Source organism: Sphingobium sp. MP9-4, assembly GCF_005281675.1.
In the GTDB taxonomy this organism is placed as follows: Bacteria; Pseudomonadota; Alphaproteobacteria; order Sphingomonadales; family Sphingomonadaceae; genus Sphingobium; species Sphingobium yanoikuyae.
Genome location: NZ_LUFI01000093.1, coordinates 113,731 through 157,275, shown reverse-complemented (window position 1 = coordinate 157,275; position 43,545 = coordinate 113,731). Strand labels below are relative to the sequence as shown.

46 protein-coding genes and 1 tRNA gene (1 of these 47 only partly in view) are annotated in these 43,545 nt (G+C 65.4%); 24 read left to right on the top strand and 23 right to left on the bottom strand.

The window, feature by feature from the left end:
- From A0U87_RS24920 to A0U87_RS24885, 8 genes are all read right to left on the bottom strand, one after another.
- Positions 1 to 1,058, bottom strand: a 1,058-nt coding sequence (locus A0U87_RS24920) for a M56 family metallopeptidase (protein WP_137406100.1), incomplete at its 3' end; no start/stop codon positions are given.
- The gene (locus A0U87_RS24915) at positions 1,055 to 1,423 is read right to left on the bottom strand and encodes a BlaI/MecI/CopY family transcriptional regulator (RefSeq protein WP_004210924.1); all 369 of its coding nucleotides are present in this window, start codon (positions 1,421 to 1,423) and stop codon (positions 1,055 to 1,057) included. The genes A0U87_RS24920 and A0U87_RS24915, both read right to left, overlap by 4 nt.
- Positions 1,424 to 1,857: 434 nt before the next feature.
- A complete protein-coding gene (grxD, locus tag A0U87_RS24910; RefSeq protein WP_004210908.1) occupies positions 1,858 to 2,190 on the bottom strand; it encodes a Grx4 family monothiol glutaredoxin in 333 nt (110 codons plus the stop codon).
- Positions 2,191 to 2,255: 65 nt separating this feature from the next.
- Positions 2,256 to 2,489, bottom strand: coding sequence for a BolA family transcriptional regulator (locus A0U87_RS24905; RefSeq protein WP_004210906.1), 234 nt, complete (start codon positions 2,487 to 2,489; stop codon positions 2,256 to 2,258).
- Positions 2,490 to 2,502: 13 nt separating this feature from the next.
- On the bottom strand, positions 2,503 to 2,826 hold the full coding sequence (locus A0U87_RS24900; protein WP_004210904.1) for a DUF1476 domain-containing protein: 324 nt from the start codon (positions 2,824 to 2,826) through the stop codon (positions 2,503 to 2,505).
- A gap of 57 nt (positions 2,827 to 2,883) precedes the next feature.
- Positions 2,884 to 3,477, bottom strand: coding sequence for a 3-isopropylmalate dehydratase small subunit (leuD, locus tag A0U87_RS24895; protein WP_010337589.1), 594 nt, complete (start codon positions 3,475 to 3,477; stop codon positions 2,884 to 2,886).
- A gap of 109 nt (positions 3,478 to 3,586) precedes the next feature.
- Positions 3,587 to 5,038, bottom strand: coding sequence for a 3-isopropylmalate dehydratase large subunit (gene leuC / locus A0U87_RS24890; RefSeq protein ID WP_048938739.1), 1,452 nt, complete (start codon positions 5,036 to 5,038; stop codon positions 3,587 to 3,589).
- Positions 5,039 to 5,137: 99 nt separating this feature from the next.
- Positions 5,138 to 5,824, bottom strand: a complete 687-nt coding sequence (locus A0U87_RS24885) for a glutathione S-transferase family protein (protein ID WP_048938740.1) — start codon at positions 5,822 to 5,824, stop codon at positions 5,138 to 5,140.
- A gap of 586 nt (positions 5,825 to 6,410) precedes the next feature.
- Here A0U87_RS24885 and A0U87_RS24880 point away from each other — a divergent pair.
- From A0U87_RS24880 to A0U87_RS24870, 3 genes are all read left to right on the top strand, one after another.
- Positions 6,411 to 6,821, top strand: coding sequence for an SMI1/KNR4 family protein (locus tag A0U87_RS24880; protein ID WP_048938741.1), 411 nt, complete (start codon positions 6,411 to 6,413; stop codon positions 6,819 to 6,821).
- 94 nt (positions 6,822 to 6,915) lie between these two features.
- Positions 6,916 to 7,224: a hypothetical protein gene (locus tag A0U87_RS24875; protein WP_048938742.1), complete on the top strand. Its 309-nt coding sequence runs from the start codon at positions 6,916 to 6,918 to the stop codon at positions 7,222 to 7,224.
- 310 nt (positions 7,225 to 7,534) lie between these two features.
- Positions 7,535 to 9,343 (top strand): DUF885 family protein, encoded by a 1,809-nt coding sequence (locus tag A0U87_RS24870; RefSeq protein ID WP_048938743.1) that lies wholly within the window; start codon positions 7,535 to 7,537, stop codon positions 9,341 to 9,343.
- A gap of 254 nt (positions 9,344 to 9,597) precedes the next feature.
- On the opposite strand, the gene A0U87_RS24865 is transcribed toward A0U87_RS24870, so the two are convergent.
- Entirely contained in the window at positions 9,598 to 11,190 is a 1,593-nt protein-coding gene (locus tag A0U87_RS24865) for an isocitrate lyase (protein ID WP_137406099.1), read from the bottom strand.
- A 147-nt stretch (positions 11,191 to 11,337) separates the two neighbouring features.
- Between A0U87_RS24865 and A0U87_RS24860 the strand changes: the two genes are divergently transcribed.
- The 5 genes from A0U87_RS24860 to A0U87_RS24840 all read left to right on the top strand — a co-directional run bounded on the left by A0U87_RS24860 (position 11,338) and on the right by A0U87_RS24840 (position 18,348).
- Positions 11,338 to 12,735 (top strand): helix-turn-helix transcriptional regulator, encoded by a 1,398-nt coding sequence (locus A0U87_RS24860; RefSeq protein WP_048938745.1) that lies wholly within the window; start codon positions 11,338 to 11,340, stop codon positions 12,733 to 12,735.
- A 46-nt stretch (positions 12,736 to 12,781) separates the two neighbouring features.
- Positions 12,782 to 14,059, top strand: a complete 1,278-nt coding sequence (locus tag A0U87_RS24855; protein ID WP_048938768.1) for an MFS transporter — start codon at positions 12,782 to 12,784, stop codon at positions 14,057 to 14,059.
- Positions 14,060 to 14,125: 66 nt separating this feature from the next.
- Positions 14,126 to 15,640 (top strand): peptidase S10, encoded by a 1,515-nt coding sequence (locus A0U87_RS24850; RefSeq protein ID WP_048938746.1) that lies wholly within the window; start codon positions 14,126 to 14,128, stop codon positions 15,638 to 15,640.
- A gap of 228 nt (positions 15,641 to 15,868) precedes the next feature.
- The gene (locus tag A0U87_RS24845; protein WP_048938747.1) at positions 15,869 to 16,876 is read left to right on the top strand and encodes a DUF2279 domain-containing protein; all 1,008 of its coding nucleotides are present in this window, start codon (positions 15,869 to 15,871) and stop codon (positions 16,874 to 16,876) included.
- Between the two features lie 95 nt (positions 16,877 to 16,971).
- Positions 16,972 to 18,348 carry an amidohydrolase gene (locus A0U87_RS24840; protein ID WP_137406098.1) on the top strand — a complete coding sequence of 459 codons (1,377 nt, stop codon included), beginning with the start codon at positions 16,972 to 16,974 and terminating at the stop codon, positions 18,346 to 18,348.
- Here A0U87_RS24840 and A0U87_RS24835 read toward each other — a convergent pair.
- The 3 genes from A0U87_RS24835 to bdcA form a co-directional block, all read right to left on the bottom strand.
- Complete coding sequence (locus tag A0U87_RS24835; protein ID WP_048938749.1) at positions 18,345 to 19,331, bottom strand: phosphatase PAP2 family protein; 987 nt, start codon at positions 19,329 to 19,331, stop codon at positions 18,345 to 18,347. The genes A0U87_RS24840 and A0U87_RS24835 overlap by 4 nt on opposite strands.
- Before the next feature lie 87 nt (positions 19,332 to 19,418).
- Complete coding sequence (gene chrA, locus A0U87_RS24830) at positions 19,419 to 20,609, bottom strand: chromate efflux transporter (protein ID WP_048938769.1); 1,191 nt, start codon at positions 20,607 to 20,609, stop codon at positions 19,419 to 19,421.
- A gap of 172 nt (positions 20,610 to 20,781) precedes the next feature.
- Positions 20,782 to 21,495, bottom strand: coding sequence for an SDR family oxidoreductase (gene bdcA / locus A0U87_RS24825; RefSeq protein WP_048938750.1), 714 nt, complete (start codon positions 21,493 to 21,495; stop codon positions 20,782 to 20,784).
- 72 nt (positions 21,496 to 21,567) lie between these two features.
- Between bdcA and A0U87_RS24820 the strand changes: the two genes are divergently transcribed.
- On the top strand, positions 21,568 to 22,161 hold the full coding sequence (locus A0U87_RS24820; RefSeq protein ID WP_048938751.1) for a TetR/AcrR family transcriptional regulator: 594 nt from the start codon (positions 21,568 to 21,570) through the stop codon (positions 22,159 to 22,161).
- A 1-nt stretch (position 22,162) separates the two neighbouring features.
- On the opposite strand, the gene A0U87_RS24815 is transcribed toward A0U87_RS24820, so the two are convergent.
- From A0U87_RS24815 to A0U87_RS24795, 5 genes are all read right to left on the bottom strand, one after another.
- Positions 22,163 to 23,152, bottom strand: coding sequence for a nucleotidyltransferase family protein (locus tag A0U87_RS24815; protein ID WP_048938752.1), 990 nt, complete (start codon positions 23,150 to 23,152; stop codon positions 22,163 to 22,165).
- Positions 23,149 to 24,012, bottom strand: a complete 864-nt coding sequence (locus tag A0U87_RS24810; protein WP_048938753.1) for an HprK-related kinase A — start codon at positions 24,010 to 24,012, stop codon at positions 23,149 to 23,151. The genes A0U87_RS24815 and A0U87_RS24810 overlap by 4 nt, the downstream gene beginning before the upstream one ends.
- Entirely contained in the window at positions 24,009 to 24,293 is a 285-nt protein-coding gene (locus A0U87_RS24805; protein ID WP_048938754.1) for an HPr-rel-A system PqqD family peptide chaperone, read from the bottom strand. The genes A0U87_RS24810 and A0U87_RS24805 overlap by 4 nt, the downstream gene beginning before the upstream one ends.
- Positions 24,294 to 24,358: 65 nt before the next feature.
- Positions 24,359 to 25,537: a glycosyltransferase gene (locus tag A0U87_RS24800; protein ID WP_048938755.1), complete on the bottom strand. Its 1,179-nt coding sequence runs from the start codon at positions 25,535 to 25,537 to the stop codon at positions 24,359 to 24,361.
- Positions 25,538 to 25,634: 97 nt separating this feature from the next.
- The gene (locus A0U87_RS24795) at positions 25,635 to 26,075 is read right to left on the bottom strand and encodes a hypothetical protein (protein ID WP_048938756.1); all 441 of its coding nucleotides are present in this window, start codon (positions 26,073 to 26,075) and stop codon (positions 25,635 to 25,637) included.
- Between the two features lie 99 nt (positions 26,076 to 26,174).
- On the opposite strand from A0U87_RS24795, the gene A0U87_RS24790 reads away from it, so the two are divergent.
- The 7 genes from A0U87_RS24790 to phoB all read left to right on the top strand — a co-directional run bounded on the left by A0U87_RS24790 (position 26,175) and on the right by phoB (position 33,576).
- Positions 26,175 to 27,428 (top strand): ATP-binding protein, encoded by a 1,254-nt coding sequence (locus A0U87_RS24790; RefSeq protein WP_048938757.1) that lies wholly within the window; start codon positions 26,175 to 26,177, stop codon positions 27,426 to 27,428.
- Positions 27,429 to 27,571: 143 nt separating this feature from the next.
- Positions 27,572 to 28,627 carry a substrate-binding domain-containing protein gene (locus tag A0U87_RS24785; protein WP_017499005.1) on the top strand — a complete coding sequence of 352 codons (1,056 nt, stop codon included), beginning with the start codon at positions 27,572 to 27,574 and terminating at the stop codon, positions 28,625 to 28,627.
- Between the two features lie 7 nt (positions 28,628 to 28,634).
- Positions 28,635 to 30,029, top strand: a complete 1,395-nt coding sequence (gene pstC, locus A0U87_RS24780) for a phosphate ABC transporter permease subunit PstC (RefSeq protein ID WP_004210867.1) — start codon at positions 28,635 to 28,637, stop codon at positions 30,027 to 30,029.
- The gene (pstA, locus tag A0U87_RS24775; RefSeq protein ID WP_137406097.1) at positions 30,029 to 31,273 is read left to right on the top strand and encodes a phosphate ABC transporter permease PstA; all 1,245 of its coding nucleotides are present in this window, start codon (positions 30,029 to 30,031) and stop codon (positions 31,271 to 31,273) included. Before pstC ends, pstA begins: the two co-directional genes overlap by 1 nt.
- A gap of 8 nt (positions 31,274 to 31,281) precedes the next feature.
- Positions 31,282 to 32,070, top strand: coding sequence for a phosphate ABC transporter ATP-binding protein PstB (pstB, locus tag A0U87_RS24770; protein WP_004210863.1), 789 nt, complete (start codon positions 31,282 to 31,284; stop codon positions 32,068 to 32,070).
- Positions 32,071 to 32,178: 108 nt separating this feature from the next.
- Positions 32,179 to 32,874 carry a phosphate signaling complex protein PhoU gene (gene phoU / locus A0U87_RS24765; RefSeq protein WP_004210862.1) on the top strand — a complete coding sequence of 232 codons (696 nt, stop codon included), beginning with the start codon at positions 32,179 to 32,181 and terminating at the stop codon, positions 32,872 to 32,874.
- A gap of 3 nt (positions 32,875 to 32,877) precedes the next feature.
- A complete protein-coding gene (phoB, locus tag A0U87_RS24760) occupies positions 32,878 to 33,576 on the top strand; it encodes a phosphate regulon transcriptional regulator PhoB (protein WP_004210860.1) in 699 nt (232 codons plus the stop codon).
- 84 nt (positions 33,577 to 33,660) lie between these two features.
- Here phoB and def read toward each other — a convergent pair whose 3' ends face one another.
- Positions 33,661 to 34,191 carry a peptide deformylase gene (gene def, locus A0U87_RS24755; RefSeq protein WP_004210855.1) on the bottom strand — a complete coding sequence of 177 codons (531 nt, stop codon included), beginning with the start codon at positions 34,189 to 34,191 and terminating at the stop codon, positions 33,661 to 33,663.
- A 99-nt stretch (positions 34,192 to 34,290) separates the two neighbouring features.
- Between def and A0U87_RS24750 the strand changes: the two genes are divergently transcribed.
- From A0U87_RS24750 to A0U87_RS24740, 3 genes are all read left to right on the top strand, one after another.
- Entirely contained in the window at positions 34,291 to 34,881 is a 591-nt protein-coding gene (locus tag A0U87_RS24750) for a TetR/AcrR family transcriptional regulator (protein ID WP_048938760.1), read from the top strand.
- 108 nt (positions 34,882 to 34,989) lie between these two features.
- Positions 34,990 to 36,183: an aromatic ring-hydroxylating dioxygenase subunit alpha gene (locus A0U87_RS24745; protein WP_234415639.1), complete on the top strand. Its 1,194-nt coding sequence runs from the start codon at positions 34,990 to 34,992 to the stop codon at positions 36,181 to 36,183.
- The gene (locus A0U87_RS24740; protein ID WP_048938761.1) at positions 36,180 to 36,518 is read left to right on the top strand and encodes a hypothetical protein; all 339 of its coding nucleotides are present in this window, start codon (positions 36,180 to 36,182) and stop codon (positions 36,516 to 36,518) included. The genes A0U87_RS24745 and A0U87_RS24740 overlap by 4 nt, the downstream gene beginning before the upstream one ends.
- 588 nt (positions 36,519 to 37,106) lie before the next feature.
- Here A0U87_RS24740 and recR read toward each other — a convergent pair.
- Positions 37,107 to 37,703 (bottom strand): recombination mediator RecR, encoded by a 597-nt coding sequence (recR, locus tag A0U87_RS24735; protein WP_048938762.1) that lies wholly within the window; start codon positions 37,701 to 37,703, stop codon positions 37,107 to 37,109.
- Between the two features lie 179 nt (positions 37,704 to 37,882).
- Between recR and fmt the strand changes: the two genes are divergently transcribed.
- Positions 37,883 to 38,791: a methionyl-tRNA formyltransferase gene (gene fmt / locus A0U87_RS24730; protein WP_048938763.1), complete on the top strand. Its 909-nt coding sequence runs from the start codon at positions 37,883 to 37,885 to the stop codon at positions 38,789 to 38,791.
- 4 nt (positions 38,792 to 38,795) lie between these two features.
- Positions 38,796 to 39,554 carry a tRNA pseudouridine(38-40) synthase TruA gene (truA, locus tag A0U87_RS24725; protein WP_048938764.1) on the top strand — a complete coding sequence of 253 codons (759 nt, stop codon included), beginning with the start codon at positions 38,796 to 38,798 and terminating at the stop codon, positions 39,552 to 39,554.
- Here the strand turns inward: truA and A0U87_RS24720 are convergent.
- A complete protein-coding gene (locus A0U87_RS24720; RefSeq protein ID WP_240700634.1) occupies positions 39,527 to 40,519 on the bottom strand; it encodes a GGDEF domain-containing protein in 993 nt (330 codons plus the stop codon). The genes truA and A0U87_RS24720 overlap by 28 nt on opposite strands.
- A 93-nt stretch (positions 40,520 to 40,612) precedes the next feature.
- Complete coding sequence (locus tag A0U87_RS24715) at positions 40,613 to 41,335, bottom strand: queuosine precursor transporter (RefSeq protein WP_037517900.1); 723 nt, start codon at positions 41,333 to 41,335, stop codon at positions 40,613 to 40,615.
- 87 nt (positions 41,336 to 41,422) lie between these two features.
- On the opposite strand from A0U87_RS24715, the gene A0U87_RS24710 reads away from it, so the two are divergent.
- A tRNA-Arg gene (locus tag A0U87_RS24710) sits at positions 41,423 to 41,499 on the top strand.
- Between the two features lie 151 nt (positions 41,500 to 41,650).
- Here the strand turns inward: A0U87_RS24710 and A0U87_RS24705 are convergent.
- Together A0U87_RS24705 and A0U87_RS24700 are read right to left on the bottom strand one after the other, a co-directional pair.
- Entirely contained in the window at positions 41,651 to 41,905 is a 255-nt protein-coding gene (locus A0U87_RS24705) for a hypothetical protein (RefSeq protein WP_009821126.1), read from the bottom strand.
- A gap of 15 nt (positions 41,906 to 41,920) precedes the next feature.
- The gene (locus A0U87_RS24700; RefSeq protein WP_009821125.1) at positions 41,921 to 42,913 is read right to left on the bottom strand and encodes a hypothetical protein; all 993 of its coding nucleotides are present in this window, start codon (positions 42,911 to 42,913) and stop codon (positions 41,921 to 41,923) included.
- Between the two features lie 13 nt (positions 42,914 to 42,926).
- Here A0U87_RS24700 and A0U87_RS24695 point away from each other — a divergent pair, with 13 nt between their 5' ends.
- Positions 42,927 to 43,196 carry a metalloregulator ArsR/SmtB family transcription factor gene (locus A0U87_RS24695; protein WP_198005923.1) on the top strand — a complete coding sequence of 90 codons (270 nt, stop codon included), beginning with the start codon at positions 42,927 to 42,929 and terminating at the stop codon, positions 43,194 to 43,196.
- A 51-nt stretch (positions 43,197 to 43,247) separates the two neighbouring features.
- On the top strand, positions 43,248 to 43,545 hold the beginning of the coding sequence (locus A0U87_RS24690; RefSeq protein WP_009821123.1) for a hypothetical protein. It continues 746 nt past the right edge of the window; the window shows 298 of its 1,044 coding nt (coding positions 1–298); its start codon is at positions 43,248 to 43,250; its stop codon lies off the right edge, out of view.

Genomic DNA, 43,545 nt, shown 5'->3' with positions numbered 1-43,545 from the left:
GCGGGCGCTGCCGCCGGCATGGGCGCGGCGGCGGGAACCGGCGCGGCCTGCGGCAGGGCCTCCCGCGCCGATACGGGCTGCGACACCAGGTTGGTCAGCTTGGCGAAATCGGCCTGATCGACCTTGTCGGTGATCGCCGCCATCTGCTGCGCGGCGCGGCTGCCCGATGCGGTGAGGGCAAGGCCCGTGGCGACGACCATGGCGACGGCGGCCATGCCCCAGCTGATGCGCTTCAACGATGTTTCATGGCTCGAAAGCATTTTCAGCCTCCCCTTGAGCGTGGTGATGCGGGTGAGATGGCAGGCGCCGGCAAATTGGCGACCACCGGCGGCCTTCAATATGGCGCGGCCATAGGCATGGGCCTGATCCTGGCCGTAGAGCGAGAGGACGCGCGCGTCGCAGGCGGTTTCCTGATCGGCGCGATAGGCGCGATAGGCGATCCAGGCGACCGGATTGCACCAGTGCAGCGCCAGCAGCAGCAGCGCGACCATGTTGGCGGCCAGATCGCCGCGCTCATGATGGGCGCGTTCATGGGCGATCGCCATATCCTGCTCCTGCGCGTCATAGCGCAGCCCGAAATCGGTCGGCAGGACAATATAGGGCCGGAAAATACCGAAGGCGAGCGGCCCCGATGCCTGCGGACTGGTGATCAGGCGGATGCGCCCTTCCTCGCCCAGCGGCGTCGATCCGGCCAATATATCGCGGCGAAACCGGGCATAGCCGATCGCCTGCACGACCAGGAACAGGACGACGCCCAGCGCCCACAGGCCGATCGCCATTTCCAGCCAGGGGATGCTTGTCGCGGCGGCCTGTGCCGCGGGCGAAGGCGCGACCTCCAGCAGCGCCGGCAGGCCCGCTTGGTCCACGACATTATGCAGCGGCGAAGGCGCGGCAACCTCGCGCGGAAGCGTTGGCAACAACATGCGGGCCAGAGGCAGCAGCCACAGCCAATAGGCCGCCCCCGCCCCCAGCCAGCGCGCCACCGGGCGTCGCAACATCATCACCATCGCCATCAGCAGGGTCGTGGCGATCAGCGTTTCGGCCATCCAGACGCTCATGATTTCAACCCCTTCAGGATTTCCTCAAGCTCCGCGATATCATCCGCGCTCAACTGGTCCTGGCTCGCCAGCTGGGCGACCAGGGGAGAGATGCGACCGCCGAACAGGCGATTGACCAGCCGGCCGGACTCGCTCGCCACATAATCCTCGCGCGCCACCAGCGGGCGATAGAGGAAACGGCGGCCATCCTGGTCGGCGGCGATCACCTCCTTGGCCATCAGCCGCGACAGCAAGGTCTTGACCGTCTGCAGGCTCCAGTCACGTTCGGCGGTGACGCGATCGGCGACGTCATTGGCGGTTGCCGGCGCCTGTTCCCACAGCGCTTCCATCACCACCAGTTCCGCTTCGCTGATCTTCTCGCTCACTGCCCGATCCCGATCCTGTTCCGACTCTCCAACTACACATGTAGTCGCATCGATTACGGATGTAGTCAATCAGGAAAGCGGCTCGGCCCAAATGGCTTTTCGACGAAAGTGTCGGGCGACCTTACAAACGACAGCGGACGACTGGCGGCGTTAACCCTTGAACCATGCACGAATGCGTGGCTTTCCACTTCTGGCACGCCGGATGCTTCTCTTCCCACATACCCACCGTTCAACTACCCGGGGGATGCCGGCACGGTCTCCGCAGGCATCCCCCACCCGGTGGCCGTTCCCAAAGCTTTCACAGACCTAATCGCCAGCCGGGCTTGCAGCACATTGAACCGTCCCTGGCCGGCTTCATATGCCCGCACTGCAGACAAGAAAAAGGGCGGCCCGACCAGCGGACCGCCCCATGATCTTTTGCCCTGAGCCGGCGATCAGTTCGCCGCAGCGACGCCGTTGTCGGTCATCAGCTGCTGAAGCTCACCGGCCTCATACATTTCCATCATGATGTCGCTACCGCCGACAAATTCGCCCTTCACATAAAGCTGGGGAATGGTCGGCCAGTCGGAGAAGGTCTTGATGCCCTGGCGGACCGCCTGGTCCTGCAGCACGTCGACCGTCTCGTAATTCACGCCCAGATGCTCCAGGATCGCGATCGCGCGGCTGGAAAAGCCGCACTGGGGGAAGAGCGGCGTGCCCTTCATGAAGAGCACCACGTCATTACCGTTGACGATGTCGGCGATCCGCTGCTGCACGGCGTCGGTCATTTCACTGGGTCCAATTCTCTTGTCTGGCGTCGCCGCGCGGCGGGACGCGAATGTCGCTATGGCGGTTAGTTGGGAACGGCGGTGGTCAGTTGCAAGGCGTGAAGCACCCCGCCCATGCGTCCGCCCAGCGCCGCATAGACGGCGCGCTGCTGCGCCACCCGGCTCATGCCCCGAAAGCTTTCGGACACGACCTTCGCCGCATAATGATCGCCGTCACCGGCCAGGTCGGTAATCTCGACCTGCGCATCCGGGATCGCGGTCTTGATCATCTCGGCAATATCGTCTGCTGCCATCGGCATGGCGATACCTGCCTTACTGCGCTTCGATGAACATGCGGCGGGCGATCACCGCCTGCTCGTCGAGCGCGGTGCGCACGCCGGCTTCGTCGATGTCGAGGCCGGCCTGGGTCATGTCGCCCAACAGCTTGCGGATGACATCCTCGTCGCCCGCTTCCTCGAAATCGGCCTGCACGACGGCCTTGGCATAGGCGTCGGTTTCCTCAGGGGTCAGGCCCATCTTCGCGGCCGCCCATTCGCCCAGCAGGCGGTTGCGGCGCGCCTGGATGCGGAACTGCATCTCCTGGTCGTGCGCGAACATATTTTCAAATGCGCGCTCGCGGTCGTCGAAAGTGGTCATGCGTGAAGCCCTGTTGAAATGCGTCTGTCGCGTTCAGAGATAGGCGGAACCGCGCCTTTAGGCAACGGCCGGCACCAGCCAGGGGCGCAAAGCCGCATCCTTCGCCTCGAACGCGTCGATCACATCCGCCTCGTCCAGGGTCAGGCCGATCTCATCCAGGCCGCCCAGCAGGCAATGCTTGCGGAACGGGTCGATCTCGAAGCTGAAGCGATCCTGATATTGGGTGGTGACGCTCTGCTGCTCCAGATCGACATGGATCGGATCGGTCTTGGCGACCTCCATCAGCCGGTCGATCGCCTCCTGCGGCAACACCACGGTCAATATGCCGTTCTTGAACGCATTGCCCGAGAAGATGTCGGAGAAGCTCGGCGCGATCACCACCTTGATGCCCAGGTCGCCAAGCGCCCAGGCGGCATGTTCACGGCTGGAGCCGCAGCCGAAATTGTCGCCCGCGATCAGGATCGGGCTGCCGGCATATTCGGGATCGTCGAAGACATTGTCCGGTTCCTTGCGCAGCACCTCGAACGCGCCCTTGCCAAGGCCGGCGCGCGAAATCGTCTTGAGCCAATGCGCCGGGATGACGATGTCGGTGTCGACATTCTTCATCCCGAACGGATAGGCTCGGCCGTCAACGGTAGTCAGCTTGTCCATCAGTGCGCCCGCTTCGCCTCCACCGCGGGACCGTCCTCAGCGCGGCCCAGCGTCGCGGCCATCGCCGCACTGGCCAGCGCACCCAGCGCCAGCACCCAGAATACCTTCTTCATGCGACCATCCCCTCTTTTTCACCCATCAATGCGCGCACATCGGTCAACCGGCCGGTCAGCGCGGCGGCCGCCGCCATTTCCGGCGAGACCAGATGCGTGCGCGACCCCGGACCCTGACGGCCCATGAAATTGCGGTTGCTGGTCGATGCGCAGCGTTCGCCGGCCGGCACCTTGTCCGGATTCATGCCCAGGCATGCCGAACAGCCCGGCTCGCGCCATTCGAAACCGGCGTCGAGGAAGATGCGGTCCAGCCCCTCGGCCTCGGCCATGCGCTTGACCAGGCCCGAACCCGGCACCACCATCGCATGCTTGATGCCGGCCGCGATATGCCGCCCCTTCAGCAGGCCGGCGGCGGCGCGCAGATCCTCGATCCGGCTGTTGGTGCAGCTGCCGATGAAGACATGCTCGATCGCGACATCTTCCATCTTCTGCCCGGCGATGAGGCCCATATAGTCGAGCGACTTCTGCGCGGCGGCGCGCTTCGACGCATCGGCGAAGCTTTCCGGATCCGGCACGACGCCGGTCACCGGCACGACATCCTCGGGGCTGGTGCCCCAGGTAACGTTGGGCACGATGTCGGCTGCGTCGATCACGACGGTCTTGTCGAAAGTCGCGCCTTCATCCGTGTGCAGCGTCTTCCACCAGGCCACGGCCGCATCCCAGTCGGCACCCTTGGGCGCCATCGGACGGCCCTCGATATAGGCGAAGGTCTTCTCGTCCGGCGCGAACAGGCCGGACCGGGCGCCCGCCTCGATCGACATGTTGGCAACGGTCAGGCGGCCCTCGATCGACATGTCGCGGAATACCGACCCGCGATATTCCATGACATAACCGGTGCCGCCCGCGGTGCCGATCGTGCCACAGATCGCCAGCGCCACATCCTTGGGGGTGACGCCATAGCCCAGCTCGCCCTCGACCACGACCTGCATGGTCTTCGACTGTTTCAGCAGCAGGGTCTGGGTGGCCAGCACATGCTCGACCTCGGACGTGCCGATGCCGAAGGCCAGCGCGCCCAGCGCGCCGTGCGAGCTGGTATGGCTGTCGCCGCACACCAGGGTGGTGCCCGGCAAGGTGAAGCCCTGTTCCGGGCCGACGACATGGACGATGCCCTGTTCCGGGTCCGCGTCACCGATCAGGCGCACGCCGAACTCCGGCGCATTGCGTTCCAGCGCGGCGAGCTGCTGCGCGCTTTCGGGGTCGGCGATCGGGATGCGATGACCGTCGGCGTCGCGGCGCGGCGTGGTCGGCAGATTATGGTCGGGCACCGCCAGGGTCAGGTCGGGCCGGCGCACCTTGCGCCCGGCGAGGCGTAGGCCTTCGAACGCCTGCGGGCTCGTCACTTCATGCACGAGGTGACGATCGATATAGATCAGGCAGGTTCCATCGGGACGCCGTTCAACGACATGCGCGTCCCAGATCTTCTCATAGAGGGTGCGTGGCTTAACCATGGTCCCCTCCCCCTAGACCCGTAAGGCGCCAGGGGAAAGGGGGAGAAACAGGCCTTGCGATGGAAAATGTGCGTTTTTCGCAAGGCTGAAGCAATAATGTTACGCCGCGCGATAATCCTCGACCACGCGGCCGACCGCCGCCAGCTCCGCCTCATGGCCCTCCTCGCGCCAGGTTTCGGCCAGCGCTGCCTGTTCCCATTCGCGCATCGCGGGATGGGCCAGCATGGTTTCGACCCAGCCGCGCGCGATCGGCCCGACATCCAGGCCATAGCTGCGCACCCGGAAGGCGACCGGCGCATAGAAGGCGTCGAGCGCGCTGAACTCCGCGCCGGCCAGATAGGGCCCGCCAAAGCGCGCCAGCCCCTGCTCCCAGAGTTCGCGCAGCCGGGCGATATCCTTGTTGAGCGCCGGCTCGATCAGGTTCAGCTCCACCCGCACCCCGACATTCATCGTGCAGGTCGACCGCAGCGCGGAAAAGCCGCTGTGCATTTCCGCCACCGCGCACTGGGCAAAGGCCCGCGCATCGGCGTCGGCGGGCCAGACGCCCGCATGCCGGTCGGCCAGATAGAGAAGGATGCCGAGCGAATCCCAGACCGTCCGGTCGCCATCGATCAGCGCGGGCACCTGCCCCGTCGGCGAAAAGCTGCGAAAGGCGCTGTAATTGACCGGCGCGGCAAAGGGCTCGATCCGATCGACGAAATCGATCCCCAGCCCCTTCATCAGCAGCCAGGGCCGCAGCGACCAGCTCGAATAATTCCGGTTGGCGGTGATGAGCGTATAGGCCATCGATCAATCTCCCCTTGGCGTGGTCGCGTCCCCTTAGCGCAACGGGGAACGGCCCGACAGGCGAAACGATCCACGGGTCTGACAAGCTGAGCTTATCAGGCGAGATGGCGAAGCTTGACGCGCCTCTGACGAGCAAGTGGAAAGCGGACCGGTTGCTTACCCTCTCCCGTTCACGGGAGAGGGAGGGGCCCGCACCATAGGCGTGGGAGGGTGAGGGCCTTCTGAAACAAGCGCCCCTCATCCAACTTCGCCTGGCCGGCTTTGCCGGCAAGGCTTCCTATCCTTCTCCCGCCAGCGGGAGAAGGAATGAGCGCTTCTGATCGGTTGCGGCTGGGCGGCTTTCGGCACCCTGATTTCGATCTGCTGGGCAACACGAACGGGTGGATCAGGGGACGGCCATTTTTATGCCGTCATCCCCGCGGAGGCGGGGATACATCTCACCAGCGTGGGGCCAGATGCAAGGTCAGGAGATGGATTCCCGCCTACGCGGGAATGACGAATAAGGGTGGATGGCGGACAGTCTGCTTCGGCTTGCACAACACCACTAAGCAGACAAGTATGCCTCCAACCAAAGGGAAGGCGAAAGATGCTTGAAGGGCGTGATTGGTTTGGGCTGGACGGCGCTGCTATATCGGAATTGGCCGCCTTAAAAGCGGTCGCCCCAGATGGCATCCCTTCCATCTATCTCGACCTGCTTGCATTTAGCAACGGCGGCGAAGGCCCCTTGCCTGTCAGCCCATACAACTTCTGCTTGGATGCGGCGGCGACCGTGGTGGAGAACATCAAAAACTCAAACTATAGCCAACCTCATCTGCAAGGCTTTCTTATCTTCGGCAGTAGCGGCGGTGGAGAATATCTCGCCTTCGACATCCGTGCACCAGCATCTTGGCATGTTGTTACTATCGACATGGTAGCAGGTGGCGACACAGCAGAGGTCGTCGCGCCTGATTTTGACGTTTTCTATGACTGGATCGGGTTAGAGGCAGCCGCGCCCTGAACGTCTAAAAGTGGTCGCTTCCAGACCGACAGCTATTCCTCCCTCCCGCCGCAGCTCTTTCCTACACAGGGCTTTTTCTGTTCTATCCTGTCGGATGAACCAGCCCCTTCCTCCTCCGCCCGCCGCGCCGGCCCGGCGCCCTCGCCGCCAATGGACGCCCGATCGTCAGCGCCGCTTCCTCGCCGCGCTGCTCGAAACCGGCAATATCAGCCATGCCGCGCAGATGGTCGGCACGTCCCGTTCCAGCGCCCACCGGCTGCGCGATCAGCTCGCGGGCACCGGCTTCGACCGCTACTGGGCCAATGCGCTGGCGCTCCATGCCGCCCGCCGGGCTGATCCGCTCGCGCCGAACCGCCGACATAAGGGCCGATCGGCCGATAAATGGCGCCCGGCTGTCGCCTGACTGTCGCGTCGCTGTCGCTTCGGTGTGACCCCAGTGTCGCTTCAGTGTCGCTCCACTGTCGCTTCATGGGCGCGCGACAGGCGCGTTGTCGCCAAAATCGCCCCGAAATCACGACGCATGACGGTGTGAACTTTCAACTGTCGCGTCATTTCCCCCTCGCCCCTAGAGCGATTTCCAAGCAATCGGCATCGATTGCTGATTAAGAAATCGCGGTAAAACAAATAATAGCCAAGCCCTTGCAGGCGCGGCACTAAGGCGGCCCCGGCGGGCGGGCGACCGTTCGTGCCAGGGCCAGAACAGGGAGCATTTCGTGAACCGACGCCAATTCCTCACCACCAGCGGCGCCACGGCGCTGGCCGCATCCGCCCCGCGCGCCTTTGCGCAGCCGGGATCGCAGGATGCCCGCCTGCGCGCCATGCTGGACGGCTTCTTCTATGAGCGGCTGGACGACAGCCCGGAACAGGCGACCCGCCTTGGCCTCGACACCGGCGCCCGCGCGGCGCTGCGCGGCAAGCTCAGCGATACCAGCGCCGCCGGCGCCGCGCGCGACCTGGCCCGCACCAAGACGCAGGCCAAGCAACTGGCGGGTCTGGACCGCGCGGCGCTCAGCCCGGCCAGCCAGCTCGACTATGATGTCGTCGCCTATCAGCTCGACCGCGCGGTGGGTGGCGAGCGTTTCGCCTATGGCGAGACGGCGGGCCGCTATGCGCCCTATATCCTGAGCCAGTTGACCGGCTCCTATCGCGAGACGCCCGATTTCCTCGACAGCCAGCACCGGGTGAAGGACGCGGCCGATGCCGACGCCTATCTAGCGCGGCTGGAGGCCTTCCCCGTCAGCATGGATGGCGAGTTGGAGCGGCAGAAGGCGGACGCGGCCAAGGGCGTGTTCGCGCCCGACTATATCCTCGACACGACGATGAAGATGCAGGCGGCGCTGCGCGACCAGCCCGCCGCCCAGACCGTGCTGGTGGCGAGCTTTGCCAAGAAGCTGGCCGCCGCCGGCCTGCCGCCCGAACGCGCGGCGCAGGCGGAAAAGATCGTCGCGGAAAAGGTCTTCCCCGCGGTCGATCGCCAGCGCGCGCTGGTGCAGCAGTTGCGCGCCAAGGCGGTGCATGACGCCGGCTGCTGGCGCCTGCCCGATGGCGAGGCCTTCTACGCCGCCGCCGCCGAGGCCGCGACCACGACCCGGCTGACCGGCGACGAGATCCACCAGATGGGCCTGGATCAGGTCGCCAGCATCTCGTCGCGGATCGACGCGATCCTGAAGGGCGAAGGGATGAGCCAGGGCAGCGTCGGCGACCGTCTGGTCGCGCTCAACAAGCGCCCCGATCAACTCTACCCCAATACCGATCCGGGCCGGGAGGCACTGTTGGCGCAGCTCAACAGCCAGATCAAGGCGATGCAGGCGCGGCTGGGCGAGGCGTTCAACACCGTGCCCAAGGCGCCGGTCGAGGTGCGCCGCGTGCCGGTGACGATCCAGGCGGGCGCGCCGGGCGGCTATTATCAGAATGCCTCGCTCGACGGGTCGCGGCCGGCCATCTATTTCATCAACCTGCGCGACACGTTCGACCGGCCGAAATTCGGCCTCGCCACGCTGACCCATCATGAGGCGGTGCCGGGCCACCATCTGCAGGTGACGGTGGCGCTGGAATCGGATTCGATTCCCATGATCCGCCGCCGCGGCTTCTACAGCGGCTATTCCGAAGGCTGGGCGCTCTATTCCGAGCAGCTGGCCGACGAGATGGGCATGTACAAGGGCGATCCGCTGGGCCAGGTCGGCTATCTCCAGTCGCTGCTGTTCCGCGCCACCCGTCTGGTGGTCGACAGCGGCATGCACGCCAAGCGCTGGAGCCGCGAGAAGGCGACCGATTATCTGATCGCCACCACCGGCATCGCACGCGGCCGCAGCCAGGGCGAGATCGACCGCTACACCGTCTGGCCGGGCCAGGCGTGCAGCTACAAGATCGGCCACACCGTGTGGAACGACCTGCGCGAGCAAGTGAAGACGGCGCAGGGCGACAAGTTCGACCTCAAGCAGTTCCATGAGGTGCTGACGCTGGGCGCGATGCCGCTCGACATATTGAAGCAGGCCGTGCGCCAGCGGGCGGGGATCGCTTAAACGCCTCCCCTTTGGGGCAGACAAAAAACGGCCCGGTGGTGCGCCACCGGGCCGTCGAGGGTCCTTCCACCCAAATCGCGAGAGGAGTGTCGAATTCCCCGCGAACTGGCTGTCTTCACGGCCCCGGCCGCGAAACTGCAATCTTCCATGCTTGTTACGCTTGCGGAACCCATCTTCCCGACAAGCATCGGGATATCGCCGGGAAGATGGGGCGCCTGCGGTGTTTAGGCCGCAAACTGGTTCCCCCGCGGCCTTTAGGCCGCGAATTGATTCATCGTGTTGTGGGCGCCGCCGGCCTTGAGCGCGGCTTCGCCGGCGAAATATTCCTTATGGTCGTCACCAATGTCGGAGCCGGCCATATTCTGGTGCTTCACGCAGGCTAGCCCCTCGCGGATTTCCCGCCGCTGCACGCCCTCGACATAGGCCAACATTCCGGCATCACCGAAATAGCCCCTGGCGAGATTGTCGGTGCTGAGCGCGGCGGTGTGATAGGTCGGCAGGGTGATGAGGTGGTGGAAGATGCCTGCCTGCGCCGCCGCATCCTTCTGGAAGGTGCGGATGCGTTCGTCCGCCTCGACGCCGAGGTCGGTGGCGTCATAGTCCGCGCTCATCAGCCTCGCCCGGTCATAGGCACTGACATCCTTGCCCGCCGCTTCCCAGGCGTCGAACACCTGCTGGCGGAAGTTCAGTGTCCAGTTGAAGCTGGGCGAGTTGTTATAGACCAGCTTGGCATTGGGGATCACCTCGCGGATGCGGCTGACCATGCCGCCGATCTGGCCGATATGCGGCTTTTCGGTTTCGATCCACAGCAGGTCGGCGCCATTCTGGAGCGCGGTGATGCAGTCGAGGACGCAGCGATCCTCGCCGGTGCCGGCGCGGAACTGATAGAGGTTCGACGGCAGGCGCTTGGGCTTCAGCAATTGCCCGTCGCGGCTGATGAGGACGTCGCCATGGCCGATCGCGCCGGCATCGACCGGATCGCAATCGAGGAAGCCATTATACAGGTCGCCAATGTCGCCCGCTCCGCGGGTGAAGGCGATCTGCTTGGTGAGGCCCGCGCCCAGCGAGTCGGTGCGCGCGACGATCACGCCGTCGTCGACGCCCAGTTCCAGGAAGGCGTAGCGGACCGCCCGGATCTTCGCGAGGAAGTCTTCGTGCGGGACGGTGACCTTGCCGTCCTGATGGCCGCACTGTTTTTCGTCCGAGACCTGGTTCTCGATCTGGATGCAGCAGGCGCCGGCCTCGATGAACTTCTTGGCGAGCAGATAGGTCGCCTCGGCATTGCCGAAGCCGGCGTCGATGTCGGCGACGATCGGAACGATATGGGTTTCGTAATTGTCGATCTGCTGCTGCAGCTTGGCGGCGCGAACCTCGTCGCCTTCCGCGCGGGCCTTGTCGAGATCGCGGAACAGGCCGCCCAGCTCGCGGGCGTCGGCCTGGCGCAGGAAGGTGTAGAGTTCCTCGATCAGCGCCGGGACGCTGGTCTTTTCATGCATCGACTGGTCGGGCAGCGGGCCGAACTCGCTGCGCAGCGCCGCGACCATCCAGCCCGAAAGATAGAGATAGCGGCCCTTGGTGGTGCCGAAATGCTTCTTGATGCTGATCATCTTCTGCTGGCCGATGAAGCCGTGCCAGCAGCCCAGCGACTGAGTGTAGTTGGCCGGATCGGCATCATAGGCGGCCATGTCGGCGCGCATGATCTTCGCGGTGTAGCGGGCGATGTCGAGGCCGCTCTGGAACCGGTTTTGCAGGCGCATCCGGGCGACGGATTCGGGCGCGATGCCGTCCCAATGGCCCTGGCCGCCGATCAGCGTGTCGGCCTTCGCGATTTCACTTTGATAGGTCATGTCGTCATTCCCTCGGGGTGAGCTGCAAGAAAGAATGACAGCGAAGTAGACACAGGAAACGGGGTGCGGCACCCCTGCCAAAGTCCAGTTGTCGATCTTTACAAAAATCTGCTGTAAAGTTGTAAAGAGCGTACAGGAGTCGGTGCCATGGCCAAGGATCGTCCCGTCTATATGGGGCCGCGATTGCGGCGATTGCGGCGCGAGCTGGGCCTGACGCAGGCGGACATGGCCAATGATCTGGAGATCAGCGCCTCCTATGTCGCGCTGCTGGAGCGTAACCAGCGGCCGCTGACCGCCGACATGCTGCTGCGCCTTGCCCGCACCTACAAGCTCGACATGGCCGAGGTGGCGGGCGACGGCGGCGCGGAGCAGACGGCACGACTACAGGCGGTGCTGAAAGACCCGATGTTCGCCGATATCGACCTGCCGCAACTGGCGACCGGCGATGTCGCGGTCAATTACCCCGGCATTACCGAGGCTTTGCTGCGGCTCTACACCAGCTATCGCGAGGAGCATCTGGCGCTGGCGGACCGGGGGGCGGAGGCGGAGCCGCAGGAGGATGGCGCCGATCCGGTGGCGGAGGCGCGGCGCTTCATCGCCGCGCGGCGCAATAGTTTTCCGCTGCTCGACGATGCGGCCGAGAAGCTGGCGGCGGAAGCGGAGGCCGAGGGGGGGCTGGCCGGCTGGCTCAAGGCGCGGCACAATTTGCGGGTACGGCGATTGCCGTCGGACGTAATGGCGGGATCGATGCGGCGGCTCGACCGGCATCGCGACGCAGTGCTGCTGGACGATGCGCTGGATGGCGCCAGCTCCGCCTTTCAACTGGCGCTCCAGATCGCCTATCTGGAGATGCGCAAGGGCTTCGATACGCTACTGAAGGACGGACAGTTCGCCAGCGAAAGCGGGCGGCGGCTCGCCCGGCGGGCGCTGGCCGGCTATGGCGCGGCGGCAATCCTGATGCCCTATACCGCCTTCGCCAAGGCGGTGGAGGCCAGGCGCTATGATGTCGAGGCGCTGGCTCGGCAGTTCGGCGTCAGCTTCGAGCAAGCGGCGCACCGGCTGACCACGTTGCAAAAGCCGGGGCAGGAACGCGTCCCCTTCTTCTTCCTGCGGGTCGACCAGGCCGGCAATGTCTCCAAGCGGCTGGACGGGGCCGGCTTTCCCTTTGCCCGCCATGGCGGCTCCTGCCCGCTCTGGTCAGTGCATCGCGTGTTCGAAACACCGCGCGAGGTGGTGACGCAATGGCTGGAACTGCCCGACGGCCAGCGTTTCTTCTCGGTCGCGCGCACCGTCACCGCCGGCGGCGGCAGCTGGGGCGCGGCGAAGGTGGAGCGGGCAATCGCGCTGTGCTGCGCCGCCGACCATGCCCATCGGCTGGTCTATAGCCAGGATGCGCCGCCGCCCGCGCCGACGCCGATCGGCGTCACCTGTCGCCTGTGCCACCGCAGCCAGTGCATGGCCCGGTCTGCCCCGCCGATCGGCCGCGACATGCTGCCCGACGATTATCGGCGGACGCGGGCGCCGTTCGGCTTTGCCGATGGTTAAGCGAACGGATGGGGGATAGGGGTTGATGGATGAGGAGATGCCGCCGATGGGACAGCCGCCCGCTCTTTCGAAGCGATCGCTGGCGATTGCCGGGCTGTCGACCATCGTCGAATGGTATGACTTCACCCTCTATCTCTATCTCGCCTCCCTGCTGTCGCGCATCTTCTATGGCGGGGGCGCGGCGGGCGTGGGGCATGTGCTGGCGGGCTTTGCGATCGCCTATCTGATGCGGCCATTAGGGGCGATATTCTTTGGCCATATCGGCGATCGCCATGGCAGGCGGCCGACCATGTTGCTGTCGATGGCGCTGATGAGCGCGGCGATGCTGGCGACCGCGCTGCTGCCGACACAGGCGCAGGCTGGGGCGATGGCGGGATGGCTGCTGCTGGCGCTGCGCTGTGTCATGGCCTTCTCGGTCGGGGGCGAATATACCGGCGTCGTCGCCTACCTGCTGGAAGGGGCGCCGCCCGGTCGGCGCGGCCTCATCACATCCCTGGCGTCAGCGGCGAGCGAGGTCGGCGGGCTGCTGGCGGTGGCGCTGTCCGCCCTGACCGTGGCGCTGCTGGACGAGGTGGCGCTGGCCGACTGGGGCTGGCGCATGCCCTTTCTGGTCGGCGCGGGTCTCGCCGCCCTCATCCTGCTGGCGCGATCGCGGATCGAGGAATCGCCCGATTTCCTGGCGCAGCGCGCCCGTGGAAGCATCCCGGCCCAACCCCTGCGCCTCAGCCTGCGCGCCTATCGGCCGGCGATCGGCCGCGGCTTTGCCATTTCGGCACTGGGGTCGATCACCTATTATGTCGGCATCGTCTATGTGCCGAGCTTCCTGATCGGGGCCGGCCGCATGGGCGAGGCCGATGCGCTGACACTCTCGACGCTGGCGGCACTGGTGGTGATCCTGGTGACGCCGCTGGTCGGTGCCTTGTCCGACCGGATCGGGCGGCGGCCGGTTCTGATCGCGCTGGCGCTCGCCGGTGTGGCGCTGCCGGCCCTGCTCTTTGCCCTGATGGCGCAGGGCAGCGCATTGGGCGGCGCGCTGATCGGCGCGGTCCTGCTGGCGGCGCTGGGCGGGGCAGTGAGCGCGGTCGGCGCCGTGACCACCGCCGAGCAATTTCCCGGCGAAGGGCGGCTGAGCGGCCTTGCCTTTGGCGCGACCGGCGCGACGGCGCTGTTCGGCGGCCTTACCCCCTATCTGTCGCACCAGCTGACACAGGCAAGCGGATGGGCGTCCGCGCCCGGATGGCTGATCGCGATCGTGGCGCTCGGCGTATTTCCGGTGCTCTGGCGCCTACCCGAAAGCGCGCCAAAGCGACAACAGCCCTGCTGAGCCCCCTTCCCGCATGGCCCTCTCTCCGCTAGCGCATGCGCCACAAAAGAAAGGGGAGCATCCTTAATGCGTTTGACGATTTCGCTGGCCGCGCTCGCGCTGGCCATCATGCCCATGGCCGTGCAGGCCCAGGACGGGGACAAGAAGAAGAATGAGGCACCGGCCGTTGAGGCTGGCGTGCCCGCCCCCAATGTCTCGGTCACCCATCATAAGGGCGTGTTCGGCGGCAAGGCGATCAGCTACACCGCGACCACCGGCGAAACCTATCTGAAGGACAAGGACGGCAAGCCGCTCGCGGCGATCTATGCCACCTCCTATGTCAAGGATGGCGGCGACAAGAAGCGCCCGATCACCTTCCTCTATAATGGCGGCCCCGGCTCGGGCTCGCTCTGGCTGCATATGGGCGCCTTCGGCCCCAAGCGCGTGGTGCTGCCCGACGCACAGGATGACGGCGCGCCGCCCTATCCGCTGGTCGACAATGCGGAATCGCTGCTCGACGTCACCGATCTCGTCTTCATCGATCCGGTCGGCACCGGCTTTTCCCACGCCATCGGCAAGAAGGATCCCAAGGATTATTGGGGGGTGTCGGCCGACGCCAAGTCGATCGCTGAATACATCCGCCTGTGGCTCAATGAGAATGGCCGCTGGTCCTCGCCCAAGTTCATCGGCGGCGAAAGCTATGGCACCACCCGTTCGGTCGCGCTGATCAATGAGCTTGAAGGCAGCTATAACGACGTCGCGGTCAACGGCATCATCCTGATCTCGTCGATCCTCGACTTCGGCGCATCGGCCGAGGTGCAGGGCAATGAAATGCCCTATATCCTCAATCTCCCCTCGATGGCGACGACCGCCTGGTATCACAAGAAAATGGGCAATCCGCCCGCCACCGTCGCCGAAGCCGCCCAGCAGGCCCGCGCCTTCGCGATCGGCCCCTATGCCGCCGCGCTGCTGAAGGGCAATCAGTTGTCGGACCAGGAACGCGCCAGCGTCCGTGCCGAACTCGCCCGCCTCACCGGCCTGTCGGAGCAGTTTGTCGACCATGCAGAACTGCGCATTTCGCCCGGCCGTTTCTACAAGGAATTGCTGCGCGATCGCGGCGTCTCCATCGGTCGCCTCGACACCCGCTACACCGGCAAGGATTATGATGCGGCCGGCGAGGAGCCGGACAATGACCCCAGCTTCTACGCGATCGACGGCGCCTATACCGCCGCGATGAACAGCTATGCCCGCGACGAGCTGAAGTACAAGACCGACCGCAGCTATGTGACGATCGGCGGGGTCAGCGGCTGGGACTGGAAGCTGCAGGGGCAGCGCGGCCGCGACGGCGAAGTTTACGCCAGTGTTGCCCCTTATCTGAGCAAGGCCTTGCGCGAGAATAGCGGCCTCAAGGTGTTCGTCGGCCAGGGCTGGTATGATTTCGCCACCCCCTTCTTCGGCGCGGAATATGCGATGAGCCGCACCGGCTTCGATCCCGCGCGGATCCAGTATCATTATTATGATGCCGGCCACATGATGTATGTCCGCCCCGACGACCTGCGCAAGCTGAGCGCGGATATCCGGGCGTTCATCTCGCAGCGATGATGATGCCGCCCGCCCGGAAAACAGCCGGGCGGGCGCTGTCTTCGCCTGCGAGACCATCCATCGCCATTCCTGCCCGCCTATAGGCATTTCACACGAATATATCCGCTGCCGCCCGTCCGATAATATGTCTTCCAGAACAAGGGTCGCTTTGTCTTTTCACAGGGGCAAGGGGCGTTGGCGCGACAATCGGACCATGCAGGCTCAAGCGGGCGATCGTTACGCGCTGCGATGCTGACGGTGTTCCTCGCAGCCGTCGCACCGTCGCAAGTCCGCGCCCAGGAAAGCGCCGACAGCTCCCCGCTCGCACATGATTCAGGCGAAACGGCATCGCCTGCCGCCCTGACCGTGAACGAGGCCATCTCCTTCGATCTCGCCAGCCTCACGCCGGAAAAGCAGCGGGAAACCGAACTGCCGGACGGTGTCGGTCCATCCATTACCGTCGATACAGATAGCCCGGCTGCAATCGATCCCGACCGTTACCGGTCGCTCGGCAGCCGGATGGCGGCGGCCAAATGGGAAACATTGGGACTCTTCGCCTATATCACCGCTACCCAGGCCTATTGGACCGACGACACGACATCCTTTCATTTCAAGGATGAAGGATGGTTCGGCAAGAACACCAACAATCTTGGCATCGACAAGCTGACACACGCCTTCAATGCCTATCTCTTCGCCGAATTTCTGGGCGCGCGCATCGCCCGCAAGACTGATGACCGGGCTGCCGCCGCCTTGCCGGCCGCTATGCTGTCGACCGCGCTGCAATTCTACGGCGAATTTTGGGATGGGCATAAGAGCGACAGCGGCTTTTCCTACCAGGATATCGCCTTCAATACTGCCGGTGCCGCTTTCTCGGTGCTGCGTCACACCGTACCGGGGCTGGAGGAGAAGCTGGATTTCCGGCTGATGATGGTGCCCAATTCCAACGTCTACAGCTTCAAGGGGAAGCGCCATTATGAACAGCAGCATTTCCTGCTGTCGCTCGAACTGGCCGGGTTCAGGAAATTGGAGGCTACCCCGTTACGGCTCGTCGAATTGCAGGTCGGCTATCGCGGCAAGGATTTCACCCTTGCCGACCGCGCCGCCGGCATCCCCCCGAAACGCGACATCTTCTTCGGCGTCGCGCTCAACATCAAGCAACTCTTCTTCAAGAACAGCCGGTCGCGCGTCGGCCGCATGATCGGCAGCGGCCTCAACTATTTCCAGCTCCCCTATACTGGCATCTATGACTATTATTGAACCTTGCCGCGCGCGCAGGCCAGCACCGTAACAATCCCCCTTTAACGCCCGTAAAATCCCCCTATGCTCCTGCCTAGCAAGGGAGATTCAATCATATGCGCCACGCGCTCACGGCCTTTCTGGCCGCTGTCAGCTTTTCGTCCATCGCCGTCGCCCAAACCCCGGCTGCGCCGCCGCCGGCTCAGCCAGCCATGGTCCAGCCGACGCCCACGCCGCAGAGCGAACTGCCTGGCCTGATCGCCAGGGACATGGAGGGGCTGATGACGCTCTATCGCGACCTGCATGCCAATCCCGAGCTTTCGCTGCAGGAGGTGAACACCGCCGCCAAGCTGGCCAAGCGACTGAAAGCGATGAAGTTCGACGTGACCGAGAAGGTCGGCGGCACCGGCGTCGTCGCGGTGATGAAGAATGGCTCGGGCCCCGTGCTGCTGATCCGCGCCGATATGGACGGCCTGCCGGTGGTCGAGCAGACCGGCCTCGACTTCGCGTCCAAGGTCCGCACCAAGACGCCCGAGGGGGTCGAAACCGGCGTGATGCACGCCTGCGGCCATGACACCCACATGACCGCCTTCATCGAGACCGCCAAGCTGCTGTCGAGCCAGAAGGACAAGTGGAAGGGCACGCTGGTGATGATCCTCCAGCCGGCCGAGGAAGTGGGCAAGGGCGCCCGCGACATGCTGGAGGACGGGCTCTACACCCGATTCCCGCGCCCGACCCATGCCATCGCCTTCCATGACGCCGCCAATCTCCAGGCCGGCGTCGTCGGCTATACGCCGGGCTATGCCCTCGCCAATGTCGACAGCGTCGATATCGTGGTGAAGGGGCTGGGCGGCCATGGCGCCTATCCGCAGACGACCCGCGACCCGATCGTCCTTGGCTCGCGCATCGTCACCTCGCTGCAGACCCTGGTCAGCCGCGAACAGGATTCGCAGGATCCCGCCGTCGTCACCGTCGGCAGCTTCCAGGCCGGCGCCAAGCACAACATCATCCCCGACCAGGCGCTGCTCCTCCTGACCGTGCGCAGCTATTCGGACGAGACCCGCGCCAAGCTGATCAAGGGGATCGAGCGGATCGCCCGTGGCGAGGCGATTGCGGCGGGCGTGCCCGACGACAAGATGCCGGTCGTCAGCGTCAAGGACGAGTTCACGCCGTCCACCTACAACCCGCCCGAATTTGCCGAACAGATGGGCGCGCTGCTCAAGGGGCATTTCGCCGAGGGCCGCGTGGTCAAGACCCCGGCGGTGATGGGCGGCGAGGATTTCGGCCGCTTCTACCGCGCCGACAAGTCGATCAACAGCTTCATCTTCTGGGTCGGCGGCGTGCCGGCGGACAAGATGGCGGCAGCCGAGGCCGGCCAGATCACCCTGCCCTCGCTGCATAGTCCATTCTGGGCGCCGGAGGCCGACAAGGTGATCGCCACCGCCAGCGAGGCGATGACCGTCCTCGCCATGGATATCCTGAAGAAGGACTAAGCCTGGTCGCTGACCGCGCAGCGGCGCCGATGGATGTCCATCAGCGCCAGCGCGGTCAGCGCCACACCCAGCCCCAGGATCATGTCGATCAGATAATGGGTGCCCTCGACCGGCGTGGACAGCAGCATCGCCGCGTTGAGCGCGACGATCGGCCAGCGCAACGCCGCGATCCGCCAGCCCGCCGCGATATACAGCACCGCCGCCGCGGTATGGAAGCTGGGCGCCGATACGATGCCGCGCAACTGCCCCAGATCGATGGCATGGACCGCATGCGTCCGCAGCGCCGGGATCAGCCCCTGCTGCCACAGCTCGCTTTCGGGCATGTAGCGGATCGGTTCGTGCCACAGATAGGAAAAGGGGCCGACCGCCGGCATCAGGCTGAACAGGATCAGGGTAATGACCGCCGCCAGCCAGAAGGTCGCGATGAAGCGCCAGGCCCGTTCCTGCTCGCCCGCCCGCGCCATGCACCATAGCAGCAGGGCCGGCGTCACATAGATGCTGCGATAGGCGGCCGTTTCCAGAAATTGGAGGCCCCGGTGCGATGCCGTCAGCCGATACCAATGGAGCCAGTCGAACCCCAGCGCCGCGTCGATGCGCTGCAAGGTCGCGTCGGCATAGCCATGGGTCAGCGCCGCCACGGGATAGCTGGCCGCCGCCCCCATGACCGAGATCAGCGTGAACAGGCCGACATAGGTGGCAAATGGCGCCACCGTCCCGGCATGGCGCCAGCCGCTGCGCGGCAGGCCAAAGCGCAACACCAGCAACAGCGCCGCCGCCGCGCCATAGGCGATACTGCTCGGCTGCCAGAAGTCGATGCGCAAGTCCGCCATGTCCAGCAGCAGGGCGAGCAGCAGCATGCTCCCGCCCAGCGCCGCCAGAAAATGCCGCCGGATTGCCAATGGTCGCGTGACAATCGGCACCAGACGCACCGTCTGCGCGGCAACAGGCTCAGCCAGGGGCCAGGAGGTTTCGATCGACGGCATCACGCTTATGTCCGGGAAGAAAGGCGGAAAGGCCGCCCTTCCGCCTCTAGTGCTTAAGCTGCGATGAACCGTTGCATGACGCCCCTGTCAGGGCTGTAGCAGCCAGCCCGCGCCACCGCCCAGCGCGATGATCGCCGGCATGCTCCAGCGCCCCTTGATCCGCCAGGCACAGAGCGCACCGACCAGCAGGATCAGGCCCGCCGCCCAGAGCCGGTCCGCCCGCATCGCCGCCGCCCAGCCCAGTTGCACCAGGGTCGCCGCGATCACCCCGACCACGGCCGCTGCGACCCCGGCCAGCAGATGGTGGAGCGCCGGATTTTCGACCAGCGCCTCCAGCCGCTCATAGAAGATCAGGGAAAAGGCGAAGGCTGGCAGGAACATGCCCGCCGTGATCGCCAGCGCGCCGCCCAGCCCACCGGCCATATAGCCGGCAAAGGTCGCGAAGATGACCAGCGGCGCCGGCAATATGCCGGCCAGCGCCACCCCGTCGAGGAACAGCCCGTCCGACAACCAGCCGCGCCCGACCGTATCGCCGCGCACATAGGGAATGGCGGTATAGGCGCCGCCAAAGGTCAGCAGCCCGCCCTTCAGCCCGGCAATGAACAGCAGCAGCATGTCGGGCCGCGCAGCGCCAGCCACCGTCGGGACCGGCGCGACCGCCACGCTCCCCTTGTGCAGCAACAGCGCCAGCATGACCGCCCCGACCAACACCACGCCAATGACCATCGGCCGCGCGCGAAAGCCATAGACCAGCCCCGCCGCCAGCAGCGGAATCCAGAACGGCGTGCCGAGCAAGGTCGCGGCAAAGGCGCCGATCGCCAGCGCCCAGAGCAGCCGGTCCTCCAGCACATGGCCGCCGATCCGCTGCACCGCGCGCGCGATGATCGCCAGCACCACCAGCTGGATGCCGAACAGCACCGGCAGCGCCCAGCCCGCGCCGGCAATCCAGTCGCGATAAAGCCAGGCGGCGACCAGCATCAGCAGCAGACCGGGCAGCATGAAGCCCAGCCCCGCCAGCAACCCGCCGATCCGCCCGCGCGCCATCATCCCCATATGGACGCACAATTCATGCGCCTCCGGCCCCGGCAATATCTGCATCACCGCCAACAGGCGGTTGAAGCGCGGCCCGGACAGCCAACGCTCCTCCTCGACCAGGGTCTGGCGCAGCATCGCGATCTGCGCGACCGGCCCGCCAAAAGCCAGGCAGCCAAAGCGCAGGAATTTGAGGAATAGCGGGAACAGGCGGATCGGCGGCGGACCATCATCCAGTGTCGTCATCGTCATCGGCTCCTGCCGCAGGCGCGGCCTATGGAGCGGAACTTGGACGATCATCGCCTGAACGGGCGCCCGCACGGCCCGTTGGCGCGCATCATAGCATCGCGCGCCGCGAAGAAAAGAGGTCGCGCAACAGGATGGGGCGGCCTTTCAGCCGCCTCTCCAGAACTCCCGATCAGGCGCCGAAACCGCCGTCGATCGTGTGCATGGCACCGGTGATGATGCCGGCTTCCGGCCCCGCCAGATAGGCGGCCAACCCGGCAATTTCCTCGCCCGTGGCATGGCGCTTGATCGCCATGAAGCCGTGCATGGTGGCGCTCATCGGGCCATCGGCCGGGTTCATGTCGGTATTGGTCGGGCCGGGCTGGATGATGTTGACGGTGATGCCGCGCGCGCCGAAGTCGCGGGCGAGACCTCGGGCCATGCCCTGCAGCGCCGACTTGGTCAGGGCATAGGCCGCGCCGCCCTCGAACGGCATGCGATCGCCATTGACCGAACCGATGACGATGATGCGGCCGCCATCATTCATCTGCCGCGCCGCCTCGACCGCCGCATGATAGGGCGCGCGGACATTGATATCGATCATCCGGTCGACCGCATCGGCGTCCAGCGTCAGCGGATCGCCCAGCACCAGCGTGCCGGCATTGACGACCAGCACGTCGAGCGCGCCCTCGCCCGCCACCACGTCGATCACCGCCTGGCGATCGGCCGCGTCGGATCGGATGGCACGGGCGCCGACATCGGCAGCAAGCGCGGTGGCAGCATCCTGCGACCCGGCATAGGTGAAGGCGACATCGGCGCCGTCATCGGCGAAGCGCCGCACGATCGCGGCACCGATACCCCGGCTGCCGCCGAGGACGAGGACTTTTTTGGCAGTGAAATCGGTCATGGGACAATTCCTTGCTAAATTTGTAATGATCGCTATATAAATTACCAATCGCGCCCGTCAAGGATTTTTGTAATGACCATTAAAGAAAAAGCCAAGAGCCGGGGCCGCCCGCGTTCCTTTGACGAGGACGCCGCCCTTTCTGCGGCGCAGGCGCTGTTTCATCAACATGGCTATGATGGTGTCGGTGTCGCCGCGCTGGCGCAGGCGATGGGGATCAATCCGCCCAGCCTCTATGCCGCTTTCGGTGACAAGGCGGCCCTGTTCGACCGGGTGCTGGCGCGCTACGCCCGCGATGCCCTGCCTGTGGACGAGATATTGGCGCCCGGCACGCCGCCGGCGGCCGCGCTTACCGAACTGCTGCGCACCGCAGCCCGCATCTATGCCGCCAACCCGGCCGCGCCGGGCTGCATGGTGCTGGAGGCCGCACGGGGTGCCGACGCCATCGCCGCCGCCCAGGCGCGCTGCTGGAAGGACAAAAGCGTCGACCGGGTCCGGGACTATCTGACCCCCGACCATCCCGACCAGGCGCTGCCGGTCGCCGATTATATGGTGGCGGTCATGTCCGGCCTGTCGTCCGATGCCCGTGACGGCAAGCCGATCGAGCGGCTGCTCGCCATCGCCGACATGGCCGGTCTCGCGCTGGAAGCGGCCCTGGCCCAACCCTGACCTATTGCGGCCGATGCCCCTTGCGCCATTTGGTGAACAGATGGCGCGCCAGCATCAGGGGCGGCATGCGCAGCCAGTGAGACCGCACGAAGAAGGCGAAGACCAGCGCTTTGCGCGTCTCCTGCCCCCAGCCGTTGCGCGCCAGCAGTCGTGCCCGTACCAGCCGGTCCCACAGGGTCAGCCGCCCGCCCGCGCCATAGATCGCCGCCGCCAGCCGCTGCGCCTGCCGCACATGGGGAAGCATCCCGTGCCGCGCTGCCCGTGCCTCCAGCGCCACCGGATCGGCATCCGCCAGCAGGCCATGAATATCCCACAGGTTGCGCAGACCGCCCTGCAAATCGCCGTCCGCCAGCAGATGGGCGACCGCATGACAGACCCGGTCCTCCGCGCATAGCATGTATAATCCATCGGTTATCAACACCGCATCCGCCATCATCGCGGCCGCGTCCGGCGTGGGCCGCGCGGTCAGCGGCAGCACGGTATGATGCACGTCGATCATCCGGTCGCGCTCGGTGTGGATCATCGGCGGCAGCTCATGCATCCACTGCCGATAATAGGCGTCGTCATACGGGTCTTCCTTGACCCATTCCCAGCCGGCCGCGATCAGCGCATCGGCCGCCGCATCGATCCGGTCGCGCGGCACCAATATGTCGAGATCGCCGATGAAGCGCCCCTGCCTCGCCGCCAGGCCCGCCGCCGCATAGGCCGTGCCCTTGAGCAGGATCACCGGCAGGCCGATCGGCGCGAGTGCCGCCCGCGCGCGGTCCGCCTCCCATATCGCCTGCCGCGCCTCCCGTGCCGCATCCGCCTTCGCGTCCGTCAGGATCGGCCGCACCGCATCGGGCACGGCCTGCCCCTCCAGCCGGAAGGCGAGCGTGCCGATCAGCCGCTCCGCCCGCGCCATCGCGATCAGGCTGTTCCAGCCGGCCGCATCCAGCCCCACCACCGTCGCGGGATCGCGCAAGGCCCTGACCAGCAGCGCCGCGCTCATGCGATCTCGCTCCACAGCCTATCGACCATGGCGATCGCCGCATCCCCCGACGGGAAGTCGATCGCCCGCGCTGGCACCTGCGCCACGAAGCGCGTCAGCGCAGCAAAGGCCGGTTCACCCAGCGCGACATAATTGGTCGACGCCTGGGTCAGGCGCATGAACACCTCTCCCTGGCCAACCGGCCGTTCCGCCGGCCCCGAACCGAAGCGGGGGAACAGCAATAGCGCCGGCATCCCGCCCTCGCCCATCCGCGCCACGGCATCGGCGCGCGGCACCATATGGCGGATGTCACCCTTGGCCGTCGTCCCCAGCAGCGGCCCCATGCGCGCACCCGGCACCTCAGCCGCGATCACCTCGATCGCCTTGTTCTTGAGCGACACCAGCCGAGGAAAGGGCAGGATCGCCCCGCTGTCGAGATCGAGCAGCGCAAACTCGTCGCCCATCAGACGCCAGCCGCGCTCGCCCAGTTGCGCCGCCAGCGTCGACTTGCCCGATCCGGACTCGCCGGTCATTACCAGCACCCGCCCGTCCTTCTCGACGCTCGACGCGTGGAGCAGCAGATGCCGGCGCCAGCCCAGCGCCATCTGCAGGTTCATCCCCATCTCCGCCGCCAGTAGCCCATGGGCCAGGCTCATCGGCGCGGCGTCGGCCAGGCCATGGTCGCCGGTGATGAAGATGGACGGTCGCACCCAGCGCCGGACAGCGCTGGTTGGCTGCAACCGCACGGTGAAATCGGCGATCGCGCTACCGACGTCGGGATAATCGGCGTAGAGGCGCTTCAACTGGTCGATCGGCTGCGCCCAGGCGGAACCGATGCGGAAGGTCGCCGGGCCGATGCGCAGGGTCAGGCTGTGCCTCATGCCGGCCGCACCAGCCCGATCCGGTCGAGATAGGCGAGATGCTGGCCGATCTCGCCCACCACATCGCCCTCGCCCAGATCATAGAGCAGGGCCAGCCGATCGCGCAGCATCGCCGCGCTCGCCGGCAGGCCGTCGGCCATGGCGTCCAATATCTCGGGCACCGGGCTGATCACCATATGGGTCTGGCCCGACGGGCGATGATAGAGCAGGACGATATCATCCAGCGGCCGGACGATGATCGCCTCCGCCCCTTCGCGACGATAAAGATCTTCCCTGACCACGCGTCCGGCACCTCCATGGCTCCCTCTTGCCCTAAAGCCAAAAGGGTAGCCAAGTGCCTAACGCATCAGGGAAAGGCCTGCAGCGCAACGCCGACCGGAAGCTCGCGCGCGCCGACCGTCATCAGCGCGCGCATATAGGTGTCGAGCGCCCGGTCCAGCCCATGTTCGCGCACCGCCTGCGCCAACTGCTCGGGCGGCGCGGGATGGGCCAGCGCCCATTCGATCGCACGGGCAAAGCCATCGACATGGCCGACCGGCACCGGCGGATGCTGGCCGGCGGCGGCCAGCAGCGGATGGATATTGCGGGTGCAATCGGTCGCCACCACGCCCGCGCCACAGCCCAGCGCCTCAATCATCGTGCCGGCCAGCCCTTCCCAGCAGGACGGCTGCAACAGCAGGTCCGCTTCGGCAAACAGGCTGGCCATGCGGTGCGGGCAATCGACGAAGCCCAGAAACTCGACCCGGTCCGACAGGCCCAACCGCGTGCATTGCGCCTCCAACTGGGCGCGCAGCGGTCCCTGCCCGACGATGCGCAGCCGCCAGTCGCGGCCCCGCAATTGCGCCAGCGCAGCCAGCGCGGTTGCTTGGTCCTTCTGCGGCGCCAGCCGCCCGACCATCAGCAATTGCGCCGGGCGCTGCGGGCAGCAGGCGGTGCCGCGATCGTTGCAGGCCTGTTCCATCAGCCGGGTGACAGTGGGACGCGGCATCAGCCGCACGTCGCGACCGCCAAGCGGCCCCTCCTCGGCCAGCAATTGCCGATCGGTCTCACCCATGACGATGGTCATGCTGCAGGCCCTGGCAATTGCGCGAAACCGGGTCTTGCGCGCCCAGGCGGACAGGCCCTGCTGTCCCGGCCGGACGATCGGGTTGGAAATGCGGCCGACCGCGCGGGTCTGCGTGCCCAGCGTCGCGGCGGCGACCAGCATGTTGCTCTGGTTGCCGGCCGAATAGACGACATCGGGCCGATGGCGCCGCACCATCGCGGCCAACGGCAGGAATTGCGCGATCATCGACAGGCGCCGGGCCCAGCGCGGCGCACAGACACGGCGCACCGTCAGCGCCGGGTCGATCATCCCGGCCAGCGGCCCGTCCAGATGCGCCAGCCACAATTCGACCCGCAGCCCGCGCCGATGGAGATGATTGGCAAGCTGGATCGCGACCCGGTCAAGCCCCCCGTCACCGGGGCGATAGAGATAGACGACCGCGAATGGAGAATGTGCCGCCACCTGGCGTGCATGGAACATGGTGTCGCCCTTGCGCTCGACGGAAATGTCGATGCTTCGACGCCGTCAACGCGGGCGACCCGTAATCGGTTCTTTCAGTTCGACGCAGCTTTAGGGCTTAGCGTGGCATTTGCAGCGATGCGAAACAGGTGAAGCCGCTCTGTCCCGACTGCAACCGACGGATATAGTTCAGATAGGCCTGATTCTGCTCATAGCTGGTGCCGGGCAGCGGCCGGCCGCGCAGCGCCTGCTTGACCTGCTCGCCGGTATAGGTGCGCCCGCTCGCCGGATAGGCGCCCGGCGTTCCCGCCGGCACCATCTGGCCATTGGGCGCGATATAATTGCCCGAGCGCGACGGATCGGGAACCGGAATGGTGCAGTTGAGAACAGACGCTGCCGTGTTGGCCAGAGCCGGGCGGATCGACACGATCGCCGATGCCGCGACCGCGCCGCCCATCAGCAACTGGCGCCGCGACGCAACAGCCAGATCGGGTGCAGATACGTCCGTTGCCGCCTTTTCAGGCTCCACGCTTTCCGGTCCGGGGATGGGCTCGCTCATGTCACAATGTTCCGCTATCGCGCTTGCCAAAGCGTAAATATTGGGCGCTATTCTCTGTAGCCATCGCAGCAAATGCGCGCAAAATCCAGCACGGTAACCATGAATCGACTGACAATTTCTCAGATTACAGCCTCGCTGGCCGTGCTTCTACTCGGTACCGGTGGCGCGCTGATTCTCGGCGGATCACCGCTCGCCATCGCCCTGCCGGTACTCGCCGGCCTGATCGTGCTGGTCATCACGGCCGAAGGCGTGCCGGTCGGCCGCGACGTGCCGACGATCGCGCTCGATGCGCCCGACCTGTTCGCCCACCCCGAATTTCCCGGCCTGCTGGAAGCCATTTCCGATCCGCTGATGCTGGTCGAGCGGGGCCGGATCGTCCATGCCAACCAGGCCGCCAAACGCCTGCTCGGCAGCCATATCGAGGGGGAGGATGCACGCATCGCGATCCGCCACCCCGCCGCCGCCGAACGGCTGGCCAGCGTTGCACCACTGGCCGAACCGGTGATGATCGAACTGGTGGGCCTGGGCACCCGCGAACAGCGCTGGCAGATGCGCATCGCCTCGGTAGGCGCAGTCGGCGACATGCGCCGGCTCGTCCATCTGGTCGACCATAGCGGCACCTATGCGGCCGAGCGGATGCGCGTCGATTTCGTCGCCAATGCCAGCCATGAACTGCGCACCCCGCTGGCCGGCATATTGGGCTTCATCGAGACGCTGGCCGACCCGGAACTGGGCAAGGACGTCGAAACCCGCAAGCGCTTCCTCAAGATCATGGACGGCGAAGCGCGCCGGATGCAGCGGCTGATCGACGATCTCATCTCATTGAGCCGGATCGAGGCGGAGAAATATCGCCTGCCCGAAGCCGCCGTCGACCTGTCGGAGCTGACCGCCGAAGTGGTCGGCGTGTTCCGCACCAGCAATGGCGATCGCGGCCGCGAGGTGGAGATGGAGATCACGCCCGGCCTGCCCGCGATCCAGGGCGACCGCGCCCAATTGTCGCAGCTCATCCACAATCTCGTCGGCAATTCGGTCAAATATGGCCGCCCCGGTACGCCGATCCATGTCACCCTGGGCGAAGGGCCCAGCGGCATGGTGCGCCTGTCCGTGGCGGACGAAGGCGAAGGCATCGGCCCCGATCACCTCCCTCGCCTGACCGAGCGGTTCTATCGCGTCGATTCGGGCCGCAGCCGGGCGATGGGCGGCACGGGCCTGGGCCTGGCCATCGTCAAACATATTGTCGAACGGCATCGTGGCAGGCTGGATATTTCCAGCGTCCTTGGAAAAGGCACCAATGTCAGCATCTTGCTGCCCGGCGCCCCGACCGACGACACCGCGATCAAGACCAGGGTGTAAGAAAATTTCACTCCGAAGACGCGATCCGGCCCCTATGTCATGAAAATGCAATCTGACTGTCACAAAGGCGCGATGGTCCGCGGCTAGGCGCCTCCGTGAGGGGCGCGACATTGCGAATCGCGGCCTGTTAGTTGGAGGTTTCCGTGAAGCAATTCGCCCTTTTCGCCGCGACCGCTGTGGCCGCTCTTTCGCTTGCCGGCTGCGGCGATCAGTCGGGCGGCGGCGCTGGCGCGACCCGTGACCAGATCCGCGCGGTAGGTTCCTCCACCGTCTATCCCTTCGCCACCGCGGTCGCCGAACTGTTCGTTCAGGGCAATCCCGGCATGAAGTCGCCGATCATCGAATCGACCGGCACCGGCGGCGGCATGAAGCTGTTCTGCGCCGGCGTCGGCGCCCAGCATCCCGACATTGCCGACGCCTCGCGCCGCATGAAGAAGGCCGAGTTCGATCAGTGCCAGAGCAATGGCGTGAAGGACATCATCGAGATTCAGGTCGGCGTCGACGGCCTTGCCTTCGCCGAGAGCAAGCAGGGCCCCGGCCTCAAGCTCACCCCCAAGATCGTCTATGAGGCGCTGGCCGCCAATCCCTATGGCAAGGGTCCGAACAAGGCCCAGACCTGGAAGGATGTCGACCCCAGCCTGCCCGCGATCGCCATCTCCGTCTTCGGTCCGCCCTCGACCAGCGGCACGCGCGACTCGCTCGCCGAACTGATCCTGACCAAGGGTTGCGAGACCGACCCGGCGATGGAAGAACTCAAGAAGAAGAGCGAGGATGAGTTCAAGGCCACCTGCACCCGCGTGCGCGAGGATGGCAAATATGTGGACTCGGGCGAGAATGACAATCTGATCGTCCAGAAGCTGGGTGCCAACCCCAACGCCGTCGGCGTCTTCGGCTACAGCTTCCTGGAAGAGAATAAGGACACGCTGAAGGACGTGCCGATCAACGGCATCGAAGCCAGCTACGAGACCGTCTCGACCGGCCAATATCCCGGCGCCCGCCCGCTCTACATCTATGTGAAGAAGGCGCATATGCAGGCGATCCGTGGCCTGCAGGGCTTCCTCGACACCTTCGCCGCCAACTGGAACCCCGACGGCGCGCTGACCAAGCGCGGCATGGTCGCGGCGCCGGAAGACGTGCGCAAGAAGAGCGCGGAAGTCGTCAAGTCGCTCAGCGTCCTCGACGGTTCGCAGCTGAAGTAAGGGCATCATGACCGGTCCTGCAATCCTCCTGCTGCTGGCGGGCCTGGGCGCGATCGCCTGGGTCAGCGCCCGCGCCCGTGCGCTGCGCCTTGCCGGCGTGGCGCGCGCCAGCGGCCGCCGCGACGCGGTACACAGCCTGCCCGGCTATCATGGCTGGTATGTCGCGCTGTGGACGCTGATCCCCGCCGGCATCTTCCTGGCGGTATGGGCCAATGTCTCGCCCGGCCTCGTCACCCAGTCGGTCCTGGCCGACCCGGCGGCGCAGAGCCTGCCGATGGACGGCTTCTCCCGCTCCGCCATCCTGGGCGAGGCACGGGCGATCGCCACCGGCGCGCAGGCCGGCGCCTTCAACCCGGCCGCCAACGCGCTGGTCGAACCCTATCGCACCGCGCTCAGCCATTATGGCATTGCCGGCGCGGTGCTGGCGCTGGTGCTCGCCTTTGCCGGCGGCGCCTATGCCTTCACCCGCGTCCGTCCGGACTTTCGTGCCCGCACACGGGTCGAGCGACTGGTCATGGCAACGCTGCTGATCGCCTCGCTGATCGCGATCATCACCACGCTCGGCATCGTCGCCTCGCTCTTGTGGGAAAGCTTCCGCTTCTTCTCGATGGTGAACCCGATCGACTTCCTGTTCGGCACCAAATGGAGCCCACAGTCGGCCGCCATGGGTTATGGCAATGAAGATGCGTTCGGCGCGGTGCCGCTCTTCTGGGGCACGATCTTCATCGGCGCGATCATCGCCATGATCGTCGCTATCCCGCTCGGCCTGATGAGCGCCATCTATCTCACCCAATATGCCAGCCCCACGGTGCGCAAGTGGATGAAGCCGACGCTGGAGATGCTCGCGGGCGTGCCCACGGTCGTCTATGGCTATTTCGCCGCGCTCACCATCGCCCCCGCCCTGCGCGACTTTGCAGTGATGATCGGCATCCATGGCGCCTCTTCGGAAAGCGCGCTGGCCGCCGGCCTCGTCATGGGCGTGATGATCATCCCGTTCGTTTCCTCCATGGCCGATGACAGCATCGCCGCCGTGCCGCAGTCGATGCGCGACGGCAGCCTGGCGATGGGCGCCACCACCAGCGAGACGATCAGCCGCGTGCTGATCCCCGCCGCCCTGCCCGGCGTCGTCGGCGGCGTGCTGCTCGCCGTCAGCCGCGCGATTGGCGAGACGATGATCGTGGTGATGGCGGCTGGTCTGGCTGCCAACCTCACCCTCAACCCCTTTGCCAGCGTGACCACGGTGACGACCCAGATCGTCCAGTTGCTGACCGGCGACCAGGAATTTGACAGCGCCAAGACGCTTGCCGCCTTCGCGCTCGGCCTGGTGCTGTTCATCGTCACCCTGCTGCTCAACATCGTGGCCCTGCGGGTCGTGAAGAAATATCGCGAGGCTTACGAATAATGAGCGCCGAACCCCTCCCCACCGACTGGAAGTCGGACGCCATGCGCAAGCGGATCGCCCGGCGCTACGCCGCCGAGCGCCGCTTCAAGGCCGCCGGCATGGCCGCCGTGCTGCTCAGCGCCGCCTTCCTCGCCTTCCTGCTCTTCACCATGGTCGGCAACGGCATGCGCGGTTTCACCCGCACGGAAATCGCCCTCAAGGTCGATTTCCCGGCCTCGCCGCTGCTGCTCGATCCGGCCAACATCACCGACGAGGCACTGGCCAACGCCAATCTGCCGATGGTGACCAGCGCCGTCGCGCAGAAGGCATTGGGCAAGGATGCAGACGCGATGATCTCGCCGAGCGCCTGGATTGCCATCCGCGACGCGATCAAGGCCGATCCCAAGATCCTCGCCCGCACCGAGACCATCGACGTGCCCGCCGCAACCGCGATCGACCTCGCCGCCAAGAGCAAGGGATCGCCCGAAGCCGAGGCGCAGGTCGCGCGCCTGCGTCAGGCCGGCCTGCTCGCCACCGGCATCAACTGGGGCTTCCTGACCGCCAGCGACGGCACCGATCCGACCCAGGTCGGCATCTGGGGCGCGTTCAAGGGGTCGCTGCTGACCATGTTGGTGACGCTGGTGCTCAGCTTCCCGATCGGCGTCGCCACGGCGCTCTATCTGGAGGAATATGCCCGCAAGAGCTGGTGGACCGACATCATCGAGGTGTCGATCAACAATCTGGCGGCCGTGCCCTCGATCATCTTCGGCCTGCTCGGCCTGTCGATCTTCCTCAACCTGCTGCACCTGCCCCGCTCGGCCGCGCTGGTCGGCGGCATGACCCTGGCGCTGATGACCATGCCGGTCATCGTCATCGCCGGCCGCAACGCGATCAAGTCGGTGCCGCCCAGCATCCGCGATGCCGCGCTCGGCATCGGCGCCTCGCCGGTCCAGGTCGTGTTCCAGCATGTGCTGCCGCTGGCCCTGCCCGGCATCCTCACCGGCACGATCATCGGCATGGCCCGCGCGCTCGGCGAAACCGCGCCGCTGCTGATGATCGGCATGCGGGCCTTCATCGCCACGCCGCCCGGCGGCATTGTCGATCCGGCCACCGTCCTGCCGGTGCAGATCTTCCTCTGGTCCGATGAAGTCTCGAAGGGCTTCGTCGAAAAGACCTCGGCCGCCATCATCGTCCTGCTGGCCTTCCTGCTCGCGATGAACGGCCTCGCCATCTACCTGCGCAACAAGTTTGAAAAACGGTGGTAATCACACCCATGACCGAAGAACAGCAAAGCCTGGCCGTGGCCAATCCGAAGATGACGGCCCGTGACGTCAAGGTCTTCTATGGCGAGAAACAGGCGATCAAGGGCGTGTCGATCGATGTCGACATGGACCATGTCACCGCCTTCATCGGCCCGTCGGGCTGCGGCAAGTCGACCTTCCTGCGGACCCTCAACCGCATGAACGACACCGTCGCCTCGGCGCGGGTCGAAGGCACGATCACGCTCGACGGCGAAGATATCTACGCCCCCTCGATGGACGTGGTGCAGCTGCGCGCGCGGGTCGGCATGGTGTTCCAGAAGCCCAACCCCTTCCCCAAGTCGATCTACGAGAATATCGCCTATGGCCCCCGCATCCACGGCCTCGCCGCGGGCAAGGCGGACATGGACGTGATCGTCGAAAAGTCGCTGCGTCGCGCCGGTCTGTGGGACGAGGTGAAGGATCGCCTCAACGACAGCGGCACCGCCCTGTCGGGTGGTCAGCAGCAGCGTCTGTGCATCGGCCGCGCCATCGCGGTCGAACCCGAAGTCATCCTGATGGACGAACCCTGCTCGGCGCTCGACCCGATCGCCACCGCCAAGATCGAGGAACTGATCCACGAACTGCGCGGTCGCTATGGCATCGTCATCGTCACCCACAACATGCAGCAGGCCGCGCGCGTGTCGCAGCGCACCGCCTTCTTCCACCTGGGCGAACTGGTCGAATATGGCGTGACGAGCGACATCTTCACCAACCCGCGCCAGGAGCGGACCAAGGACTATATCACCGGGCGCTACGGCTGATCCCGCGCGCTTTCGAGCCAGATGCTTGCATCTGGCGGCTTGGAAAGCGCGCCACTTGAGATTCCGGCATCGATCCCTGCAGGATCGATGCCTGCGGAGAGAAGAAACATGGCTGAACATACGATCAAGGCATTTGACGAGGAAATCGACCGGCTGCGTGGCCTGATCGCCGAAATGGGCGGTCGCGCGGAAGCGGCGATCGAGAATGCGATGCTGGCGCTCCAGCGCCAGGACCAGCGTCTCGCCGCCGAAGTCGTCGCCGACGACAAGCGCATCGACGCGCTGGAAGCGGAAGTCGAGAAGCTGGTGGTGCAGATCATCGCCCTGCGCGCGCCCATGGCCAACGACCTGCGCGACGTGATCGCCGCCTTGAAGATCGTCAGCGTGGTCGAACGGATCGGCGACTATGCCAAGAATATCGCCAAGCGCGTGCCGCTGATCGCCGCCAACCAGCATAAGCTGGAACCGGTGTCGCTGCTGCCCTCCATGGGCCAGGTCGCGGCCGAAATGGTGCATGACGTGCTCAACGCCTTCGCCGCGCGCGACGCCGAACTGGCGCTGGCGGTGGTGGAGCGCGACCAGGTGGTCGACGATTTCTACGACAGCGTGTTCCGCACGCTGGTGACCTATATGGTCGAAAATCCCAAGACGATCAGCGAGTGCGCGCACCTGCTGTTCATCGCCAAGAATATCGAACGCATCGGCGACCATGCGACCAATGTCGCGGAAATGGTCTATTATGCCGCAACGGGCCAGACCCTGCCCGAACGCGAACGCGGCGGCACCCAGCAGCAGGAGAATTGAGGCATGGCGCGGGCGAAGATGCTGTTGGTGGAGGATGACGCGGCGCTCGCCGAACTGCTCATCTGGCATTTCAAGCGTGAGGATTTCGAGGTCGCCCATACCGTCGATGGCGAGGAAGCGCTGCTGATGGCGCAGGAAAACACGCCCGACATCGTCCTGCTCGACTGGATGGTCGAAAGCCTGTCGGGGATCGAGGTCTGCCGTCGCCTGCGCCGCATGAACGGCACCGCCAATGTGCCGATCATCATGCTGACCGCGCGTGGCGAGGAAGAGGATCGCGTGCGCGGCCTGGAAACCGGCGCCGACGACTATGTGACCAAGCCCTTCTCGCCCCGCGAGTTGGTCGCCCGCGTCGGCGCGGTGCTGCGCCGCGTGCGCCCGGCGCTGGCTGGCGAGACGCTGACCTTCGCCGATGTCGAAATGGACACGGTCGGCCACAAGGTCCGCCGCGGTGGCCAGGTCATCCCGCTCGGCCCCACCGAGTTCCGCCTCCTGAAGCATTTCCTCGAGCATCCCGGCTGGGTCTTTTCGCGGGAACGTCTGCTCGACAGCGTCTGGGGCCAGGATAGCGATATCGAACTGCGCACCGTCGACGTCCATATCCGTCGCCTGCGCAAAGCGATCAATGTCGACGGCCGCCACGACATCATCCGCACCGTCCGCTCGGCCGGCTATGCGCTGGACACCGACGGCCTGAACTGATCGTCGCCCCGCACATGCGGACAAGAAAAACCTCCCCGGCAAGCTGTGCCGGGGAGGTTTTTCTATTTCGGCAATGAGCCGCGATCAGGCCGCGCGGCGCGCCTTGTTCAGCTTCTTGAGCAGCATGTCGCGCTTCAGGCGCGACAGATGGTCGATGAACAGCACGCCTTCGAGATGGTCCATCTCATGCTGCAGACAGGTGGCGAGCAGCCCTTCCAGTTGCTCCTCATGGATGCGGCCGTCGCGGTCCATCCAGCTGGCGCGGATCACCGCCGGGCGCTCCACCTCGGCAAACTGGTCGGGCACCGACAGGCAGCCTTCATTATAGACCGACTGCTCGTCCGATTCCTTCAGGATTTCCGGATTGATGAACACCATCGGCTTCTTGACCGGCGGCGCGCCTTCCTCATCCGATTCCGGTTCCTGCAGATCCATCACCAGGATGCGCTTGGGCACCCCCACCTGGATCGCGGCCAGGCCGATGCCCGGCGCGTCATACATGGTTTCGAACATGTCGTCGATCAGACGCTGCAGATCGTCGTCGATCGCCTCTACGGGGGTCGAGATGGTACGCAGGCGCGGATCGGGCGCCTCAAGGATCGGAAGAATGGCCATGGCGAAAACATAGGCGGAACGGGGGAAAATTTCAAGCGACACGGGCGCCGGCCCACGCGCCGCTTGCCGCCCCGCCCGGCGGGGTCTAGGCGAAGGGGCGTGACCGACGAAACCGCACAGCAGCGCCGCTACAAATCCTTCGAGGATACCCACCAGATGCTGATCGAGCTGGCGGTCGGGCTGATCGCCGATCGCGGCATCGATGCGCTGTCCCTGTCCGCCCTCGCCCGCGCCGCCGGGGTCAACCGCACCACCATCTATTATCATTTCACCGATCGTGACGCCCTGGTCGCGGCGGTGAAGCTCTGGTCCTCGCAGCAGATCGTCGCCGCCTTCCGCCCGGAACTGCCGCGTCAGGCGCGGATCGACTATGTCACCCGCTTCGTGCTCGACAATCCCGCCATCATGTCGCTGTGGATCGAGGATTTCATCGCGCCGGGCGACATCCGCGCCAGCTATCCGCATTGGGACGCCCTGGTATCGGGCATCGGCACCAGCCTTGCCGCCGCCTTCCCCGACGAGCCGATCGACGCCGAAGTCTATTGCGTGATGCTGCTCACCAGCGCGCTGATCGGCCCGCGCGTCTTTCGCCATCGGGTCGCCCCCGATCTCGACACCGAAGCCACCATCGCCCGCTTCCGCCAGGAACAGCAGCGGGCGCTGCGCCGGGATGGCATCGCCGACGACTGACACAATTTACAACAATCGTGTTGCAAATTCAGATTGACCCGCTCATGCTGTCGAAAAGACAGACAGCGGAGAGCGATGATGCACGGCGAACGGCCCGGCTTTCAGGGCATGAGCGACGACAGTCTGGCCTGGCTCGGCACCGCGCCGATCCCCGCCGCCCCCTATCATGATCCGGCCTGGTTCGAGCTGGAACGGGAAGCGGTGTTCCGCCGCGCCTGGTTGCAGATCGGCCATGTCTGCGAACTGCCCGACAGCGGCAGCTTCATCCGCCGCGAGATCGAAGCGCTCAATGTGTCGCTGCTGATCGTGCGCGGCCGCGATGGCGAGATTCGCGCCTTCCACAATGTCTGCACCCATCGCGGCACCCAGCTGGTCGAGGAGGAAAGCGGCAGGCGCGGCACCTTCTCCTGCCCCTATCATCGCTGGTCCTTCGGCACCGATGGCGCGCTGCTCGCCGCCCCCGATTTCGATCGTTTCTTCATCGACAAGGCCGACTGCGCCCTGCCCCGCGTCGCGCTCGACATCTGCGGCGGACTGATCTTCGTCCATCTCGGCACGCCAGACAAAGGCCTGCGCGACGATCTTGGCCCCTATGCGACCATGCTCGACGGCTTCCCGGCGGCACAGGCCACCACCTTTTCCGAATATGTCTATGAGATCGACGCCAACTGGAAGCTGACCTACGACAATTTCCAGGAAAACTACCATCTCCGCTTCATCCATCCCCGCTCGGGCGCACCCGCCGTGGGGGAGGACAACCCCTTCGGCTATCCGGTGAAGATGGGCTTTCACGGCCCCCACCGCACCCAGACGATCTGGACCAATCCCGCCCCCGCGCCCAAACCGGTGCAGGCGCAATCCTTCGGCCGCGCCGCTCGCTTCGCCATGGCCGACGGTACCGCCGGCCCGCACAGCCGCGACTATCTCGCGCTCTTCCCCAATTTCTTCATCCTCGGATCGCCGGCCCAGCCCTTCTCCCACACCGTCTGGCCGATCGATGCCCGTCGCTCGCGCGGCGTGATCCGCCTCTACTGGAAGGGCGAGGATGACTGCGCCAGCCGCCGCTATGCCCGCGAATATGCGATGGCCAGCGCGCGCGACATCCATGCCGAGGATCGCGACGTGATCGAGGCGGGGCAGCGCGGCCTCGACAGCGGCGCGCTCAAACATATCCATTTCCAGGCGCAGGAGGCGCTGTGCCGCCACCTCTTCAACGCCGTCGACGAAAGGGTGCAGGCTTATCGTGCCGACCTGGCCAGCACTGCGCCCCGGCCCGTCTCGCAGGCGGAGGCAATGGCATGAGCACGCTCCTCCCCGCCGGCTTCGAGGCGCTCGTCCCCTTTGCCGATCGCTGGGCGATCGACGGATCGATCGCCCGCGCCGCCCGGCGCGGCGATGCCGCCCCCGCCGACCGCACCGCCTTCTTCGCGGCGGCCGCCCCCCTGCTCGACGCCGCCCTTGCTCATCTCGACCGCCACCCGATCGACGCGCTGGACGCGGCCGAGCAGCGGCTGATGGACATGATGCTGACCCTCGCCCATGTCTCGCTGACCGAAGAGATATTGGGTGACCAGGAACCCGCCCACGCCCGCCAGCGCCAGCATATGCACATTACCCGGACCCCGGCAGGCGCCTGAGAGACGCAGGCCCGCCCCGTCATTCCAAGCGCAGCAAAGCAATTACGAGGATCGGGTTTTGACCGCTGACGACCAAGTGCGGACGTTTCCTACTCCCCTCCCTTCCAGGGAGGGGCCGGGGGTGGGTGCGCCGCGTAGCGGCGGTCTACGGTCGATAGGGCAGAAGCTCGCTGCGCTCGCAACCCACCCCAACCCCTCCCTGGAAGGGAGGGGCTATGTCTTGTTCCCACCCAAATCCGCCACCCTTCCCGTCCATCATCCGGCCTGTCCTACACGCCGCTTGTCTGATCCACTGCCCGGATGGATCATCATCCCCCCACCTTTCCATCCCTGTCATTGCCCGCTGCGCACGGGCCATCGACGCGTGATGATCGCGCCATAGGGGCGTTCCTGGTGCGCGGCAGAAGCGCGATTGTCGCGTCACAGGGGCGATGCGGGCGCATATTGGACACCTCCACCCCATGGATGGTGACGCGCCACCGGCGCAAAGCCGACGCGTCACAGGCGCGTTCGCGGCGCATTTCGCCCAGAAAGCCCGATAACGGTGTGAACTTCGGGAGACGCGTGTCCCCGCCTTTGGCCCGTCCCTCAGCCCAGCGGTCGCCGCGCGCGCAGCGCCTGGGCCAGCGTGCCCTCGTCCAGATAGTCGAGTTCGCCGCCCACCGGCACGCCATGGGCCAGCTGGGTCAGGCGGATCGGGAAGCGCTCCAGCCGCTCGGCCAGATAATGGGCGGTGGTCTGCCCCTCCAGCGTGGCGTTCATCGCCAGCACCACCTCATCTATGCCGCCGGCCTCGACCCGCGCGACCAGCGCGTCGATGCTCAGATCCTCGGGCCGCACCCCCTCCAGCGCAGAGAGGCGCCCGCCCAGCACATGGAAGCGGCCGGGGAAGAGGCGCGACTTGTCCAGCGCCCACAGGTCCGCGACATCCTCCACCACGCACAGCGCACGCGCGTCGCGGCGCGGATCGGCACAGATGCCGCAGGGATCGACCGTATCGACATTGCCGCAGACCTGACAGGTGACCAGCCGTTCGTTGACCGCCGCCAGCGCGCGCAGCAGCGGCTCCAGCGCGCCCTCGCGCTTCTTGAGCAGATGCAGCACCGCGCGGCGCGCCGAACGGGGGCCAAGGCCGGGCAGTCGCGACAGCGCCTGGGTCAGCGTCTCGATTTCTGGGGATGCCATGGAACCGAGATAAGGGCTTGCAAGTCGTCCCGACAAGAGGTTTGAGAGCGATCTTGGAAATAGGCCCCAGGCAGATTTCAAATGCGGTGCCAGCCCGCTCCCCCACCCGGCCACCCAACGGCAGTATCTTGAAGGGTGGCCGGGTGGGGGAGCGGGCTGGTGCGGGAAGCGGAAAAATTATGCGTATCATTTACATGGGCACCCCCGATTTCGCCGTTCCAGCGCTCGATGCACTGGTGAAGGCCGGGCATGACATCGTCGCCGTCTATAGCCAGCCGCCCCGTCCGGCCGGCCGTGGCAAGGCGCTGCGCCCCTCCCCGGTGCAGGCCCGCGCCGAGCAACTGGGTATCGAGGTGCGCACGCCGGTCTCGCTCAAGGACGAGGCAGTGCAGGCCGAATTTGCCGCGCTCGACGCCGATGTTGCGGTGGTCGCTGCCTATGGCCTGATCCTGCCGCGCGCGATCCTGGCGATGCCGCGCCATGGCTGCCTCAACATCCATGGCTCGCTGCTGCCGCGCTGGCGCGGTGCCGCGCCGGTGCAGCGCGCCATCCTGTCCGGCGACAATGTCACCGGCGTCACCATCATGGACATGGAGGCCGGGCTCGACACCGGGCCGATGCGCGCCAAGCATGTCACCCCGGTCGAGGACAAGACGGCCGGCGAATTGACGCAGGAACTGGCGCAGGCCGGTGCCGAGCTGATGGTCGATGTGCTGGACGATCTTGCCGGCCATCCGCCGGTGGTCCAGCCCGAAGAGGGCGTCACCTATGCCGCCAAGATCGACAAGGCGGAGGCGCGGATCGATTTCAGCCGCGACGCGCATCAGGTCGAACGGCAGGTGCGCGCCTTCAACCCCTTTCCCGGCGCCTTCTTCGAATATGGCGGCGAACGCTTCCGCATCCTCGCCGCCACGGTCGAGGATCATGCCGGGCCTGCGGGTGAACTGCTCGACCACAGCCTGCTGATCGGCTGCGGCCATGGCGCGATCCGTCCGACGCTGATCCAGCGCGCCGGCAAGGCGGCGATGTCGGCGGGCGAATTGCTGCGCGGCTTCGACATGCCCACCGGCAGCCGGGTCAACGCCTGAGCCGATGGCCCGTTTCGCCTTCACCGTCGAATTTGACGGCCGTCCGTTCATGGGCTGGCAGCGTCAGGCCCATGGCCCCAGCGTCCAGCAAGCGATCGAGGATGCGATCCATGCCGTCACCGGCGAACGCGCGATCCTGCACGCCGCCGGCCGCACCGATGCCGGCGTCCATGGCCTTGCCATGCGCGCCCATGCCGATGTCGAAAAGCCGCTGACGCCCTTCCGCCTGATGGAGGCGATCAATGCGAAACTGCGGCCCCATCCGGTCGCGATCCTCGCCTGTGAGGAAGTCGCGCCGGACTGGCATGCCCGTTTCAGCTGCACCGGCCGCGCCTATATCTACCGCATCGCCAATCGCCGCGCGCCGCTGACCCTGGAATCGGGGCTTGCCTGGCGGGTGATCCAGCCGCTCGACGCCGACGCCATGCATGACGCCGCGCAGATCCTGGTGGGTCATCATGACTTCACCACCTTCCGCTCGGTCCATTGCCAGGCGGCCAGTCCGCTGAAGTCGCTGGCGATGCTGGATGTCTCGCGTGAAGGCGATCGCATCGCCATCCGGGCAGAGGCGCGATCCTTCCTCCATCATCAGGTCCGCTCGATGGTCGGCTGTCTCGCGATGGTCGGCATGGGCCGCTGGAGCGCCGATGACCTGCGCGATGCGCTGGAGGCGCGCGACCGCGCCCGGCTGGCGCTCAACGCGCCGCCCGACGGCCTCTATTTCGTGCGTGCCGATTATAGCAGCGCGGTAGTCACCAACTGATTCTTGCCGGCGCGCTTGGCCGCCAGCATCGCCTCGTCCGCGCGCGCCACGATGCTGTCCAGTTCGGTGTCATCGTCGGGGATCAAGGTCACCAGGCCAAAGCTGCCGCTGACACCGCCATGCGCGCCGCCCAGCGTCATCAATCCGACGCGCAGCGCCTCGCCCAGGTCCGTGCCTTCCTCGTCGACCAGCAGCACGAATTCGTCGCCGCCCATCCGCGCCACGACATGGCGGGTGGCGACCATATCCTCGATCAGCCGCGCCACATCGACCAGGCAGCGATCCCCGGCGCTATGTCCGAGACTGTCATTGAGCTGTTTGAACCCGTCGAGGTCGAGATAGATCAGGCTGACGGCGCGATGCGCCTCGGCTGCCTGCCGCAGCAAAGCCCGCGCCCGCACCACAAAGCCACGCCGGTTGAGCAGGCCGGTCAGCGGATCATGGATCGCATCGAAATGGGCCTGCCGCATCTCCGACAGATCCTCGACCACGGCGACATAGAATTCCGGCTCATCCCGCTCATCGCGAACCAGCGCCACGGTGAGGTTGATCCAGATCAGCGATGCATCCGCACGAATATAGCGTTTTTCCAGCGTATAGCGCTGCAACTCGCCCCGGTGCAGCCGGCCAAGCAGCGCGACATCGGCATCCAGATCATCGGGATGGGTGATCTGCTGGAAACCCAGCCGCATCAGCATCGCGGCCGGATAGCCGGTAATCTCCTCGAAACGAGGATTGACCGTCAGGAAGCTGCCATCGAGCGCGACATGGGCAATGCCGACCGGCGCGTGCTGGAAGGTCGCCTGAAACCGGCGCTCCGCATTGGCCAGATTGGCCTGGATCGTCTGCGCCTCCTGGCTCAGCGCCCGCGCGACATGGGTCAGGCGGTCGATCCGGCAGATCGCATCCGGGGACATCACGGGATCGCGATCAGGAACAATGGACTGGGCGGAGGCGATGGGCACGATGGGCGACTATTCTTTCCTGACTTTGTCGCCTCCTCCTGCGCCCAACAAGGTAAAGACTCTCTTTAGATTACGTAATTTACTGGCTCCAGCCTATTGGAGCCGAGTGCGGAACGGGGTGAAGTCGGTGCCCGCATCATAGACGTCGAGCCCCTCGCGTCGCTTGAGACCATTCACCACCACATAGGTGACGGGCGTCAGCACCGCTTCCCAGCCGACCTTCATCGCCCAGTTGGTGACCATCACGGTCAGCACCTGCGTCGTGGTCCAGTCGCCATAGAAAGCGAGCGGGTAGAAGAGCAGGCTGTCCACCCCCTGCCCCACCACGGTCGAGCCGATGGTGCGCATCCACAGATGTCGTCCCTGGGTGATGATCTTCATCTTGGCCAGCACGAAGCTGTTGGCCAGTTCCCCCGCCCAGAAGGCGCAAAGCGAGGCAAAGACGATCCGCCAGGTGCTCCCGAACACCGCCTCATAGGCTTTCTGGTCGGGCCAGCCCTCGGCCGGCGGCAAGGCCACCACCACCCAGCTCATCAGCGCCATGAACAGCATCGCGGCAAAGCCCGCCCAGACGCAGCGTCGCGCCCGCGCATAGCCATAGACCTCTGTCAGCACGTCGCCGATCACATAGCCGAGCGGAAAGAAAAGGATGCCCGCGCCAAAGGTCACGCCGCCCAGCGACGACAGCTTGGCCGCGCCGATCAGGTTGGACAGCAGCAAGATGGCGACGAAGGCCGCCATGAAGAAATCATAATAGCGCAGCGGCCGTGCGCCAAGCACGGTCGCGTCGATTTTCCGGATGCCCGCGTCGCTCATCCTTCGGTGCATATCCCGCCGACACACGATTGCAACGGCTGCGAAAGATTGCGCCGCGGCGCAAGCCCCGCTATCGCTCCCGCGCACGGCCCCGTAGCTCAGTTGGATAGAGCATCCGCCTTCTAAGCGGATGGTCGCAGGTTCGAATCCTGCCGGGGTCGCCAATCAGGTTTCGGTTGTCAGCAAGTCTGCTCCTTTACTTCATTTTCGTGATCCTCTGAGCGGCGAGAATGGCCAATTTCGGCCGTTTCGGTTTTAGAGGGTGTAGCGAAGTAGGCGGTTTTCGCCGTCAGCGAGGAGTTAGGAACGTCCCATTCAGGACGGCAAATCGACCCGATCGAGTATTCTCTTGAGCAACGTCCAAGGCCCATCCCGGCGAGGATGTGACGATATTTGCACCCGGGTATCTATCCCCTGCACCCCTAGTCGGCGGTTTTCGCACTGGACGATCCGAGCAGTATAATCGCTGACGTCGGCCAGCCTGCTCTCGTTCTCGATCTTCATCTGCGCGATATCGAAAGACGCTGCCTCATCGCCACCCGGCCAGATTGTGATCGTGACGACCATCATGGCCTGCGCGCCTCTCTACGGCGCGAACCTGGATTCGAGTTGCAGGTCGAGCCCTTCAGCCAACGCACTTTGAGGATTGCTGGCGACCATCGCCAAAATCGCCCCCATCGCGTCCGACACCATAGAGACCGCCAGCGGGTTGCTCGCGTCGTACCCTCTGCGGACCTCAGCCTGGTCCGCCAACTGTCTTCCATAACGAAGTCTGAGCAATCCTCTCGCCTCGGCGAGATCGCAGGCCATCATCGCATGGTAGACATGATGGATTTGACCCACCTGCACATCGACGATCGTCGCGGTGTAGAGCGTTCGACCATGTCCGACACTGTCCCGGTCCCTATCGGTATTCCATAGCCCCCCAGACACCGTCTCTCCGGTCATGCCCGCGTCACGACAGAGGATTTGATCGACCAGATCACTTGGCATGCCCAGTTCCAGATCGAGCGAGTGGAACATGATGCACCTCATCAACCCCGGCGCGGTCAAACAGGCTTCCAGCGGTCGCGCCCCGTCAAACGGAGGCTGCGGGCTATACAGCCAGGCCAATGGATCGGACGGCAAGCTGTCACGCTCAAACCGAGCGCCGGTTTCAACGGCCGCGATCACAAGGCGATCGACCATCTTGTAGGTCAAATCGAATGACACATCGTCGGGGCTATCGCTGGCTAGCGGATCAGGGCGTCCCAACAGAGCTGAAGTGGTAAAGTAATCCAGCGCTGAGCGCTGGGTCCGTGCAGCTATTCTCTGTTCGTACATCTCATGCGTCAGCATTGCGAAACCCTTTCTGTCACCATCCTTTTCAAAAGAAGCCTGCGCGAGTCGCTTGCTCCACTTGCAGACTTGTACATTCATTTCAATGATTCTGGAATTATAGAATTGAACGGTGTCCGATTTGCTGTTCCAACGGACGTCGAAACGGACATCGGCCGGTACATTGTTGGTTTGGCTGACGGATCTGTCCGTCACTAACCGTTTGACCGGTTGGGATGGATCGCTGATAGTCTGGTCCATGGACTCATCAGCAATGGTCGAGGCCCTGGCTGCGCTGGGGCAACCGACTCGGCATGATATCTACCGCCTCCTCGCCCGGGCGCCTGAAGGCCTGCCGGCGGGAGAAATCGCGCGCCACCTCAATGTCGCTGCAAACACGCTATCTTCCCACCTAGGAATTCTATCGCGTGCCCACCTGGTCTCCTCGCGCCGTGCGGGAAAACAGGTGATCTATCAGGCTGATACAGCCGCAGCGTCGTCCATCGGCACATACCTCAATGGCTTGGCCTCAGTGACGCCCTGAATTTTCTGAATACGCTCTGCTTCGCTCCTCGAAACTCAGGAGTGAAGAAAAATGGAAGATCGCATTGCCCACTACATGGTGACCTTCACGCCTCAGCAGTGGCCGGAAGCTTACCGGCGTGCTCTGGAAGTTGAAGAGCTCCCCAGGAAGGGCAGTCGGCGAATGGCAGCAGCTGTTACCGCTGCCGCCACTCGGCTGGGGTATAAGGAGCGCAACTTCTTCAAGATCATTCGGGCGTACAAGGACTCGCTCCAACTGAACGATCAGGTTCTGTCCAACTACCCCCGTCAGCTTCCTGCTGAAACGAGAGCAGCTCTCGAAGAAGCCATCGCGCACGCCGGCCCGGGCG

Bases quoted from the DNA above. Each gene is read 5' to 3' on its own strand.
- def (WP_004210855.1), bottom strand. From the start codon at position 34,191: ATGGCCATTCTTCCGATCCTTGAGGCGCCCGATCCGCGCCTGCGTACC.
- truA (WP_048938764.1), top strand. From the start codon at position 38,796: ATGGCCCGTTTCGCCTTCACCGTCGAATTTGACGGCCGTCCGTTCATG.
- A0U87_RS24840 (WP_137406098.1), top strand. From the start codon at position 16,972: ATGCGCCACGCGCTCACGGCCTTTCTGGCCGCTGTCAGCTTTTCGTCC.
- A0U87_RS24705 (WP_009821126.1), bottom strand. From the start codon at position 41,905: ATGATGGTCGTCACGATCACAATCTGGCCGGGTGGCGATGAGGCAGCG.
- A0U87_RS24695 (WP_198005923.1), top strand. From the start codon at position 42,927: ATGGTCGAGGCCCTGGCTGCGCTGGGGCAACCGACTCGGCATGATATC.
- pstB (WP_004210863.1), top strand. From the start codon at position 31,282: ATGACCGAAGAACAGCAAAGCCTGGCCGTGGCCAATCCGAAGATGACG.
- pstC (WP_004210867.1), top strand. From the start codon at position 28,635: ATGACCGGTCCTGCAATCCTCCTGCTGCTGGCGGGCCTGGGCGCGATC.
- A0U87_RS24795 (WP_048938756.1), bottom strand. From the start codon at position 26,075: ATGAGCGAGCCCATCCCCGGACCGGAAAGCGTGGAGCCTGAAAAGGCG.
- A0U87_RS24855 (WP_048938768.1), top strand. From the start codon at position 12,782: ATGGGACAGCCGCCCGCTCTTTCGAAGCGATCGCTGGCGATTGCCGGG.
- leuC (WP_048938739.1), bottom strand. From the start codon at position 5,038: ATGGTTAAGCCACGCACCCTCTATGAGAAGATCTGGGACGCGCATGTC.
- A0U87_RS24810 (WP_048938753.1), bottom strand. From the start codon at position 24,012: ATGAGGCACAGCCTGACCCTGCGCATCGGCCCGGCGACCTTCCGCATC.
- A0U87_RS24740 (WP_048938761.1), top strand. From the start codon at position 36,180: ATGAGCACGCTCCTCCCCGCCGGCTTCGAGGCGCTCGTCCCCTTTGCC.
- A0U87_RS24885 (WP_048938740.1), bottom strand. From the start codon at position 5,824: ATGGCCTATACGCTCATCACCGCCAACCGGAATTATTCGAGCTGGTCG.
- A0U87_RS24905 (WP_004210906.1), bottom strand. From the start codon at position 2,489: ATGCCGATGGCAGCAGACGATATTGCCGAGATGATCAAGACCGCGATC.
- A0U87_RS24850 (WP_048938746.1), top strand. From the start codon at position 14,126: ATGCGTTTGACGATTTCGCTGGCCGCGCTCGCGCTGGCCATCATGCCC.
- A0U87_RS24715 (WP_037517900.1), bottom strand. From the start codon at position 41,335: ATGAGCGACGCGGGCATCCGGAAAATCGACGCGACCGTGCTTGGCGCA.
- phoU (WP_004210862.1), top strand. From the start codon at position 32,179: ATGGCTGAACATACGATCAAGGCATTTGACGAGGAAATCGACCGGCTG.
- phoB (WP_004210860.1), top strand. From the start codon at position 32,878: ATGGCGCGGGCGAAGATGCTGTTGGTGGAGGATGACGCGGCGCTCGCC.
- A0U87_RS24790 (WP_048938757.1), top strand. From the start codon at position 26,175: ATGAATCGACTGACAATTTCTCAGATTACAGCCTCGCTGGCCGTGCTT.
- A0U87_RS24865 (WP_137406099.1), bottom strand. From the start codon at position 11,190: ATGACCTATCAAAGTGAAATCGCGAAGGCCGACACGCTGATCGGCGGC.
- A0U87_RS24880 (WP_048938741.1), top strand. From the start codon at position 6,411: ATGCTTGAAGGGCGTGATTGGTTTGGGCTGGACGGCGCTGCTATATCG.
- fmt (WP_048938763.1), top strand. From the start codon at position 37,883: ATGCGTATCATTTACATGGGCACCCCCGATTTCGCCGTTCCAGCGCTC.
- leuD (WP_010337589.1), bottom strand. From the start codon at position 3,477: ATGGACAAGCTGACTACCGTTGACGGCCGAGCCTATCCGTTCGGGATG.
- chrA (WP_048938769.1), bottom strand. From the start codon at position 20,609: ATGACGACACTGGATGATGGTCCGCCGCCGATCCGCCTGTTCCCGCTA.
- bdcA (WP_048938750.1), bottom strand. From the start codon at position 21,495: ATGACCGATTTCACTGCCAAAAAAGTCCTCGTCCTCGGCGGCAGCCGG.
- A0U87_RS24875 (WP_048938742.1), top strand. From the start codon at position 6,916: ATGAACCAGCCCCTTCCTCCTCCGCCCGCCGCGCCGGCCCGGCGCCCT.
- A0U87_RS24820 (WP_048938751.1), top strand. From the start codon at position 21,568: ATGACCATTAAAGAAAAAGCCAAGAGCCGGGGCCGCCCGCGTTCCTTT.
- A0U87_RS24745 (WP_234415639.1), top strand. From the start codon at position 34,990: ATGAGCGACGACAGTCTGGCCTGGCTCGGCACCGCGCCGATCCCCGCC.
- recR (WP_048938762.1), bottom strand. From the start codon at position 37,703: ATGGCATCCCCAGAAATCGAGACGCTGACCCAGGCGCTGTCGCGACTG.
- A0U87_RS24860 (WP_048938745.1), top strand. From the start codon at position 11,338: ATGGCCAAGGATCGTCCCGTCTATATGGGGCCGCGATTGCGGCGATTG.
- A0U87_RS24835 (WP_048938749.1), bottom strand. From the start codon at position 19,331: ATGCCGTCGATCGAAACCTCCTGGCCCCTGGCTGAGCCTGTTGCCGCG.
- A0U87_RS24845 (WP_048938747.1), top strand. From the start codon at position 15,869: ATGCTGACGGTGTTCCTCGCAGCCGTCGCACCGTCGCAAGTCCGCGCC.
- A0U87_RS24900 (WP_004210904.1), bottom strand. From the start codon at position 2,826: ATGACCACTTTCGACGACCGCGAGCGCGCATTTGAAAATATGTTCGCG.
- A0U87_RS24815 (WP_048938752.1), bottom strand. From the start codon at position 23,152: ATGAGCGCGGCGCTGCTGGTCAGGGCCTTGCGCGATCCCGCGACGGTG.
- A0U87_RS24800 (WP_048938755.1), bottom strand. From the start codon at position 25,537: ATGTTCCATGCACGCCAGGTGGCGGCACATTCTCCATTCGCGGTCGTC.
- pstA (WP_137406097.1), top strand. From the start codon at position 30,029: ATGAGCGCCGAACCCCTCCCCACCGACTGGAAGTCGGACGCCATGCGC.
- grxD (WP_004210908.1), bottom strand. From the start codon at position 2,190: ATGACCGACGCCGTGCAGCAGCGGATCGCCGACATCGTCAACGGTAAT.
- A0U87_RS24700 (WP_009821125.1), bottom strand. From the start codon at position 42,913: ATGGACCAGACTATCAGCGATCCATCCCAACCGGTCAAACGGTTAGTG.